Here is a 57,671-nt window from a genome sequence, read left to right on the forward strand (position 1 = left end):
AACGAGAACACGAACGGCTTATTACGATACTACTTTCCAAAGAACACCAACTTCAAGGAAATCACTCAAGCCCAGTTACAACGGGCAGTCAATCAACTCAATCATCGCCCTAGGAAATGCCTAGGCTATCGAACGCCGTTTGAGGTTTTTTATAATTTGGATATACTCCCACTAAAACTTACCTCCCGTTGCTCTTCGTAGCTGAATTCGCCCAAGTATTGTTTGGACAATGGGCAATAAAAAAACTTGTACTCTACCCCAGTATATAAATACATACCAAAAGAATTACGCTAACTTGCCTGCGTAATCACGGGCAAATTGCCAGGCGACACGGCCCGAGCGCGATCCCCGTTGCAAAGCCCAGCGCAAAGCATCACCGCGTGCTGCGGTAATTTGCTCGGCGTTACAACCCATGCTGCCAAGCCAATGCGCCACGATGTTGAGGTAATCATCTTGCTTAAACGGATAAAACGACACCCACAGGCCAAAGCGCTCGGACAAAGAGATTTTCTCCTCCACCGTCTCACCGGGATGCAGATCACCATCATCAGTATGAGTATAACTAGCGTTATCCGACATCTTCTCCGGCAACAAATGGCGCCGATTTGAGGTCGCATAGATCAGCACATTATCAGACTGTGTCGCGATGCTGCCATCGAGTGCAACCTTCAATGCCTTGTAACCTGCTTCACCATCTTCAAACGAAAGGTCATCGCAAAAAATGATAAAGCGCTCCGGGCGTTCCGCCACCAGATCGACAATATCCGGCAAATCAGCCAGATCCGATTTATCCACTTCAATCAAACGCAAACCCTGATCGGCAAATTGGTTCAGGCAAGCTTTGATTAAAGACGACTTACCCGTGCCACGCGCGCCGGTCAGCAATACATTATTGGCAGGTTTGCCATTCACAAATTGCAAAGTATTTTGCTCTATCTGCTGCTTCTGGTTAGCGATGTTATGCAGATCACTTAAGGCAATATGAGACGCATGACGCACCGCTTGCAAATAGGCTCCGCTACTGCCGCTGCCACGCTTACGCCAGCGAAATGCCGTCGCCAAGGAAAAATCCGGCACAGGCATTACAGGTGGCAATAGTGTTTCTAAACGGTTTAATACCTGCTCGGCACGGATTAAAAATTGATCTAATTGAGTCATACAGTCCGGCGAGTTTTAGGGAGAAATTTATAGGACTTACGCAACATTGTCCCAGCAAGGCGTAGCGACGAATACAGTACTAATAAGGCTAGTCGCTGCAACGCAGCTGGGGCATTTTTGCGTAAGTCCTAACTTATTGAGAACTTTGGTCCAGCTCAGCGCCAAGCTTCAGAACCAAGCCTAAGAAAAGATTAAGAGCACAGATTAAAAACTCGGTTTAAGAACGATAGTCAGCATTAATCGATACATAATCGTGCGACAAATCGCAAGTCCAGACGGTAGCCTCTGCCGCACCGCGCGCCAGTTTGACGCGAATCGTGATCTCGCTTTGCTGCATCACGCGCTTACCGTCTTCCTCACGATAATCAGGATTACGCCCGCCGTTTTTGGCGACCCAGACATCATCCAGATACAAGTTGAGTTTGCTGACATCTAAATCCAGTACGCCAGCATAACCAATCGCAGCCAGAATACGGCCAAGGTTGGGGTCCGATGAGAAGAATGCTGTTTTGACCAAAGGAGAATGCGCGATCGAATAGGCAATCTTGCGGCACTCTTCTACATCACGACCTTCCTCTACCGCGATCGTCATAAACTTAGTTGCACCCTCACCGTCCCGAATAATCATGTGCGCCAGTTTTTGCGACAAGGCGATCACCGCATCCGCCAACAATTTATATTCTGGAGAATCGATCTCTGTGACTTCTACGTCGGCAGCACCAGTAGCGATCAGCATAAAAGAATCATTGGTCGAGGTGTCGCCATCAATCGTGATGCAATTAAATGATTTGTCCGCAGCCTGTTTAACCATGTGATCCAGCACAGGTTGCGCGACCTTCGCATCCAGCGCCAGGTAACCCAGCATTGTCGCCATATTCGGCTTGATCATGCCAGCACCTTTACTGATGCCCGTCATGGTCACAGTTTGACCATTAATTACCACCGTAGCGGACGCAGCTTTTGGCTGAGTGTCGGTCGTCATGATCGCTTCTGCGGCCAGAAACCAGTTGTCTTCTTTCAGATTAGCAAGTGCTTGCGGCAAGCCGGCAATTAATTTATCTACCGGCAACGGCTCCAGAATCACCCCCGTTGAAAAAGGCAAAATCTGCGATGCCTCGCACTGCATCAACTCCGCCAGCGCGGCACAAGTGGCATTAGCCGCAGCCAGACCAGCATCACCCGTCCCGGCATTGGCATTACCCGTATTTACCACCAACGCACGGATGGGACCGGCCGTGATGTGCAGACCTTCCAGATGCGCCTTACATACCTGGACCGGAGCAGCACAAAAACGATTTGTCGTAAACACACCAGAGACGGTGGCAGAAGGTGCCAGTGCCATCACCACAATGTCTTTACGATTCGGTTTTTTAATACCTGCCTCGGCATAGCCAAGCTGGATACCCGCAACAGGTTTTAAATCAGCGGCGACAGGGATGGGAGAATTAACGGCCATGAGGTTTCCTAGCAATGAGATCGAGCCGTTATTGTAGGGTATTTTGTTGGGATAGAAGCGGTAAATAAAGAAGCGTTTAGAAGCAAATGTGCGGTTAAAAATCAACTGAATTACTTGTCTATATGAGGATTGAGCTTGTGTTGTTTCCGGCATTGAACATCCAATGTCTCCCCACTACCATCCTCCAGCCCAGCATAAACGCCGCACGGCCAGACTAAGCCACCGTATTGCTCTATGGTCCAATAAGGCGGTTCATCTGCGCAGATCTCAATATGCTTCACCTTCCATTGCTGGTGCGTTTTGTGCAGAACAACCCATAACATTTTGTCCAAACTGGGGTTGCATTCACCGCCCGTCAAATCCCAGTCGATGCCTTTGCCGTTGGCGGAAACGATATTGCCGACCAAAACTGCCCAAGCTTGATCAACATTCAATTTATTTACTTGGAGTCGTACTGACTGACCCGCCTTGGTAGAGGCAACTGGTCGAGCCGCATCCAGAATCGCTTGCCTCTCAATCACACTTACATTGAAAGCATAGGATGAAAGGCAGACGGTAAGAAAAATAATAGCCAGAAAAATTTGCTTCATAAAGTGCGGATTGAAGGTGAGATATTTGAGAAACACCTGATTTTTAGCATCAGTCTATCTACAGTTACTGAGGCAGACGCTGCACGTACCATGTGTTAAGTATGAGCTGAGCGCAGAATACATTGCGGAGGATGTCAATATCAAATCTCTTGTCAGTCCCACCTCTTGAGATTGTAGATTTTCCTGCCGCAGAATAGCAACTGTTCATCGCTGCCATTGCTTAGGTCGAACTCTCCGTCAAACTCCCAGCCACCATTTCCAAATGATGATCAGTACTCCCAAACTGCAACTCAATCGCCATCAGCCGCTTGAAGTAATGACTGACATTGAGTTCATCTGTCACTCCCATACCACCGTGTAGTTGCACCGCTTGCTGGCCGACAAAACGGCAGGCTTGTCCGATCACGACTTTGGCTGAGGACAGCGCTATGCTGCGGCTTTTTAAATCCGGGTCTTCGCAACTGACTGCGGCCAGATATGCCATCGAACGGGCTTGTTCTATGTGTAGCACCATGTCGGCCATTTTATGTTGCAGCGCTTGGAATTTACCGATGACGACGCCGAATTGCTTGCGATTTTTGGCATAGTCGATGGTGGCTGCGAGCAGCTTGTCCAGGACGCCGATGGCTTCTGCACAAACCGCCGCGAGGCCAATATCGAGCAGGTTGCCGATAGCGACTTCTGTATCGTTGGCCGCAGCTAATATCGCCGAGGCTTTAACGCTAACTTGATCAAATTCTAGCTCGGCGGCAGCGACGCCATCCACGGTGGCATACGACAACACGCGCAAACCGGTTGCGACCTTGGGGAGGATAAAGACGGCTAATTTGTCATCGGGCAAACGTGCTGTGACCAATAAAATATCAGCAGCCCCGCCGTGAGGCACAACGCTTTTATGACCGCTCAATAGATAGCCGCCATCAACTGGCGTGGCCTTGGTCTGGACGTTGAGGCGATCGAAACGTGTGCTGACCTCATCATGTGCCAGCACGGCTGTGATCGCGCCGCTGGCGAGTTGCGGCAGGTGGTCGTCACGCTGCTGGGCATTGCCCATAGTGGCGATGGCTTTGCTAGCCAAGACGGCGCTGGCGAGATAGGGCTCCAGCACTAATCCCTCGCCGATTGCGGACATGACGAGCAAAGTGTCTGTTGCCGTGCCATCCAGTCCACCCTCCGCTTCTGGCATATGCAAGGCTAACAAACCGAGTTCGGCAAAGCCTTGCCAGATCGCGGAATTGAAGCTATGACTCTGCTTTTCTAAAGTCTTGCGACGAATATCAAAGCTGGCTTCGTTTGCGATAAAACGACGCGTTGCGTCTTGCAACATGGTTTGTTCTTCGGTAAAAGTGAAATCCATTTTTTACTCCTGATGATTTTGCTTTTTGTTACAGCGCCGAGTTCAGCTGAAGCGTCCATCGCCGACAAAAAATTCTTTTTATCAATTGCGATTAACCAAACTTGCTAAAACCTGAGCGGTCAAATTCTTTTGGGCAGATCAATGTCTTACAAACCCAAGATCATCTGCGCAATAATATTTTTCTGAATCTCGTTAGAGCCACCGTAGATCGATAACTTGCGCATATTCAGATAATTAGCGGCGAGTGAGCTGGCATAAGCTGGTCCGGCGTGTTCGCCGTCATAACCTGCTGCCATTGCCTCGCGGCGTAATGGCAAGGCATAAGTACCTACCGCCTGGGTCATCAGCTCTATAATCGCTTGCTGGATTTCTGTCCCTTTAATTTTTAGAATAGAAGCTTCCGGTCCCGGTGTGCGGCGTTGTTCTTCTGCCGACAATACGCGCAGGTTGGTGATTTCCAGTGCGCCTAAATCGATTTGGATTTGCGCGATGCGGAGAGAAAAATACGGGTCCTGAATCAATGGTTTTCCGTTTTTTTTCTCTTGACTGGCGATACGTTTAAGCCGTGCCAACTCGCGCTTAGCGATGCCGATACCAGCGATGTTGGTACGCTCGTGCCCAAGCAAAAATTTGGCATAAGTCCAGCCAGCATTTTCTTCCCCGACTAGATTCTCTACCGGCACCTTCACATTGTCGAACCAGACTTCATTGACCTCATGCGCGCCATCCATCGTGATGATAGGACGTACCGTAATGCCGGGGGACTTCATATCGATCAGCAAAAATGAAATTCCGCGTTGTGGTTTTACTTCGTGATCAGTGCGCACCAAGCAAAATATCCAGTCGGCATATTGGGCTTGGGTAGTCCAGGTCTTTTGACCGTTGACCAGGTAGTGATCGCCCTCGCGTCGTGCGGAGGTTTTGACCGAGGCTAGATCAGAACCGGAGCCGGGCTCTGAGTAACCTTGGCACCACCATTCTTCTCCCGATAAAATGCCGGGCAAAAACCGCTGTTGTTGTGCGGACGAACCAAACGCCATGATCACCGGCGCGACCATTTTCACACCAAAGGGCACGATACGTGGCGCACAGGCGGCGGCACATTCTTCTTCAAAAATATACTTTTGCACCGCCGACCAGCCAGTACCACCAAACTCTTTTGCCCAGGATGATCCACCCCAGCCATGTGCATGCAAAGCCTGCTGCCAGCGCACATAATCGTCGCGCTCCAAGATGAGGCCGTTGTTGACTTTGTGTTGAATATCAGCCGGTAAGGAAGCAGCAATAAACTGTTTTACCTCATGCCGGAATGCCTGTTCTTCTGGGGTGAAATGGAGATTCATCGTTGTCTCGCTCTTAATGTTATTTATATACTCTAACTGGGTATATTTTAATCGTCCATATAAAGCCTAGACAATTGGCTATATTTATAAAATATTGATGGGAGTATATGTATTTAACGTTGATGTATCAGGCTCCGCACCTGTCATCCAGTCAATATTGCATTCGTAATTGATACCCACTTGGATTGCGCTAAACGCTAACAAACTCAAGCTTCCTCATGATGCAAAGATAGTCCCAATAGCGCCCGGCGTTTCAGCCAAGGGCTGGCGCGGTAACGCGGGTCGCCCGTCTGTTTGAGCAAATTGTCGAGTATCGTCAACACGGTCTTGACACCGACTACATCACCCCAAGCCAGCGGACCGTGTGGATAACCCAAACCTAATTTGACGGCACGATCAATATCTGCCGGGCTGGCGATGGCCTGTTGCGCAATATCGCTGGCGATGTTGATGATGTGTACTACCACGCGTTGCGCGACCAGGCCAGCGCTGTCGTGGATCACGCTGACAGCAGCGCCATCTGCGCTGAGTAAACCACATGCCATGGCGCGGTAAGCAGCTGTGGTCGCTGGCGTTGTCATGACGACGCGGCGCTTGCTTAAGTCGAACAAACTTTCTATTGCCACGGTGCGACTGGCGTCCAGCGCTTGACTAGCACAACAAGTACTAGCATCTTCGCCCAGCGGTGTGACGATGCATAAGGCAGTGGCGCTGGGGCTATCTTCATTTTCTATCGCTACGCCCACTTGTATCGCCAGTTGGGTGATCAGCGTGCGTACTTCTGCGCTGGTCGCTTTATCTGCCGGACTAATCCAGATCGATGATGGCAAAAGGCTTGATTGCTTTGCGCTATCAACACTGATTTTTTTACCGGCATTATCGTATTGATAGAAGCCCTGCCCGACTTTTTTACCGATCACACCAGCAGTCAACATCTGACGCGTCAAGCCTTGCGGCCGGAATCGTGGCTCTTCATAATATTGCTGATAAATTGATTCCATCACCGGATGTGATACGTCCAGCCCGGTCAAATCCATCAGTTCACACGGGCCTAATTTGAAGCCCGCACAGTCCCGCAAAATTTGATCCAGCGTCGGAATATCCGTCGTATTTTCCGCCAAAATCCGCAGACCTTCCGTGCCATAACCACGACCTGCATGATTGACGATAAAGCCAGGCGTATCTTTGGCGCGTACTGTGGCATGTCCCCAATGTGTGCCGAGAGCGATCAGATAGTCGACGATAGTTGGATCGGTCAAAAAGCCACCAATGGCTTCGACGATCTTCATCAGCGGTACCGGATTAAAGAAATGGAAACCAGCAACCCGTTGCGGAAACTGCAAACCCGCAGCGATGGCCGTTACCGATAAGGAGGATGTGTTGGTTGCCAGAATGGCAGTCGGGCTGATGATGGATTCAAGTTGGTGGAAGAGCGTTTTCTTCGCCGTCAAATCTTCCACAATCGCTTCAACTATCATGTGCGCATCAGCAAGATCGGGCAACTGATTGCAGTCGTGCAAACACTGCTCGGCTGCATCGGCAGCGGCTTGCGTCAGACGACCTTTTTCTACCAGCTTGCTAAAAGTGACGATCAACTCTTGACGTGCGGCCTGAGCTGCACCAGCGCGACTATCCACCAGTTTGACTTGTGTGCCAGCGAGCGCAGCGATTTGCGCAATGCCTCGCCCCATCACTCCACAGCCGATGACGCCGACAATCAGATCACCGGAATTAAACACGGGGCGCGTACTGGGTGCGCCAGCGGCTTGTTTGTTTTCATTCATAAGAATCCTGTTATTTGGTTTGATCGCGTAGCCTGATCGCTTGGCCTCATCAACTCTGTCTGATCAATTCGTTCTAATCACTTTGTCTTATTTGCATCTATCAACAACGACAATTCCGCTATGCAGAATTAAGTTCTGCAAATATAATTCACTGTATTTCCTCCCACATCACCTGTCAAGACGCATGCAAAATCTGATCAAGCCAGACCAAAAATCCCCCAGTGCGGCAAGCACCCAAGCCAAAGAAGATCGTCATTTTGTCACCGCTTTAGCACGTGGACTGGAGCTACTGGCCTGCTTTCGATCCGGGGATAAGGCGTTAGGGAATCAGGAGTTGGCAGAACGCTGCAAGCTACCTAAATCGACGGTGTCGCGCCTGACTTACACACTGACCAAAACCGGGCATCTGGATTATGTCGCAAGCATGGGCAAATACCGTTTGGGTTCGGCCACACTGGCGCTGGGCAGCGCGATGCTGGCGCGGCTAGACGTGCGGCAACTGGCGCGACCGCTGATGCAGGAGCTGGCAGATTTTTCGCAAGGCATGGTGTCGCTGGGCATGCGCGACCGACTCAGCATGATTTATGTAGAAAATTGCCGCAGCCAGACTGCACTGACCTTGAGTCTGGATATAGGCTCTCGGATTCCACTCGCAAGTACCGCAATGGGGCGGGCATATCTGGCCGCAGTCAAGGCCGACGAGCGACATGAGATTTTAGAATTGATACGCCAGGCCGACGAGGTGCAATGGTCTGCGGTGCAAGAAGGCATACAACAATCGCTGGACGAGTACGACCAACTCACTTGTTGCACCTCCTTTGGTAGCTGGCAAAAAGATGTGAACGCGATTGCGGTAGCGTTTTATCCCGGCAACGGCATGGCGCCTGTGTCCATCAATTGTGGCGGCCCGGCGTTTAGCTTATCGCCCGATTTTTTGCTGAACGAAGTCAGACCGCGCTTGCTGGAATTAGTACAACGTTTGCGAATCGCTTTGGGGAATACCAGCTAGCAAAGAGGTGTCAAGCTGGGTCAAAAACTTTAACCCGATCACGCCCTAATTCCTTGGCACGGTACATTGCATTGTCGGCATTCTTCGACAACTCAATTTCATCATTGCCATGTTGCGGATACAGTGCAATGCCGATGCTACAAGAGACTTGCAAGATGTGGCCGCCCGAGACTTCAAATGGCTCGCTGATAGCGGCACGGATTTTTTCTGCGACGAGTAAGGCGTCCTGCTCTAGCTCAATCACAGGTAACAGAATCATAAACTCGTCACCGCCCATTCTGGCAACGGTATCTGACTCGCGTACACATTGCTGCATTCTCTCTGCTACCGCACGCAATAACATATCCCCGACGTGATGGCCGAGATTGTCATTGATGGGTTTAAATTTATCCAGATCCAGATACATCAGTGCTAGTAAACTTTTGTCACGTTTTGCCTGCACAATCGCATGCCTCAGACGATCCTTGAACATCGCACGATTTGGCAAACCAGATAGCTCATCGTACTGCGCCAGATACCGGAAACGTGCTTCGCTTTCGCGCAGTTCTTTGGTCATTTCTCGTGCTAGTGTCAACGCCCGTTCACGTCCGGACAACAACACCCAGGCCAACACGGACAACAACGCACTAAGCAAAATGCCGCTGGCTGCGATCAAGGTCGATTTATCGTTACCAATCGCTTTATCAACACCCGATGAGCTGGTCATCACAATCGTCCAGGAGCGACCACCGTTGCTGACATACTCAGTCGCTTGCAGCAGTTGTGGCTTAATCACCTTGTTCAGATCTAGTCGTGCTGGCTTAGTTACGCTGGCATCACGACGCAGAGTGGCAGAGTCATACATCAAATTGGCGGCAGTCGGCTCAACCCCATCGTAAATACAAATATCAGTCGCGCGCGGATTTTCGCCATACAAACTGGCCATGACTTCGGCAACACGAAAAGGGGCAAACACCCAGCCCAACAAATTAGCGCGCCGTGTCTCTTGCGTGTCGTGCGGGCTGCCATCTTTGTAAATCGGCAGATAAATATAGAAGCCATTCTGTGCGGGCACATTGTCTGCTGCCGGCAACTTAAGCATCGCTGTGACGGCAATCGCACCAGAATCACGTGCGCGCTCCATCGCCACTTTTTGCACGGGGTCTGAATAGGTATCAAAGCCTAGCATCTTGCGGTTGCGACCTATTGCAGGTTCTAACTGAATGATGGGCGCAGCAAATGTGATTGCCGGATTGGGTAGTGGATAAATTTGATACTCGCCGGATGTTTGTTGCCGCATAACGGCAATGTGCTGCTCAAAGCTATCACTGGCAACCGACAAAATAATACCGACACCTTCCATCCCGGCATGATCAGCACCGAGCTGCAGCATATTGATGTAATTGGCAAAGTCTTTACGTTGCACTGATTCTGAAATCGTAAACACACCTTGCGCACCACGCAACACTTGCTCGGACGAGGCCATACGCTGCTCTATGCGGCTAGAAATGTCGCGGACATTAAAATCTAATGTGGCGCGAACCTCTAGCAAGGCATTATTTTTCTCGTGTTTCCAGAGTAAATAGCTGAGTCCTAAAGACATGCTCAGAATGAGCAAAACCACTAACTGGCGGCTAAAGTGACGACTCAGTTGATGATTTAGATAGTAACTGGTTTGATGGTTCATCCGGTTCATTATATTTAAAAATTGACCATCGCTTTAGCCAGTTCTGGCTGAAAATATTTCTCAAAAATGGTGAGGACTTTGCCGTCTTCGCGCATGCCTTTTATCAAGGCACGCCATTTTTCTTGTTCTTTGGCAGACAAAGATCGCTTGGACATAATCAACCCATGCGGCACTGAAGAATCGTCCATATCAATCACGATCGTGTGATCACGTATCGCTGTATTTGCGACCTGAGAATAATCAAAAGGCTCGATGATCATTGCCTGAATCCGGTTGGCTTCCAGTATCTGATACAAAGGGTCTAAATCCGACGCATACCGGACTCTTTGCTCTGCGTGTAACTTATCCAATAAACGATTCGCGTTAGGACTGTATCGAAAAGAACGGATCACCCCCAGTTGCAGATCAGGATTATTTTCAAAATCTTTCAGTTGCTGGATATTGAGTTCTTTGCGCACCAGTAAATAATATTTGTTCGAAAAATACCAGGCAAAACTGGCAAAGCGGTCGCGCTCAGCGTTACTAATGCCGGACAAACTAAAATCTAACGCACCGGACTCAATCAATTGCCAGATACGTGCACGTGGCAACACGCTGACAATGACTTTGCAACCGCTACGCCGGCTCATTTCGTCCGCAATCTCTTTATCAATTCCCTCGCCTGTTTTTGCCGAGTACAGCAAGCCGTGATCATGCAGCGCAAGAGTAAATGGGCGATTACAATCAGGCCGCGCAACTGCTTTTGAAACTTCCTCAGCCTGTGCTGAACTGCACATCAATAACTGCAACGAAATAAATATCAGCAGTAAGGCCAGCAATAAGGCCAACGGTAACGCCAACGATAATACCCAACCATAAAATCCATGGCTGCGAGCGTTGGAGTGAGCAAAAAAATGCGTCATTGATTAGGTGTATTGACTTGTAGTGTTGACTTGTGGCGCAGTCATTATTTACAACATTATTTGCTGAGTTTTGTATCCATTTACTTCATGGTTTGATTGCCTTGCTGTGTTTAAATAAGTCCAAGCCTTTAAATACCAAGGAGTTGAGCGCAATCGAAATAATCGCTCCAGCCAAGATCAGGTTTTGCCCTTCCATTGACAACAATCCTAGCGAGACTCCCAAGCCCGCAAGGATAAATGAAAACTCCCCGATCTGCGCCAGACTGGCAGAGACCGTCAGTGCCGTATTGAGCGGGTAGCGGAATGCCAGTACTAACAAGAAAGCGGCAACTGATTTTCCAAAAATAATAATCAGCACTACTGTTAATACTTGCCAAGGCTGGGCGAGCAAAATGCGTGGATCAAACAGCATCCCGACTGAGACAAAAAACAGCACGGCAAAGGCGTCACGCAAGGGTAAGGTTTCTTGGGCAGCTCTCAGACTCAGTTCGGATTCGCGCAGCACCATCCCGGCAAAAAAAGCGCCGAGTGCGAACGACACGCCAAACAACATCGCCGACCCATAAGCAATTCCGATTGCGGCAACTACCACGCACAGCGTGAACAGTTCTTGCGAACCAGTCCGTTCCACTTGAGCCAATATCCAAGGGAAGAGCCGTCGTCCCACAATCAGCATAAACGCAATAAAGGCCACCACCTGCGCCAGCGTGATTAAGATCGTCACTCCCAGACTGTGATGTGGCGCTGGTACGGCAGCATGATTAACGCCTTCTGCACCGAGCAAACCAGCCAGCGGCGGCAATAAGACCAGCACTAACACCATCACTAAATCTTCTACCACCAGCCTTCCGACTGCAATTCGGCCATTTTCTGAATCCAGCTCATTACGACTTTCCAGCGCACGTAATAACACCACCGTGCTGGCAACCGACAATGCCAGGCCAAATACGATCCCCGCCCCCAAGTCCCAGCCCCACCAATACGCGACGCCTGCCCCCATCGCAGTAGCAACAACAATTTGTACGATCGCGCCGGGCAAAGCGATGCGCTTTACCGACAATAAATCTTCTAACGAGAAATGCAAGCCAACGCCAAACATTAGCAACATCACACCAATTTCTGCTAGTTGCCCTGCCAGATTAACGTCGGCCACAAAGCCGGGCGTGGCAGGACCTATCAAAATACCGGCAATCAGATAACCCACTAATGCGGGCAGTTTGAGACGGACAGCAATAAAGCCGATTAGCAACGCCAATCCAAAGGCGGAGGCAATCGTTGTGATGACGGAAATATTATGTGGCATAGGCAAATGATTATTTTAAATACAGCAATTGAATGCAACAGGCTTGAGTGTATACAAATTCTGACAAACAACATTAAAACAAGCGTACGCAGGGGTCGTATTTTTAAAATTTACGTTGCAACACAGAAAAATATTTCTTTTTACAATATCTTCGACGATTGAATTTAAATATACTCCCCCAACATTTTCATAAAATTACCTTAACGACCAATAAATATATGGACAATTAATTATACTAACAGGGAGTATATAATTTACTGATTTTTGAATGTATAGAATCGTATCTACTAAGAACTCAGTTAAAAATTCTGAAAAAGTAGCAGGCAATAAAAAAGGCGGAAATCTCCGCCTTTTTTATTTTGTGCCACATGCTTCTATTGCATCAGTGCAAACAAGCTAAATCATCAACCTAAATAATCAAATTAAGCCAGCTTACCGTGACACTGCTTATATTTCTTGCCACTACCGCAAGGACAAGGATCATTACGACCAACCTTGAGAGCATATTCCATTTGGGCCTGATCATTGTTTTCAGCCAAAGCGGTCGGTGCCAACATTTCTTCTGGGGTCGCATTTGCATCAAAATCTGCGTGTTGAAAATGAACATTCTCAACTTGTGATTGTGTCATTTTTTCTTCAGCAGCTTCGATTTCTTCACGTGATTGGATACGCACTGTTGAAACCGTTTTGACGACTTCATTTTTGATCAAATCCAGCATCTGTCCAAATAATTCAAACGCTTCGCGCTTGTATTCTTGCTTAGGATTTTTCTGCGCATAACCGCGTAAATGAATACCTTGGCGCAGATGATCGAGCGCTGCCAGATGTTCGCGCCAATGACTGTCGATACTCTGCAACATCACACTACGCTCAAATCCTGCGAAAGAATCTTTACCGACCAAGGCTACTTTTGCCTCGTAAGCTTCATCCGCTGCTTTTTGTACGCGCTCTAAAATGTCTTCATCATTCAGACTTTGCTCATTTTCCAGCATTTTGTCTAAAGGCAAATCCAGCGCCCATTCGCTTGCCAGCGTTGCTTGCAATGCCGGAATATCCCATTGCTCTTCCACCGATTCTGCTGGCACATAAGTGCGCACCACGTCGGCGAACATACCCGCACGCAAAGAAGAAATCAGTTCGGACATGTCTTGTGCTTCCAGCAAATCATTACGCTGCTGGTAAATCACTTTACGCTGATCATTGGCGACGTCATCGTACTCAAGCAATTGCTTACGCACGTCAAAGTTACGCGCTTCTACTTTGCGCTGAGCAGATTCAATCGAACGGGAGACGATACCAGCTTCAATCGGTTCGCCTTCCGGCATTTTGAGTCTGTCCATGATGGCGCGTACGCGATCACCTGCAAAAATGCGCAAGAGCGGATCATCCAGAGACAAATAGAAACGGGAAGATCCAGGATCGCCCTGACGACCAGAACGGCCGCGCAATTGATTATCTACGCGACGTGATTCGTGACGTTCGGTACCGACGATATGCAAACCACCAGCATTGACAACATGCTCGTGTAAAGACTGCCACTCATCACGCAGTTGCTGAGATTTTTGCTGCTTTTGCGCGTCAGACAGTTTGTCGTCTGCTTCGATCAGCTGTACTTGCTTGGCGACGTTACCGCCGAGGACGATATCCGTACCACGGCCGGCCATGTTGGTGGCGATAGTGATACCTTTTGGACGACCTGCCTGGGCAATAATTTCTGCCTCACGCGCATGCTGCTTGGCGTTCAACACATTATGTGGCAACTTGGCTTTTTCCAAAATTCCAGACAAGAGTTCAGAGTTTTCAATCGATGTCGTACCAACCAAGACCGGCTGACCGCGCTCGTAACAATCTTGAATATCCACCAGCATCGCGCCGTATTTTTCTTGGGCTGACTTGTAAACCTGATCCTGACGATCTTTACGTTGGGATGGACGGTTTGGCGGAATCACGACTGTTTCCAGTCCGTAGATTTCCTGGAATTCATACGCTTCTGTATCGGCTGTACCAGTCATACCGGACAGACGGTTATACATACGGAAGTAGTTTTGGAAGGTGATTGATGCCAGCGTTTGATTCTCATTCTGAATCTTCACACCTTCTTTGGCCTCAACAGCTTGATGCAAGCCATCAGACCAGCGACGTCCTGTCATCATACGACCAGTAAATTCATCGACGATAACGATTTCATTATCTTGTACGACATAGTGCTGATCGCGGAAATACAACGCATGCGCACGCAAAGCAGCGTACAGATGATGAATTAAAGTGATGTTGGCAGCGTCGTACAGGGATGCGCCTTCTGGCAACAAACCCATCTGGGTCAGAATACGTTCAGCGTGATCGTAACCAGCTTCGGTCAGCAATACCTGATGTGTTTTTTCATCTTTGGTGTAGTCGCCAGGAACTTCAACATTGCCGGTGCCATCATGTTTTTCTTCACCGATTTGCAAAGTCAGCAGCTTAGGGACTTCGTTTATTTTGTAGTACAGCTCTGTATGATTTTCAGCCTGACCAGAGATAATCAGCGGAGTGCGCGCTTCATCGATCAGAATAGAATCGACTTCATCAACGACGGCAAAGTTCAGACCACGTTGTACACGGTCTTTGGCTTCATACACCATATTGTCGCGCAGGTAGTCAAAGCCGAACTCGTTGTTGGTACCGTAAGTGATATCGGATGTGTAAGCAACCTGCTTATCATCATGATCGAGCTGCGATAAGTTAACACCGGTAGTCAAACCCAACCAGCCGTACAATTTACCCATCCACTCGGCATCACGCTGCGCCAGATAATCATTGACGGTTACCACGTGCACACCCTTGCCAGACAAGGCATTCAGGTAAGTTGGCAAGGTCGCCATCAAAGTTTTACCTTCGCCGGTGCCCATCTCTGCAATTTTGCCGTAATGCAGCACCATACCGCCTATCATCTGCACATCAAAATGGCGCATTTTTAAAACACGCTTACTTGCCTCACGACAAACGGCAAACGCCTCTGGCAGGATTGCATCTAGTGTCTCGCCATTAGCAACGCGGGTTTTAAACTCCTCCGTCTTAGCTTTTAATGCCTCATCCGACAAGGCTTCCAGCGTAGGTTCCAGTGCGTTGATATCAAGCACGGTTTTTTGGTATTGCTTCAGAAGGCGCTGATTGCGGCTACCGAATATTTTGGTCAGGAATGACATGCTATGAATGGATGAGTGAATTCTGAAAAAATTGCTGACGGCGCCCGTACATCGTTAACACTAGCGCTACAAATTTACAACAGCAACAACAATAGACTAACTTTCGATTTTACCATGCGCGCATCATTTACTAACAATTGCACAATGACAAAATCAAGCATGATGGAAGAATTGGAGACAAAGACAACAATATCAAGTGGAGATGGCACGAAATTGTCTTGTTAGCTTGCAAAGTAGTTGCAAGCCAATGATTACTTCTTAAACAACAATATGATTAAACCCGCTGGATTACGGCTAGAGGCGAAAAAATCAGCATTGCCACTTGGGATATATTTATTCGAGACTTATTTTTGACCCAGCTCGGCCATGCTAGCTTGATTAGCGCCGGCACTTAGGAATTTATGAGGATTTTGCGGTATGCCTTTCACATGTACCTCAAAATGCAAATGCGCACCAGTGGAACGTCCAGTCGAACCGATATCGGCAATATGTTGACCGCGTTTTACGATATCCCCTACTTTTACGTAGACTTTGGACGTATGGGCATAACGGGTAATGATTTCTCCACCGTGGTCGATGTCAATCATATTGCCAAATTCTGGATGAAATTCTGCCGCAATTACCACGCCGCCTGCCGCTGCAACGATAGGCGTGCCGGTTGGCGCGGGAAAATCAATACCTTCATGAAAAGCGCTGCGCCCAGAGAACGGATCAAGCCGCCAGCCAAAGCCAGACGCGTTATAGCTGACGTTGACTGGTGTAATGGTCGGCAATAACTTGGACTGCACTTTAAAACCCATGAGCTTGGTTTCCACCACATTCATGTAATCAGAGCGATTCTCAAGATCTTTACCCATCGCATCTAATGCGGCTTGGAATTCGCTCATATTCAGTTCTTTTGCGGGAGCTGAGGAGTTTTCTGGTCCGCCGCGGCCTGGTACTTCACGGAAATTAAATTCTTCGGGTTTAACACCTGCCAAGCCTTGCACTCGCTCGCCCAAGGCATCTAAACGTATTAACTGCGCCTGCATTTCCCCTAGCTTGACTGCCATCGCGGCAATGTTTTCTTTCACATAACGGTCTTTAGCATTGGGGTCATTGGCTAGCGCGACTGGGACGTAGTTGCTTAAAAACGGTATTTCTCCGCTGGCAAGGCGTAGCGTCAATGCCGCCATCAAAGCGGAGCACAAAATGGTCAGCAATAAAAAGCCAACAACGGCTACGATAATATGTCGGGAACTAAGCGTGATGGATTTGGCTTGGGTAAAGCGTGAATGCATGACGATGATTTGCATCAATTCACTCCATGACTAATAGAATAAATAAGAGAAGAAATAAAACTACTATTTAGCAGAGAATCCGGCAGCAATGTGAGTGTCGGCCAAGTACTCATGCGATCGTGAGCAGGCAACTCGATCAAATCTGGTTGTTTGTGGTAAGGTTCCATCCATGCAAGCATCTTCACCACCTCCCTATAGACTCAACATCAAGCGCGGCCGTAAACTGCCAGTAACCACGGGTGCCGCTGACTTTTTACGTAGCAACGATCAAATTTCGCCTTTATTACCTACGATCAGGCGCAATGCCAAATTACAAAAAGACTGTGGAAACTTGTTGCCCGCGATGTTCAATGCCTGTGATGTGCTGCAACTGGAGGAAGGGCAATTAACTCTATCCGCGCCTAACGCTGCGCTAGCCACCAAGCTAAAACAACAATGTCCAAAACTACAAGACGCTTTAGTACAGCGGGGATGGCAGATTAACGCAATCCGTATCAAAGTACAAGTCAAGAGAAAAGTCGAGCCCAAACCTTACGTCAAGCAATGTAGCCTGTCGAACCAGGCAGTGAATGCGTTTAATGTGCTTGAGAATACCTTAGAAAATACGCCGCAAAATGCGGGTCTGATTGCCGCTTTACACAATCTGGTTAAGCGACATCAGAGTGAAACATAATCAATAAAAATGGGGAGTATTTTTAATCGTCCAGAGAATTACTGGACGATACGGCATATTTTTACTATACAAGGCAGGAGTATAGTCAAGATATCAGGTTAAAGCCCATTCCCGCTGTTCTTGCAAACCATAAGAATCTGGCGCGGATTCTATTTCATCAAACGTCACAACTTCATACGCATCTGGCTGAGCTAATAAAGCCCGCAACAGCTGATTATTCAAACCATGTCCTGACTTATGCGCTGTGTAACTCGCTAAAAAAGGATGGCCGATAAGATAGAGATCGCCAATGGCGTCCAATATTTTGTGGCGCACAAACTCGTCATCAAAGCGCAAACCATCCGCATTAAGGATACGATATTCATCCATCACAATGGCATTCTCCATAGAACCACCACGCGCCAGACCAATCCCACGCAACATTTCCACATCTTGCATAAAACCAAAAGTACGCGCCCTCGCAACATCTTTCACATACGAGACTTTGGCGAAATCGACTTCGGCCGTTTGGGTCGTGCCATCGACTGCAGGATGATTAAATTCGATAAAAAAATGCAGTTTGAAGCCGTTAAATGGTTCGAGGCGTGCCCATTTTTCACTTTTTCCGCTACCTTCACGTATTTCAACGGGCTTTAAAACACGAATAAATTTCTTCGCAGCATTCTGCTCCTGCATACCTGCTTGCTGTAATAAATAGACGAAAGAAGAGGCAGAGCCATCCATGATAGGAATTTCTTCAGCGCTCACATCAATGTATAAGTTGTCTATACCAAGACCAGCACAAGCCGACAATAAGTGTTCAACGGTAGAAACTGTAGCGCCATTATTCGACAAGGTCGATGCCATACGGGTGTCGCCGACATTGAGTGCCGTAGCGTGGAAAACAACCGGTGGGTCAAGGTCAATGCGGGTAAAAATGATACCCGTATCAGTGGGTGCCGGACGCAAAATCAAATCGACTTTGGTGCCAGAATGCACGCCTACGCCGATTGTTTTGACTGATGTTTTGATAGTTCTTTGTTTTAGCATGAAATCATTATAACGATTTACTACGATTGCTATGTATCACCATATTTTTGCAGAGCAAGACTTTGACTCAACATAGCAGAGAGCGACGCTCTTTTTATATTTTACTGAATACTAAATCCCAGACACCATGGCCCAATTTTAAGCCACGATTTTCAAATTTAGTCACGGGACGGTAATCCGGACGCGGAGCATAGCCTTCAGCCGTATTCTGTAAAGTTGGCTCTGCGCCTAATACTTCTAACATTTGCACTGCATACTCTTCCCAATCCGTCGCGCAATGCAAATAACCACCGGGAGCAATCCGCGAGGCTAGTAAAGCGACCAAAGGACTTTGGATCAAACGACGTTTATTGTGACGCGCTTTATGCCATGGATCCGGGAAAAAGACATGGACGCCTGCTAAAGAGTTTGGCGCAATCATATTAGTCAAAACTTCGAATGCATCATGTTGGATGACGCGCTGATTCAACAAACCCAGTTCATCCGTCAGCTTGAGCAAGCTACCAACACCTGGCGTATGCACTTCAACGCCGATAAAATTTTTCTCGGGCATGCCGGCAGAAATCTTGGCGCTCGTTTCGCCCATACCAAAACCAATTTCAAAAATGGTAGGTGCCGCGCGACCAAAAAGACTATTTACATCCAATATGGTTTTTTGATAAGGGACTAAAAATTGTGGCCCCAGCGTCGCAATAGCACGCGCCTGCGCATCAGATAAGCGCCCGGCACGTGTCACAAAACTACGAATACGGCGCTCAGTCGGATCATAAAAAAGTGGTTTGGATGTAACGTCAGCAGGTTTGGTGTCAGACATACTTGGGAAATTAAAAATGGAGTTAACGCGAGAATACAACAAAGACAATGGGGTAGTCATTTCTGACTACCCCATCAATTACTTTTAAATCAATTCAGGCCTAAGCCTAAATTTGATTAGAACAGGTGACGAATACCAAATGTCAGTTCTTTTACGTCAGCACCAGCAACTGCTGCGCCAGCTTTTTGAGAATTAACGTCTTGTGTTGTACCTGCGTAAGCAGCATACAAATCAGTACGCTTAGACAAAGCATATTGGTAACCGATAGAGAACTGCTTAGCATCGCCTACAGTCTGCGCTACAGCCAGATTTGTAGAAGTCAAAGAAGAATCCTTGATCTTAGTGTAAGTAGCGATAACTTTGCTTGAAGCATCGATAGGTGCTGTTGCGCCAATAGTAAAGATTTTTTGGTCAACTGCAGGAATAGTACCTACTGAATTACCTTTAACTTTTTGGAAAATCACAACTGGCTTAACCACGCCAAAGTCGTAAGAAGCGGCAATCGTGTTACCGTTTTTACCAACTACTGGACCTGTCAAAGCGGTAGCTTGTGACGTATCTTTAGCGTATGAGTAACCAACATCCAAACCAGCTGCTTTGTAGCCAGCATTCAGACCCATAGAGCGGCCGATGCTGTTGTTACCAGCAACTTCGCCGAAACCATAAGCGCCAACGCCATAGAAACCGTTCAGGTTACCTGGTGTGTAGTAAATGATTGCATTGTTGATACGACCAGAAGAATTACTTGTAGATGCCGTCGGAGTACCACCGATGAAATACAAGGAAGACAAACCGTTGCCGCTATTGATGAAACCTGAAACATACGGATCAAAGTTGTCAAAAAATTTGAAAGTTGGTGTTTTATCGCGACCTAAATCAACGGCCCCGAAGTCACCAGCCAGACCAACTGTTGAACGACGACCGAAAGTGCGGTTACCTTGACCGGATGAACCATCATCCAGATTCAAGCCTTGCTCTAATACGAAGTTGGCTTTCAGACCGCCGCCCAAATCTTCAGTACCTTTGAAGCCAATACGTGAACCGCTTTCTTGACCGCTTTGGATCTTAGAAGTTTTACCTGCTGCTGCGCCGTTATCCAAACTTTGGAAACCAGCATCTGCGATACCGTAGATAACAACGGAGGATTGAGCAAATGCTGCACCGGAGAAAGCACCCATTAGAGCGAGTGCGAGTAATGATTTTTTCATAGGGTAATATCCAGAAAATAGTAAGTTTAGTCTTTGCTGCAACACAACAAATCGAGTGCACAAAAACAAATTTGCAGGTCTTTAACAGCCTTGAGTCCTAAAAATGACTCAATGACAGAGGCCACTATACCTGCGGAAAATGACAACTTGATGAAATCAAAAACACGTAACAAACCAGATTCAACGAGCTGTCTCAAAAAAACACACGAAGTATTTTTATTACAACGTGCTAAATCGTTGGACTGCTGAACTTCGATTTGGTTCGCATTATAGTTAAAATTTCAAAATGCTGCAGAGCACCAAGTAAATAAGGTGGCATGGTCATATTTCAAGTCTCATCAACAAAATATTTTTAACCCACGGTCTCCCATGCATTTTGCTTCTGATTTGTCATACTGCGCCAGTACAAACGCCCCGAGTACCAAGAGATCATTCCCAGAGATGCAAATACCAATTGCCCGATAGCCAAGGTCAGGCTGGAATGATCCAGTGCAGGCGCTACCATACCAGCCACTACTGCTCCGAGCATCGTGACAGCAGCAGACTGGCAAGAGGCCACTATCCCTCTGATTGTAGGAAACAAATCGAGGACAAGCAAGGTAGCGCCAGGAGCAACCAGAGACATACCAAAACAGTAGAAAAACAAGGGCATCACTGACCAAGGCAGCATAGCTGGCCAAATCGCGTGGTAAATCACGTTAAATAAAGAGGCTCCGATCAGGAAGCAAAAGCCGATATTGACTTGCTTCCAAACAGAAATTCTCCCTGCAAGGCGATTCGCCGCCAGTGCACCTAAAAATATGCCCGCGACTGAGGGAATAAATTGCCAGCCAAATTGATCTGGCCCTAGCTTTAAATGCTGAGTAATAAACGCTGGCGCGGCGGAAACATACAAAAAAAGGCCTGCAAAATTAAACGCAATCGTGCCGGCTTTAAGATGAAATAGCGGGGACTTAAACACCATCTTGTAACTTTTCCACAAAAACTCTGCACTAAAAGGCTGACGCTTTTCGATCGGCAAAGATTCTGGCAGCCGCTTGTAGCACGCCCAAAATAAAATCAGGGTATAGACAAAAAGTAAGAGGAAAATACTACGCCAGCTGAAATAGCTGACTATCCAACCGCCTAAAATAGGTGCAATTGCCGGAGCAATAGAAAAAATCATTGTTACCAGAGAAAGCAAGCGCTCAGCGGGAGCGCCTGAGTACATATCACGGATGATCGCGCGTCCAACCACCACACCAGCGCCCGCAGAAACACCCTGCAAAATCCTGAAGCCCCACAAATAATGAATCGTATGGACAGATGCGCAGCCAAAAGAAGCGACGGCAAAAACGGCTAGCGACACCAAAATCACATTCCGGCGCCCGAACGCGTCCGACAAAGCGCCGTGCCAAAGCGTCATGACGGAAAAAGACAGCATGTAGGCAGTTAATGTCTGCTGAACTTCGATCGGACTCGCCTGCAAACTCGACTGAATTGCCGGAAATGCAGGCAGATAAGTATCAATTGAAAATGGCCCCAACATTGCCAACGCTGCAAGCAACGTTGCGAGAGCGCCAGCGCTCACCACTTGCAAGTGAGAAGGCAGTGGTGGTGATGGCGGAGTCGCTTCTGGTGTAGGACTATTAGACATATTCAATCGCAATTAGCAGAATTTTATTCATCAGGATCATCAAGGGAAATTTAAATGCCGCCCATACACAAATATTTCATTTCAAGATATTCGTCCATTCCATAGCTAGAACCCTCGCGTCCCAGTCCAGATTGTTTAACGCCACCGAACGGCGCGACCTCATTCGAAATCAAACCAGTATTAATACCGACCATGCCATATTCAAGCTTTTCAGCAACGCGCCATACGCGACCGATATCACGGGAATAGAAATACGATGCCAGTCCAAAATCAGTATTGTTAGCCGCCGCAATCACCTCATCTTCCGTTGTAAACTTGATGACGGCAGCTACTGGGCCAAAGGTCTCCTCGACCATAATTTTCATCATATTGGTAATGTTAGACAGTACCGTCGGCTCATAGAATAAAGTGCCGGCTGCATGTTTTTTACCACCAGCTAAAATCGTAGCGCCTTTCGCCAGCGCATCAGCAACGTGCTCTTCTACTTTGGCTACTGCCTGCTCATCAATCATCGGACCTTGGCTGATGCCTGACTCCATACCGTTACCGACCTGGATTTTCTTAGCGCCCGCAGCCAGTTTTTCAACGAAGGCGTCGTAAATCGACTCATGAGCATAGAAGCGATTGGTACACACACAAGTTTGTCCGGCATTACGGAATTTTGATTGCAACGCACCTTCCACCGCGGCGTCCAGATCAGCATCATCAAATACGATAAATGGCGCATGCCCGCCCAATTCCAGAGCCAGTTTTTTTACTGTCGGTGCACATTGCTGCATTAAAATACGGCCTACTGGAGTTGATCCAGTAAAAGATAAATGCCGCACAACCGGGCTGTCGCACAACACTTTGCCAACGGCAATCGAACGCTCTGAATCGGCGGTAACAATATTAATAATGCCTGCTGGCAGACCCGCTCTATGTGCCAGCTCTGCCATTGCCAAGGCGGATAACGGGGTTTGTTCCGCTGGCTTAATCACGATACTGCAACCAGCCGCAATCGCGGGGGCAACTTTGCGCGTAATCATAGCAATCGGGAAGTTCCAAGGCGTGATTGATGCGCAAACGCCGATAGGCTGTTTTAATACCACCATTCGTTTGTCAGTCCAGGTCGATGCCATGACATCGCCGGTTACCCGCTTTGCTTCCTCGGCAAACCATTCGATAAAACTGGCGCCGTAAATTACTTCGCCTTTGGCTTCGGCTAAAGGTTTGCCTTGCTCGGCAGTCATTAACATCGCCAGATCATCGGCATTGGCAATCATCAGATCAAACCATTTACGCATTACCGCGGCGCGCTCTTTGCCGGTCTTGGCAGCCCATGCCGGAAAAGCCGCTTGTGCAGCGTCAATTGCCGTTTGTGCGGCACTAGCACCCAAGTTAGGTACGGTACCGATAATCGATTGATCCGCTGGATTATTGACTTCAAAATTATCACTAAAACTAAACCAGGCGCCATTAATGTAAGCATGATTACGCAATAAACTACTGTCTTTTAAATTGAGGGAAAAAGCGTTAGACATAGATTAATCTCCTGATGTGTTTTGTTTTGGATGAGGCCAATCTAAATCTCGGCCAGATTACATAAAACAGCGTAAATTATGATTGATGACGCAGCGTAGATGGCAAAGCATAAAGTAAAACGGGCGAACCTGCTGTGCAGCGTTCGCCCGTTTTTATGTAGAGTTAGGACAAGTTTTTAGGCTTGGCCTCTTCACGGCGGTTAAAGCCCGCCACCATATCGAACCGGAACAAGCGACATTCCAGGGCACCGTTGAAAAAAGGTGTCTTGCGCGACTCTTTCAAACGCAGCATCTTTGGCAAACCCAGATCAGCGGTGAACAAGAAAACACTCCAGCCAGCAAACCTTTGTTTTAACGTGCTACTGAATGCACTGAAAAAATCGGTCGCCATCGCATCAGGCTCTACCGAACTATCACCGCGTACGCCAATACGTTCGCCATAGGGCGGATTGGTCAGCAAAATACCTGGTACTTCAGTTGGCGCTTTGATCTCTTGCGCTTCAATTTGCTTCAACGGCACGTCAAAACGAATACCTGCCTTATTCAAATTATTACGCGTCATGCTGATCATGTCGCCGGAGATATCACTGCCGAAAATAGTCGGCTCTTCCGGCACGTGATTTGGCTTAACACTGCCCTTGATAGCTTGCCATTCGTCTTGCTTATAACCGGCAAACTTTTCAAACGCAAATTCACGACGCAAACCTGGCGGAATACCAGCAAGCATTTGTGCCGCCTCAATCAAAATAGTACCCGAGCCACACATAGGATCAAACAGAGGCACGCCGGGTTTCCAGCCGGCAGTCCGCAACAAGCCCGCTGCCAGGTTTTCACGCAAAGGGGCATCGCCTGTCTCTAAGCGCCAGCCGCGTTTAAACAAAGGCTCGCCTGAGGTATCGAGATACAAAGTAAAGTTGCGTGCATCCACAAAACCGACTATCCGCATATCCGGATTTTTGGTATCAACCGAAGGACGTTGTGTGAATTGATCGCGGAAACGATCACAGATCGCGTCTTTAATTTTGAGGGTGGTAAATTCCAAACTTTTCAATGGCGATTTGACTGCGGTTACATCGACACGAATCGTGTGGTGGTAGCCAAACCAATCTTCCCATGGCTGCTCCAGGGTCAGGTCATAAATATCGTTTTCGTTGAGATAGCCAGAATGCGCCATCCGCAATAACACACGCGAAGCAATGCGTGAATGTAGATTGATGCTATAGGCGTCGCGCAATTCACCAGAGCAATGCACACCGCCGGGCACTTGCGTATGTACATGCAAAGTTTTATCCGTCTGGGCAATTTCATTCAACTCTTCAGCAAGAGCGACTTCCAGGCCACGGGGGCAAGGGCAAAAATACGAGTAACGTGTCATGGGGAACCTTTTATCCAAGTTAATTTTTAAAGGCTAAAGCTCTTGCCTAGCCGGTATTTACATCTATTTCTCAGCACTAAAACTAAGTTGAGTTCGTGCTGCATTCGCTCACCTCATTACTTCATTCTATTGATCGTAATGCCAACTGTTAGTCACTATTCTTGGAAAACGCGCTCCAAAAAATCTAAGCGATCTTGCCCCCAATAGCTCTCGCCATTGAATACAAACCAAGGCACACCGAATACATTGTTGGCGATTGCTTCATTGGTAAAGCGCTCGTACTCAGCTAATACACTGGCGGTTTCTGACGATTTGATTAAAGCTTTACCGTCGAGCTCGCAATCAAGTGCTAACGCGACCAGGGTATCCGTATCAGCAATATTTTTTTGTTCTGCCCAGACCGCTCGCATAATCGAGCCAGTCAGTTTGAGTGCGGTCTCAGTCCCGTGTGCCAATTGCGCTGCAATAATCAAGTGTGCAGAAGGATCGCCTGCGACCGGAAAAAAGGTCGGCTGCAAATTCATAGGCAAATCCAGATGCGTACTCCAGCGCTGCATTTCTGTCAGACGATAGGCTTGTCTTTGTGCTGCACGTTTAGCTAAAGGCAAACCACCCGAAGTAGCAAATACTTTGCTTAAATCAATCGGCTTAAGATCAATCCGGATTGCATGTTTTTTTGCCAGATCGACAAAGCGCTGATGCCCCAAATACGCCCAAGGAGACTGCGGTGCAAAATAGTATTCACAAACTCTGTTCATCAATATTTCCTTGAGAATTTAACGAGCGGACTAAAACGGCTTCACTACCACCAACACCACAACAGCTAATAACAAAACGACTGGCACTTCATTAAACCAGCGAAACCAGGTATGCGCGCGTTTATTGTTGCCCTGTTCAAACCTTTTCAGAATACTGCCACAGGCATGGTGATAGCCAATCAGCAGCACTACAATAAAAAGCTTGGCATGCATCCAACCGCTGCCGGGACCACGCCCGATACCTGTGGCAATCCAGTACCACAACCCAAAACCTATCGCTGGAATGGCCAGTATGGTCATAAACCGGTACAGCTTGCGGGCCATCAGCAGCAGTCGCTCGGTCGTAACCGCCTGGTTCTCCATCGCCAGATTGACAAAAATCCTCGGCAAATAAAATAAGCCTGCAAACCAGGACGTCACGAAAACGATATGTAGTGCTTTAATCCAGAGCATGCATTTCTCCTGTTACTTATTATTGACGAACTTCGCCATTACCAAATACCACATACTTCAGTGAAGTCAGACCTTCTAATCCCACTGGACCACGTGCATGTAGTTTATCGTTAGAGATGCCGATTTCTGCACCTAAGCCATATTCAAAGCCATCTGCAAAACGGGTCGATGCATTGACCATGACCGAGGCTGAATCAACCTCACGCAGAAAGCGCATGGCGCGCGTGTAATCTTCCGTCACGATGGACTCAGTGTGTTGCGATGAATAGTGATTGATGTGTTCAATCGCCTCATCCATATCTTGAACTACTTTAACAGCAAGAATCGCGGCCAGATATTCTGTGCTCCAGTCCTCTTCAATCGCAGTAGCCAAATGAGGATAGTCGCTGAGTATTGCTGCGGCAGCAGGGTCGCAACGTAATTCGACTTGTTTGCTGTCGTAGAGTTTGGCTAAGGCGGGCAATACCTGCGCTGCAATAGCTTGCGCGACCAATAAGGTTTCCATCGTATTACAAGTGCCATAGCGATGGCATTTAGCGTTGAATGCAATGTCCAGCGCCTTTTGTATATCTGCTTTATCGTCGATATACACATGGCAAATGCCGTCCAGATGTTTGATCATCGGCACTTTGGATTCACGCATTAAGCGCTCGATCAAACCTTTGCCACCGCGTGGAACAATGACATCAACATACTCTGGCATGGTGATCAGCTCGCCCACCGCAGCACGGTCGGTAGTCTCAACTACCTGAACGGCGTCGGATGGCAAACCGGCACCGGCTAAACCTTCTTTGACCAATTGTGCCAGTGCCTGATTGCAGTGAATTGCCTCAGAACCGCCGCGCAAAATTGTGGCATTACCACTTTTAATGCATAAGCCTGCCGCGTCGACTGTAACGTTTGGTCTGGCTTCATAAATAATACCAATCACGCCCAACGGCACGCGCATCTGACCAACCTGAATCCCAGTCGGGCGGAATTTCATATTCGAGATTTCGCCTATCGGGTCTGACAGACTGACGATTTGCTCCAGTCCCTCCGCCATGGTGGCGATGGCTTTGTCGGATAAGGTTAGACGATCCAGCATCGCTGCTTCCATCCCATTTGTGCGGGCGGCAGCAAGATCGAGCTCATTGGCTGCCCGCAAAATCGCTGCGTCGCGCCGGATCGCCGCGGCAATCAATAACAACGCCTGATTCTTTGCAGCCGTATTTGCTTTTGCCATGGCACGCGACGCTTTACGGGCGCGTATGCCAAGGTCTTTCATGTAGGTTTTGATATCCATATCAATTCTTTAAATTCAGTATGTCTATGTCTGCTTGCGCTCTACAAGTGGCTTAAGAGGGAATATATACTACCTACTGTATATTTTAACGTCCAAATATAATATGGACGTTAATGCCATTTATTCGACATACTCCCTATTTTTACGTATTTATCCTATGCGCGGGCAACACGTAGACCTAATTGCAGCAAGGCATCCCAGGCGTCACCGGCAAATGCCTTGGCGCGTAAACCTTTGACCATCTTATCGACTTGCGCTGCCTCTTGCAGCGCCGCCTCTAAGGTCGCTAAACTCACCCGGCGTAGCGCAGGCTCCATCAGCTTTTCACGCGGGCCCCAGATACGAAATTCCTTCAGCAGCATGCCTAGCGACTTGCCTTGTGCCATACCAGACTTGAGTTTGAGCAAAGTCCGGATCTCTTCGGCAACTGCCCATAGTACCAGCGGCAAGGCCTCGCCCTCGCCTTTCAGACCTTCTAGCATGCGCACCAGTCTGGCGACGTTGCCAGCCAACATGGCTTCATTGACTTTAAACACATCGTAGCGTGCGACGTTTAAAACAGCGTCGTGGATTTGCTCAAAACTAAGTTTGCCTTGGGGGTGCAACAAAGCGAGCTTTTGAATCTCTTGATGTGCGGCGAGCAAGTTACCTTCTACTCTGTCCGCAATAAAGTCCAGACTAGGCCGATCAGCGCTTTGCCCTTGTGCAGATAACCGCAAGGATATCCAATTAGGCAGTTGCGCCCGTTCCACCAGCGGGATGTCAATATACACCGCCGCCTGCTGCAAGCTCGTCACCCAGGCTGCCTTTTGCGTCGCCCAGTCGAGTTTTGGCAAGGTAATCAGGGTCAGATTATCGGGGGATAAATGCTTGACATATTCTTGTAGTGCAGCGCCGCCGTCTTTGCCTGGCTTGCCGGTGGGTATGCGCAAATCAATCAGCTTTTTATCGCCGAACAAGGATTGCGATTGATTCGCTGCCAGCAGAGCGCCCCATTTAAAACTACGCTCTACGGTTAAAATTTCTCTTTCCAGAAATCCCTGTGTTTTAGCGACACGACGGATTTTGTCCGCAGTTTCTAATGCCAACAAATGCTCGTCACTGGTGATGACGTATAAAGACGCCAGTGATTTAGTCAGGTGAGCATCGATCGCATCAAAGCGCAATTGCATACGCTATTCCATCTTCAGTACGGCCAGGCGACGCATGATTTGCTGCACCAGATCGCTTTGCATATCACGATATAACAGAGCTTCTTCAGACTCTTTCGCCAACACTGCAGATTCGTTGAACGTGATATTGCGCTTGAGTTGGATGCTGGTTGGCTCTAACAATTCTTTACCAGCCTTGTCGCGCACACGGAATTTAAATGTGTACAACAAATTGTATTCACGTGCACGGCCTTGGCTATTCAGAGACAAGATCACTTTCTCGCGTGTTTCTGCCAAAACTTCTAATGCCACATCGGCGCTTCTGGCATCGTTAAAAATCACGGTATTACCATTGGCACGGATATTTCGCCGCAACTCGCCACCAAGCGGTGACGTATCTGGCAAGCTAATATAAATACTAGAGAACGGAAAAGTCACCGGACCACGCAACGCAAAGCCGCAGGCGGACAAAATTACAGCAACTGACGCGATGCTGAAAAAGGCTAGCAATTTCCGCATCCAATCAGACCTTGTTTTAGAGTCTTTCTCATTACGCATATCGCCCGCTTTCGAATTAACGATCATAAAATTACCCGTCTATATTAAGGAACGATATTGACTAATTTACCCGGTACGATAATGATCTTTTTCGGCGTACCCTCAACAAAACGTTGCACACTCTCATTCGCCAAGGCTAAAGCTTCTATCGTCGCTTTATTCGCATCTTTGGCTACCGTGATACTACCGCGCAGCTTGCCGTTGACCTGGATCATCATTTCGATTTCTGTTTGTACCAGAGCCGCTTCGTCGACTTGGGGCCAAGGCGTATTGAGAATATCGGTGAAAGCGGCGGCATAACCCAACTCTTCCCACAAGACATGGGTCAAGTGCGGGCATGCCGGATATAAAACACGCAACAAGACACCAAAGGCTTCACTCAAAACCGCTGCATGACCAGCACCTTCTTGCTTAAAGGCTTCGATCGTATTCAATAATTTCATCGCGCCGGACACGACCGTGTTGTATTGCATACGTTCGTAGTCATAGCTTACCTGGCGCAAGATCATATGTACTTCGCGGCGTAGCGTTTTGCTGTCAGCACTTAAGTCCGAACTCAAGTCAGTACCGACTGAACTTGCAGGGTGCAATAATTCAGCATTTTTAAAACCGAAAGTCCAGACCCGGCGCAAGAAGCGATGCGCACCCTCAACACCAGAGTCATTCCACTCCAAGGTCTGCTCAGGTGGCGAGGCAAACATCACAAACAAACGTGCTGTATCTGCACCGTATTGATTAATGAGTTCTTGCGGATCGACACCATTACTCTTGGATTTAGACATGGTGGTCATCTCGTATTCGAGCGCCGAACCATCTGATTTCAAAGTCCCACCGGTGATCTGACCTTGCTCATTGGTGATGACGTTGACTTCTTCTTCCCAGAAATAATTCTTGCCTGCGCCTTCCGGTTTTTGGAAAAACGCGCCCTTCAAGACCATGCCTTGCGTCAACAATTTGGCGAACGGTTCGTGCGCATCGATCAGCTTCAGGTCACGCATGACCTTGGTCCAGAAGCGCGCATACAGCAAATGCAAAATCGCGTGTTCGATACCACCGATGTATTGATCCATCGGCATCCAGTATTTACTACCTTCCGCAACCATGGCCTGGTCGTTGCTGGCGTCGCAATAACGCATGAAATACCAAGAACTATCAACGAAGGTATCCATGGTGTCCGTTTCTCGTTTAGCTGGCTTGCCGCAACTTGGGCAATCAACATGCAAGAAATCTAAGCGTTTATTTAGCGGATTGCCTGAGCCATCAGGAATGCAATCTTCTGGTAACACAAGGGGTAAATCTTTTTCCGGTACTGGCACCACACCACAAGCATCGCAATGGATAATAGGGATAGGCGTACCCCAATAACGTTGACGGCTGATGCCCCAGTCACGTAAACGCCAGGTAGTTTTCTTTTCGCCTAATTCTTTGGCTGACATTAATTCGGCGACTTTGCTGACCGCCTGTCTACAGGTCAATCCATTTAGGTCAACGTTAGAGTCTCCGCTATTAATGGTCAAGCCACGTTGCTTGTCGCCATACCATTCTGCCCATGCATCGGTGGAGTAGGTTTCACCTTCTACAGCGACTACTTGTTTAATCGGCAGATTATATTTTTTCGCAAAAATAAAGTCCCGCTCGTCATGCGCAGGCACGCCCATGACCGCGCCATCGCCGTAACTCATCAACACATAGTTACCGACCCAAACTTCAACTTGCGCGCCTGTCAACGGATGCGTGACGAACAGTCCCGTTGGCTGCCCTTCTTTTTCACGCACTGCAACTTCTGCTTCGGTCGTACCGCCTTTTTTGCATTCTTCGATGAAGGCAGCGAGTCCGGGATTACTGGCAGCAGCATGAATTGCCAACGGATGTTCCGGTGCCACCGCACAAAAGGTCACGCCCATGATGGTATCGGCACGGGTCGTAAACACGTACATCTTGCCGTCCTGAATCAACGCGCCGGTGGCGTCCTTGATGTCATGTGTGAAGGCAAAACGTACACCTTCGGATTTACCTATCCAGTTTTCCTGCATCAGGCGCACGCGCTCTGGCCAGCCGGACAGGTAATTCGGATCTTCCGGATTGGCGACTGCAGACAGCAATTCTTCCGCGTAGTCGGTGATGTTCAGGTAGTAGCCAGGGATTTCACGCTTCTCGACCAGGGCGCCGGAGCGCCAGCCGCGCCCGTCGATCACCTGCTCATTGGCAAGCACGGTCTGGTCAATCGGATCCCAGTTCACTACTTGCGTACGGCGTTCGCAAATGCCAGCTTCCAGCATTTTCAGGAACAACCATTGATTCCATTTGTAATATTCAGGCGAGCAAGTTGCGACTTCGCGTGACCAGTCAATCGCCAGACCCATGGCTTGCATCTGGGTCTTCATGTAGGCGATATTGTCGTAGGTCCATTTGGCAGGCGGCACCTTGTTTTTGATCGCGGCGTTCTCTGCCGGCAAACCAAAAGCATCCCAGCCCATCGGCATCAGAACGTTGTAACCATTCATGCGCAATTGACGCGCCAGCATGTCGTTGATAGTGTAATTGCGCACGTGCCCCATGTGCAATTTACCTGATGGATAAGGCAGCATAGAACAAGCGTAGTACTTCCCTTTTGGAAAACGTGGATCGTTCTCCACCGCTTTGTAAGCGTCTATTTTTTTCCAATGGGATTGCGCAGATTGCTCAATGTCGGCTGGTTTATAAACTGAGCTGTATTTTTCTTGCATGGCGGGCTATATTTTCTAAATGCGAGGGTATCTTTTGAACCTTTGATTATAACTGGTTCAGGTGGCATCCTGATTAAGGATAGTGCTGTAGATTACTTTTGATCGAGTGGTTGGCCTGGCTGCTTAGTCACAAAACCAATTTTGCCCAAACCTTGTTCTTGAGCTGCAGCCATCACTTGGGCAATGATCTCGTAGCGAGTTGCTTTATCTGCACGCAATTGCAATTCTGGCTGCGGTAATTTTTGTGCTGCTTTTGCTAATTTTACGTTTAAATCTGTAAAAGTAATGACCTGTTTATCCCAATATAAAACGCCTTGAGAGTCAAATGAGATAGTGATGTTGTTTGACAATTGGGGGGCCGTATTTGATTTTGCAGTAGGTAATTCAAGCTTGATAGCTTGTGTCATCAAAGGGGCGGTAATGATAAAAATCACCAGCAATACCAACATGACATCCACCATCGGTGTGACATTGATATCCGCCATAGCAGCCGGTGTTTTTGCTGCCGAGTCACTTGCCTGATTGAATTTACCGAAGGCCATAATGCGTTGAGATTTTTATTTACTACGTTGGTAAGCTTGTGGTTGGTTTGTTGCTGACGTTAGCCGAGTTGCGCTCTTATCCGCGCGGACTAAGGTGTGCATGCAGATCATGCGCAAAAGCATCTAGCTCTGCCATGGTAATACGGTTCATACGGTTAAAAGCGTTATAGGCCAATACTGCGGGAATTGCCACCATCAAACCCAATGCCGTCATGATTAATGCCTCGCCGACCGGACCAGCTACTTGCGCGATCTGCACAGCACCATTATTTGCAATCGTCGTCAGCACATGAAAAATGCCCCACACCGTGCCGAGCAAACCGACAAAAGGTGCGGTCGCCCCGATGGAGGCCAAAATGCTTAAACCAGATTCCAGTTTGACCGTAACACGGTTTAATTCTTGTCGCAAAACCCGGGTAAGAATGTCGCTTAAAGCAGAATTAGTGTTAAGTCCTGCGCTAGCGCGTGCTGGTTCTGTAGAGAGTTTCAGGTCCGCAGCCGCCATACTTTTTCTCGCCAGAGAAGCATAGATGTCTTCGCTATCAGCATGACTGATCAGGCTAAGCGCGTCATTGATGTTTGGCGCTTTCCAAAAAGACTCAACAACTGGCGCGGTTTTGCGTACGCGCCAAAACGACCAGGTTTTATAAAAAATAATGAACCAGCTAACGAGAGACATTGCCATCAAAAAATAAGCTACTGCGTGGCTTATTTCATCAACTTGTGACCAGTAATCAAAAATCATAGGGCTCGTTAGAGAAATCGTTGGTGAATGAATTAGCGAATGAGTTGGTAAATGAATTAGTAAATAAGTATGAGCTTTGTGATTTCTGTATTTTCTAAACTACTGAATTCAAACCCAGAACATCAAACATATCGTATAAACCAGTTTTCTTATCAGCCAAAAACCGTGCTGCGCGCAAACTGCCATGGGCGTAATTAATCCTGCTAGAAGATTTATGGCTAATTTCTACCCGCTCACCAATCCCTGCGAACATCACTGTATGGTCGCCGACAATATCGCCGCCACGAATGGTGGCAAAGCCGATCGAAGAAGGGTCACGTTCGCCTGTAACGCCTTCACGCGCGAACACGCCGACTTCGTTCAAATCACGACCTAATGTACTTGCGATGACTTCGCCCATTTTTAATGCGGTACCGGAGGGCGCATCAACTTTATGACGGTGGTGCGCTTCGATAATTTCTATATCGTAGCCTTGCGCAAAATTCTTGGCTGCCATTTCTAACAACTTCAACATCACATTCACGCCGACACTCATGTTCGGCGCAAATACAATCGCCGTTTTTTGCGCTGCAGCAGCAATCGCTGCTTTACCTTCGTCATCAAAACCAGTCGTACCAATAACCATTTTAATGCCATGTTCCGCACAGTAAGCCAGATGCGTTAAGGTGCCTTCAGTACGGGTAAAGTCGATCAGACAATCAGCATCTGCCAAAGCCGTCGACAAATCAGACTCAATTAAAACGCCAACTGGCTTGCCTAAACTGGCACCGGCATCAGCACCCAAAGCAGGCGATCCAGGCAAATCCAGTGCGCCGACCAGTGCAACATCATCTGCCGCAGTGATGGTCTCGATCAACATTTTACCCATGCGACCAGATGCACCAGTCACGGCGATTTTTAATACTGTCATCGGAATACCTTGATTATTTTTTCTTATCTTTATCCGTCGTCAGGATAGAAGATTCAGCTCTTACACCAATTGCAGAAGTCGTAATATTGGCTAAGTAGTCTTTTTCATTGGGCAAATTACCCCCCTCAAAACGTTGCACAGTATTGTTCTTAAAAAATACCGCCACACGGCTGGTGAGTAATTCGCCGTTAGGCTTTAATAAACGGAACGGGTAGTCCCAGCGGTCTTCGTGGAACATATCGGTCAATAATGCCGTGCCCAGCAAAAACCGGACTTGCTCACGGGTCATGCCTTCTTTGAGTTGCGATACCATCTCTTGCGAGACAAAGTTACCTTGCTGAATCGTAATCCGGTAAGGCGAGATATAACCTAAAAATTTGGATACGCCAGTTGGCGTCGTTTTTTGTGCGCCATCAGCAGAATTGAGTTTGGCGCCGTCTTTATTACCAGCATCCGTCACAGCGGAGTCAGTGGAACTAGGGAGCTTGGTCACTGGCGGTGTATCCACCATAGGATTGAGCATAGCGCAGCCAGAGACACCAACTACACCAAACGCCAAAGCGAGAGCAGTCAAGCCTTGCGCGGTACCTCGGGATACTTCAGAAAACAACAATCGCATAAATAACCTCAATGTGATGTGCAACGGTGTACAGTTTGCAAAAAATAATTAATTCAAACAGCTTATATCAATCTTACTTACCAATTTATTACGTTTAACTTTGGCGTTACTTGGGTAGTAACTTAGGTAGTAACTTAAGTGAGAGCCTACACAAGAACACAAATACAGCGCGAGATAATCTTAGGACAACGCAGCATAATGAAATTACTCAATGATGCAAGCTTAATATACGTCGATTAAAACCCCAAAAAACCACCCTGAAATTACGCCGGGATTATGCTGAGATTCACTTTGAGTTAAGCTCTAAACCCGATATCATAAAGCAGATACACTCTTTTTGACCGAAAACATGACGAATACCACTCCCAACCTCAAATCCAGCGGCCTGAAAGCGACTTTGCCAAGGCTGAAAATTTTAGAAATTTTCCAAAGTAGCCCAGTTCGCCATCTGACAGCGGAAGATGTTTATAAAATTCTGCTGAATGAAAATATGGATGTCGGTTTAGCGACGGTATATCGGGTTTTAACGCAGTTCGAACAAGCCGGATTGTTAAATCGCAATCATTTTGAAACCGGCAAAGCCATCTTTGAACTAAACGAAGGTTCGCATCATGACCATTTGGTCTGTTTGGACTGCGGTTTGGTAGAAGAGTTCTATGACGAGCAAATTGAGAAGCAACAACATGCCGTTGCACTGGAGCGTGGCTTTACTATTGCCGAACATTCGCTAGCGATGTATGGTCATTGCACCAAACAAAATTGCGAACACAGAAATCGCAAATCATAAAAAATGAGAACACAAGTATCAGCTTCTACTGATATTTACTGATCAAATTCGTACTCAAACGTCGCCACTGGTATTTTCGCTGCTAGCACTTTGCTTACGAATTTTTTCTACTACCCCTGCCACTGCATCAATCACTCGCTGTGAATTAAAAGGTTTTACGATATAGCCGTGAATACCGGCTTTAACAGCCTCCGTCACCGTGGCTTGATCTTTATTCGCAGTCACCATCAAAATCATCGCATTTGGCAATGCTTCCTTCATTTTTGGCAATATTTCTAAGCCGCCGATTTTAGGCATAACTACATCCAATAGAATAATTTGCGGATTGAGTTTGATCGCCATTTCCAAACCCGACCCACCATCAGAAGCATCGCCAACGACGTTATAACCCTCGCTGCGCAGTACTACCCGTAAAACCTCACGGGTCATATCATTGTCGTCAACAATTAAAACAGAGATATTTTTGTTGTTCATAACAACCTCATTATTTGGAATTTGGATACTGGATATCGGCTACTGACTTAGCGCATTTGAGAGTAGCTTTGCAGTAATATCAACAATAGGAATAACACGTTCATAAGCCATACGAGTTGGCCCTATCACCCCAAGCGTGCCGACAATTTTACCGTTCACGCCATAAGGCGCAGTGACAATACTCATTTCATCCATCGGTACGAGTTGCGATTCGCCTCCGATAAAAATTTGTACCCCGGTCGCTTTACTAGACACATCCAGCAATTGCATCAGCCCGGTTTTTTGCTCGAACATATCAAACAACTTACGCAAAGAAGTCATATTATTCGACAAGTCCTGCACATTGAGCAAATTGCGCTCGCCTGAAATCACAACCTCGTCCGACTGATCTGACATCGCATCACTGCCTGCTTCGACCGCCGCTTGCATCAGGCGCGTCATATCGTTTTGCAATTGGCGTAATTCAGTATTGATACGTAAGCGAGCATCTTCAAAACTCAATCCACCAAAATTTTGATTCAGATAATTCGCGGCATGCACCAATTGCGAGGAGTTGTAATCAACATCGGTCAGCAGCAAGCGGTTATGCACTTCGCCATTGGGCGCGACCACGACTAGCAAAATCCGCTTTTCAGATAAGCGTAAAAACTCGACTTGCTGAAATGTTGATTCATGCCGCGGGGTCATGACTACACCTGCAAATTGCGATAGCGACGACAACACCTGAGCCGCGTTAGAAATAATTTTTTGTGGGGAATTAGAAAACACACTCGCTTGCATACGCGACTCCAGCGCAGTGCCATCAAATTCCTGCACGGTCAGTAGTTTGTCCACAAATACGCGGTACCCGCGCGGGGTCGGAATCCGTCCAGCAGACGTATGCGGGCTGGCGACAAAGCCCATTTCTTCCAGATCTGCCATCACATTACGAATGGTGGCAGGAGACAACTCCAATCCAGAAATTTTTGAAAGCGCCCGCGAACCCACCGGCTGACCATCAGCGATGTAGCGTTCTACCAGAGCTTTAAGTAATGTTTGTGCGCGAATATCGAGTTGCATGTTTGTATTCTATGCGAGCGTTGTAATCAATGACATACAAATATAAACCCATATTCGCTTGCAATGAAGCAAGGTTTTTATTATTTGGTGCTTTTAATGCAATTCTCAAACCTTTCTTCGATACATCTTCAGAAAATCTGCTTACTTTAATATTTCAATTAATATAGAATTATCGAAATAAGATAGAAAATTAAACCCAGATTTCCCATTGGAACAGCGGCAAGTGCGCCTTTGGCGGACTGACTGGCTAGACGCGACGACGACGCAAGCTGCATCTTGCTAGGAGGAGCAACAACGCCAGGCAGTTCGCCAAAGGGGCAATTGTCGCTGTAGCGCTCGCACTCAAATCGCGGTGGTGTTATCCCTCTGAAGACCGCACGCCGTCTGCGTTTTTTGCGAAGTGGTAGCGGTCTGATGGAAAATCTAGGTTAAAACAAGGGGAATTAAATATGGAAACTAAACAAGCTGTTAGCGCCCTCGCCGCGATTGCCCAAGATTCCCGCCTGGCGATCTTCCGCTTGCTAGTCCAAAGTGGTCCCAGCGGCGTCATCGCCAGCAAAATCAGCGAACTCCTTGGCATTGCGCCATCGTCTTTATCCTTTCATCTAAAAGAGCTGATGCATGCCGGTTTGATTACGGTGCAACAAGATGGGAGATTTATGATTTACGCCGCCAATTTTACGGTGATGAATGATCTGATCGGCTTTTTGACGGAAAACTGTTGTGGCGGAAATCCTTGCTCTCCAAACGCGACCTGCGCACCGGTGGATCAGCAAGTCACCGAGCGAGAGAATAATCACGGCAGTACTGCAAACCTATGACCCAAATCTCCGCTAATAATCGGATCAAAGCGAACTTATCCCGACGTCTGGTCGCCGAAGGTCTGGGTACGGCGTTTTTGCTCGCGATTGTGATCGGCTCTGGCATCATGGCCGAACGCTTGTCCGCTGGCAATATTGCAATCGCTCTGCTGGCGAATGCGATAGCGACCGGGACTGGTTTAGTTGCCTTGATTTTGATGTTTGGCGCGGTCTCCGGTGCGCATTTTAATCCGGTAGTCAGCCTATCCGAAGCATGGCAAAAAAATTTGCCCTCATCAGAATTGTTAGCTTATATCGCCGTTCAAATTGTTGGGGCATTTGCGGGTGTGGCAGCTGCACATTACATGTTTGATGATCCATTATTTTTTGCATCAACACATGTACGAACCGGTGCTGGCCAGTGGTGGAGTGAGTTTGTTGCGACTTTTGGCTTAATTGCCACCATCATCGGCTGCTCGCGCAGCAAGCCAAGTTTGACGCCATTTGCCGTCGCCACTTACATCACAGCAGCATATTGGTTCACCTCCTCGACATCGTTTGCCAATCCAGCAGTAACTCTAGCGCGCGCCTCCAGCAATACCTTTGCAGGAATCAGACCGGCAGATACGCCGGGCTTTATCGCTGCCCAGTTGCTAGGTGCGGCCGCTGCGACTTTACTATTTTGCTGGCTTTATCCAGCACCGCTGTCAGAAGTAAAAAGCATAGCAAGCAAGCTTGCGCCCAACGATTTTGCTTAAATCATTCCGGCTACTCTCAATATTTTTTAAGCTAACTATTACTTAATTACTTAATTACTTAATTACCTAGGCGGACCTCCATGACGATCACGATTTATCACAATCCCAAATGCGGCACCTCGCGCAATACGCTGGCATTAATCCGCAATACTGGTGTCGAGCCGGCGGTCATTGAATACCTGATCACGCCGCCAAGTCGCGATAAATTGCTGGAGTTAATTACGGCCATGGGCATCCCGGTTCGTGGCTTGCTACGACAAAAAGGGACGCCGTACGAAGAGCTCAAATTGGACGACAGCAAATGGACTGACGATGAGCTAATCAACTTTATGCTGACGCATCCCATCCTGATCGACCGCCCGATTGTCGTAAGCCCGATGGGGACGAAACTATGCAGACCGTCGGAACTGGTGCTAGATATTTTACCGTTACCGCAACTGGGTGAATTCGTCAAAGAAGATGGCGAAAAAGTGATCGAATTGATTGATAACGAGGTTCGCCGTGTCCAAGCTAAATGATCTGCCTAATCTAGATCAGGACTTATTTGCAGTACCTGACAATACACAGTTAAGACCCGCAGCGCCTACCACACATGCGCCGCGTTTTTTGCTGCTGTATGGTTCGCTACGCGAGCGCTCGTATAGCAAATTACTGACGCTGGAGGCGGCTCGTTTGTTAGAAGCGATGGGCGGTGAGGTACGCGTGTTCGATCCACAAGGTTTGCCTTTGCCGGACGGCGCGCCGGAGGATCATCCCAAAGTCAAAGAGTTACGTGATTTATCTTTGTGGGCGGAAGGCATGGTCTGGTGCTCGCCAGAACGCCATGGCGCGATGACCGGGATTATGAAAGCGCAGATAGACTGGATTCCTCTGTCAATCGGCGCTGTGCGTCCGACACAGGGTAAAACGCTGGCAGTCATGGAAGTTTCCGGCGGATCGCAATCGTTCAATGCTGTCAATCAGTTGCGCATTTTGGGTCGCTGGATGCGAATGCTGACGATACCCAATCAATCATCAGTCGCCAAAGCATTTTTAGAATTCGATGATGCGGGACGGATGAAGCCATCAGCGTATTACGACCGTGTGGTGGATGTGATGGAAGAGTTGATGAAGTTCACAATGCTGACACGCGATGTCGCACCGTATCTGGTGGATCGATACAGCGAACGTAAAGAGAGTGCCGAGGCTTTGTCCAAACGTGTGAACCAAGGATCGATATAAATACCGATTAGAAAACGTGACGTCCATCTGAATTAACCGACATACGGCGAGATCACCCAGCACTACATTCTTACGTAAAAAAATATACTCCCCCTATTTTTTATAAAATATCTCTTATTGTCCAGACTTTATATGGACACTTCATATATACATATGACAGTATATTAATAACCCATAGGCAATTGTGTAGCGGACTGAGATCAAAACGTAGATCAAAACAGAAACCAAATGGAATCGCATCAACACTGGTGCGATGTCTGCTAGCGTGTTTTCCCGCTATAATCGTCGACATATGAAAAAGCCCGTCAGACTATTCTTATTATGGATATTGATAATTGCGATCCCGCTGCAAGGGTTCGCGGCGGCCTCTATGCTGATGTGCGGCAGTCAGCATCATATGAACCCATCACACCCAATGCAACAGCACGCAAGTCCATCAAATCAGCGAGTCATGCATGATGAAATGCATCACGATATGCTGAGCGATCAGGTGAACAATACAGTGAGTAATGCAGCTAGCAATAATAGCCATAGCCACCACAGTAGCGACACCAATCTATCGGTCAAGCATAAATGCAGTGCCTGCGCCGCTTGCTGTGTCGGTGCTGTGATTCTGAGTGATGCGATCAAACCGCAAGTCAATGCAGCAGCATCTGAATGTATCGCTTTTCAAACCATCTCCCACGTTGGATTTATTACCAACGGTCCAGAACGCCCTCCTCGATTTTTCGCTTAAGCAGTGTCTTGTCGCGTCCGCAATTTGTCATTGCGGTCATACAGTGTCAGCACTCGCATGCTGCAAGCCCAAAACTATAAGCCATAGTTAATCTACTTTTTTCTGTCTCCATCAATGGGAATTTCTACCATTCGCTGGATGACTAACCAAGAGGTATCGCATGAATTACCTAAAATCGTCCTATGCATATTGGGACATTATTTATCTATTACCAAAGCGATCGCGCCGCTACATAAAACTCTGCTCGGCATTTACGGCGTGCATCATGCTCTCTGCCTGCGCCTCATTTAGCCAGGACGGTGGCTTCGCTGTTGTACAACAAACAGCTACCGACAAACTGCATAAAAACGTGCAGTGGATTAAAAGTGATGTAGACCGGCAGCAAGTCAACGACCGCAATAAAGAATTACTCGCTCAAGCATTAACGGTTGACGCAGCAGTGCAACTCGCGCTGCTGAATAACAAAGGCTTGCAGGCCTCATTTGATACGTTGGGCATTGCTGAATCTGATCTGGTACAGGCAGGTCGCATGAGCAATCCTGGTTTCAGCTTTAGCCGCTTGCGACGCGGTGATGAAGTGGAATTTGATCGGGGCATCAGCTTCAATATTGCCCGCTTGATTGCGATGCCACTCACGAACAAAATGGAGCGTCATCGCTTTGAACAAACCCAGCGTTAGGTCATGATGGATATGCTGAACCTGGTGGCAGAAACCCGTAAAGCCTACTTCATTGCGGTGGCAGCAGAAGAGTCCGTACGCTATCTTCAACAAGTCAAAAGATCTGCCGAAGCCGGCGCAGAACTGGCCAAGCGCATGAAAGCAGCGGGCAACTTTAATGCCCTGCAAGAGGCGCGTGAACTCAGCTTTTATTCCGACACAGCGTTGAATCTGGCGCGTGCTGATCAAGCCCGCATCCGCAGTCGCGAGCGTTTGATTCGCCTGCTTGGAATAGATCAATTCAGTGAGGAAAATACTGGCGTAACGAGTTTCAAACTACCTGAGCGCTTACCTGATCTTCCCGAGTTTTTGGCTCTGACTGATATCAAGACTGAACCGGATGAAGAAGCAACGGTGATCAACAAGCTCGTTGTCCAACGACTGGATGTGCAGGTAGCTAAGCTGAATACGCAGCAGTTAGCAGAGAGTTTGAGCTTGAATAAAGTTACCCGCTTTATCAACGTACTGGAGCTCGGCGGCGTACGAAATACCTCCAACCAACAAGCAACGCAACATGGTTATGAAGTACACCTAGAGTTGCCACTATTTGACTGGGGCACTGCACGCACTGCCAAAGCCGAGGCGCTCTACATGCAGGCAGTCAATCAAGCCAGCCAGACTGCTTTGGAAGCCCGCTCTGAAATTAGGGAAGCCTATGCTAACTATCGCGCCAGTTATGACATCGCCAGGCATTATCGGGATGAGGTCGTTCCCTTAAAAAAACGTATTTCACAAGAGAATCAACTCCGCTATAACGGCATGTTTATCAGCGTATTTGATCTGCTGGCCGATGCGCGCTCACAAATTACCAGCGTCAATAGCGCGATCGATGCGCTCAAAGATTTTTGGCTTGCACAAGCAGACCTGGAGATGAGCATGACTGGCAAGCCCAGCATGACTTCATCACAATCCACAATGATCTCTGTCTCCGGTTCTGCCGCAGAACACTAAGGAATTATTATGACCAATCGTCGACATTTTTTAAGTGGTATGGGTACGATGGCTGGCGCTGTGGCAGGCACCATCGCCGCCGCAGTTACCGGCGCTTCTGTGAGCAAAGTGGCCATGGCCGCATTGCCCGAACCAGCCACACAAATCACACCAGATACCATGCCGCCACTACACCCGACTACGGGCAGGCCCTACAACCCGGTGGTGACACTCAATGGATGGACACTGCCTTGGCGGATGAATCAGGGTGTCAAAGAATTCCATCTAGTCGCAGAGCCAGTCGTACGTGAAATGGCACCCGGCTTTAAAGCACATCTATGGGGTTATAACGGTCAATCGCCGGGCCCAACGATCGAAGTCGTTGAAGGCGACCGGGTAAGGATTTTTGTGACGAATCGTTTGCCAGAACATACCAGCGTGCATTGGCATGGGCAACGCCTGCCCAATGGGATGGATGGTGTATCTGGTCTGACCCAGCCGTCAATTCAGCCCGGAAAAACCTTTGTCTATGAGTTTGTGGCACGTCGTCCCGGCACCTTTATGTATCACCCGCATGCCGACGAAATGGTGCAAATGGCGATGGGTATGATGGGATTTTGGATTACCCATCCCAAAACGAAACATCCGTTAATCGATGAGGTTGATCGTGATTTTGTATTTTTGTTGAATGCCTACGACATTGATCCCGGGGCTTATACGCCTAAGATTATGACGATGCTGGATTTTAATTTATGGAGCTGGAATAGCCGGATTTTCCCCGGCATTGATCCCTTGGTCGTACGCAAAAATGACAAGGTGCGGATACGCATCGGCAATCTGACGATGACAAATCATCCGATTCATATCCACGGACATGAGTTCCAGGTCACCGGTACCGATGGCGGAGCGATCCCAAAAACAGCACGCTGGCCTGAAGTCACTACCGATATCGCGGTAGGGCAAATGCGTCAGATCGAATTTATCGCTAATGAAGAAGGTGATTGGGCATTTCATTGCCACAAATCGCATCACACCATGAATGCTATGGGGCATACCGTACCGACCATGATCGGCGTTGATCACGCCAAAGTCGCTAAGGAAATTACCGATTTAATTCCCGCATACATGGCAATGGGCGACAGTGGTATGGCGGATATGGCCCAGATGCAAATGCCACTACCGGATAACACCGCACCGATGATGACGGGCGACGGCCCATTCGGTTCTGTCGATATGGGTGGTATGTTTAGCGTCGTCAAAGTACGTAAAAATCAAGCTGTGGGCGACTATAAAGATCCGGGCTGGTATCAGCATCCCAAAGGTACGGTCGCATTTGAATGGGCGGGCGCGCTACCTGAGGCAAAACGTCTTTCACCAGAAGGGACTCAAGCGGCGCCAGAAAACATCAAGCCTGAAAAAGAGATTGAAGTACAAATCCGTAAGCCTGAGGGACATATGCATCATCCTTAAGGTATCTTGGTTGTCCTCACTTAGTTATCCCTATTTAGTTATCCTTAATCATCCGTCATCAGGACTCAATATGAACTCAAGAAACATCAAAAAATTAGTAGCCACAAGCTTTTTGTTGTTGGCAGGACTTACCTCGCTGCACGCGCATGCGCATGGCAAACTGGAATCGTCATCACCGAAAGCGGCCGAGGTGCTAGATCAGTCACCAAAAGAAATCCGTATCCAGTTTAATGAAAATCTGGAAGAGACATTCAGCAAAATACAATTGCTAGATGCAAAAAAAATCGCGCTGGCTTTAGACAAAAGTATCGTTGATAAAACCAATCCTAAAATCATCTCGGTTGCTGTACCCAACTTGTCCGCAGGAGACTATCAGGTGCAATGGACAGCCATGACGCAAGACGGTCATAAAACCAAAGGCACATTTAGCTTTAAGGTGAAGTAAGTGGCAGAAATAGGAGCAATACAGCATCTGGCTACCTGGGCGTTAAATCTGGCATTTGCGATTATGCTTGGCGCGCTGGCGTCACAAGTCTGGCTTAGCTCTGGGCTTAGCTGGGGAGGCAACCGGAAGAGCCTTGCGGGATTAACAAGGCAACCATCATCCTGGGCACTTACTGCTGCGTCACGCTTGCAGCGCATCCTGACAATCTCAACAATCATCACACTAATCGCCAGTACCGGCGTACTGTGGATAGAAGCTGCAGTTATGGCTGAACTGCCGCTACTAGCATCGTGGGATGCCGGCATCGCACTGGCAACCAGTACCCATTTTGGACACGCTTATTTGGTCGGCGCTTCCGCCTTGGTCATGGTCGTTTTTATCAATATATTCCTATCGAAACTAACGACATCTCATCAACATTTACGGACTCAACAAATCATCCTCGCAATCTGCATCGGAGTATTTGCTTACAGCCGCAGTGTCGTTAGTCATGCGGTGATATCCGGTGATTTCACCTGGTCAGTGATGATCGATTGGGTGCATCTGCTATTGGTCAGCTTATGGGTTGGAGAAGTACTGATCGCGGGATTGAGCGTGCTCGCCAAACCGGTAGGCTCGCTGCAAGATCACCGACGCGATTGCATTAGTTATGTCACTGTACTGTCGCACTCTGCTAGCTGGGGGTTAGTCGGCATTTTTATAACCGGTGGCCTAAACGTATGGCGAGGGCTAGGTGACGTCAACAGTGTCAGCGCAATCACAGACAGTGCGTACGGCATTACTCTGCTACTTAAAATTGCACTGGTAATTGGTGCCGCAGCGCTAGGCGGATATAACCGTTTTTATGTGATGCCTGATTTGCTGCTGGCACTTGCAGCGCCGGATCACGCTCACGCTGGCGCTACACGGCGATTTATTTTGGTATTACGGATAGAGGCATTCGCTTTATTACTGGTCATGTTTGTCGCTGCCGTACTGAGTGCAAGCTCGCCATTATCGGCAGCTTGATTCGCATGCCAAATGAAGCTCCGACGACTAGACGTCGAGCTCCTTGCAAAGGATGACAATAAAATATACTCCTACCCAGCATAAATAAACTGTCCATGCATTATCTGAACAATTTGGTATTTTTTAAAAAAAATTTAGGGAGTATATTGAAATTCATTAAAACATCGCTAGCACATCATGCACACTCGCTACCACGGCATCTGGCTTAATATGTGCATGATGTGGCTTGTCTTGTGCGACTTGGTGGCGGTTCATCCAGACGCCTTGCATACCGGCGCGTTGCGCCCCTTCCACGTCCAATAGCAAATCATCGCCGACATACATCACCTGTTCTGGCGGCAAATCTAAGGCATTGCATGCAGCACTAAAGATTCTTGGATCGGGCTTGGGGCAGCCAAACTTGTGGGCGGCGAGCGAAACTTTGAAATGTGGGGCCAGTCCAATGACATGCAAATCGGCAAAGCCATTAGAAATGGACCCCAGTTCAACCCGTTTGCTCAATGCCTGCAAACCTGGCACCACATCATCATATAAGCTGACTTTATTACGAGCATCGGCAAAGACTGCCATGGCCTCATCTGCCTTTGTCACATCAACTTTAAATTCCAGGAATAACTTCGACAATAAAGCGTGGCGCAGCGACCACAAATCATATTGGAAGCGCGGATTGGTTTTGACCAGTTTTTCACGATAACTGCGCATGCGGTCAATCGAATAATGTTGCGCTACTTCTGGCGTATTAAACATCATCCACTGGTATAAGCTCGCCTCGGCATATTGAATCACTGGTGCGACGGGCCACAAGGTATCGTCTAAATCGAACAGCACCGCTTTAATCTTAGGACTACTCATCTTCGCTTCTCATCTATTTTTGTGATTTTTGCCCGATTCCAACGGATTACAGCGGATCGCAACAGCTTGTCGCTATTTGGAATATCCAAATCGAACGCAATTATGGTCTAATCTGAGTCATTCCGTCATCCGTGCTCACATTACCAACCTTTATGACCTCCTCGTCTAAAACAATCGCACTGATAGGCAAATATAACGCCGCAGGCATTATCGAATCCTTGACTGAGCTAGCCGATTTTTTAGGCCAGGCCGGTCACACTGTCGTATTCGACGAAGAGACTGCACAAAACATCTCGGTGGAAGGCTTTAGCGTGCTGTCGGTACCTGATATCGGAAAAAATGCTGACGCCGCGATTGTCCTCGGTGGCGATGGCACGATGCTAGGGATCGCCCGCCAGCTTGCCCCCTACAATGTGCCGCTAATCGGTATCAATCAGGGACGGCTTGGTTTTATTACCGATATTCCGCTGGATCGCATGCTGCCCGTCATTACAGAAATGCTGGAAGGTAATTACGAATCCGAAAAACGCAGTTTGCTACAAGGTATTGTGATCCGTGACGGCGAGCAGATTTTTAGCGGAATGGCATTTAATGATGTTGTGGTGTCGCGTGGCACCGGCTCTGGCATGGTGGAACTGCGGGTCGATGTCGATCAGCATTTTATGTACAACCAGCGCTCCGACGGTCTGATCGTTTCTACCCCTACAGGCTCAACGGCCTATGCGCTCTCGGCCGGTGGACCATTGTTGCATCCTAGCCTGAGCGGCATTGTGATGGTGCCGATTGCGCCGCATGCCCTGTCCAATCGCCCGATAGTGTTGCCGGACTCCAGCGAGATCGTAATTGAAATCGTCGCCGGACGAGATATCAGCGTCAATTTTGATATGCAATCCTTCGCTAGCCTGATCTACAAAGACAGAATCGTGATCCAGCGATCCGCTCATACAGTCACCTTTTTACATCCAAAAGGCTGGAACTATTACGACACCTTGCGGCAAAAATTGCATTGGAATGAGTACCCGTCAGTAGAGGGCGCTTTACGTTAAAATAGTCAGCGTAAAACGACACCAGCTATCGGTTGATAGCAGCGCATTTTTTGCATTCATTCCACCTCTTGTTATCTCTTTTTTACACCGAATCCCCTTATGCTGCGCACGCTTGCTATCCGTGATTTTGTTATCGTCGATGCGATAGAACTCGATTTTTCTGCTGGTTTCACCGTGTTTACTGGCGAAACCGGCGCTGGTAAATCCATATTGATTGATGCCCTCAGCCTCTCTTTAGGAGGACGTGGCGATGCCAGTATGGTGCGTGAAGGTGCCGCTCGTGCCGATATCTGTGCAGAATTTTCTTTAGACGCCAATTCATCCCTATGGCTGACGGAGCATGACTTTGCTAATGACGACAATCAACTCATTTTGCGTCGGGTGATCGACAACGCCGGTCGCTCCAAAGCCTATATCAACGGCATCACCGCCACCGCAGGACAGTTACGTGAACTGGGCGATTTGTTAGTCGACATTCATGGTCAGCATGCACACCAGTCTTTACTTAAAAGTGATGCGCAACGGGCGCTGCTGGATATGCAAGGTGGCTTGCAAGCATCCGCGCAAGAGGTCGCACAATTATTTAAAACCTGGCGCAATCTGGTCAAACAAAGAGCGGAGTTTGAACGCGACTCCAAAAACGTTTTGCTAGAAAAAGAACGTCTTGAATGGCAAGTTAAAGAACTCGATAAGCTGCAAATCCAGCCTGGCGAGTGGGAAACCATCAGCCATGAACATAGCCGTCTGGCACATGCCGCCAGTCTGCTGGAAGGTGCGCAAGAAGCCGCCGATCTAATCACAGAATCCGATCATCCTATGTTGTCGCAGCTGTCTTCACTACAACAAAAATTATCGAAGTTATTAGATTACGATGCGGCTCTACAACCTGTGATTGATGTACTGGATTCCGCCCGTATCAATTTGCAAGAAACCAGCTATGCATTAAATGATTATCTGAGCCGGATCGAACTTGATCCGGCACGCTTGCGCACGGTAGAAGCGCGGATGGAAATTATTCACTCCACTGCGCGCCGCTTTCATGTGACGCCTGAGACCTTACATTTAGAGTTTGCGACCTTGTCCGAACAGTTGCTTCAATTGGCAGATGCATCAGATATTCAGGCACTCAAAGCGCAGGAAGAAAAAGCGTTTGCCACCTATAAAAAAAATGCACAGCAGTTATCCAAAGCACGTCGTAAGACAGCCCAAGAATTGTCCGCTGCAGTGACAACAGCGATGCAAGATTTGAGTATGAGTGGCGGATCATTTGCGATCGCTTTAATTGAATGCGAACCAGCCAGTTACGGCTTAGAACAAATCGAATTTCAGGTAGCGGGCCATGCCGGCGTACAACCAAGATCGCTGGCGAAGGTAGCATCTGGTGGCGAGCTAGCGCGTATTTCGTTGGCAATCTCGGTCATCACCTCTTGCGCGACTGCCACACCGACACTGATTTTTGATGAGGTGGATAGCGGTATCGGTGGCGGTGTTGCAGAAGTCGTCGGGCGTCTGCTAAAACGTTTAGGGCAAGACCGGCAAGTGCTTTGCGTGACCCATTTACCGCAAGTCGCCAGTCAGGCCAATCAACATTTTGAAGTCAGCAAAAACAGTAATGATGGCAAAACCCATTCGCAGATCGCCAGGCTCGATTCCAAACAACGGGTAGAAGAAATTGCCCGTATGCTAGGCGGACTAGAAATCACCGCTACGACGCGCAAACATGCCAGAGAATTACTGGCATCTTAATTTAAAACACTTTAATAAAAACTATGCGCTTCCTCAAAGAACCAGATCACACCCACGGCAAAATAGGCAAAATCGCTGTTGTCTTAATCAACCTCGGCACACCAGATGCGCCGACGACCTCCGCAGTGCGTCGCTATCTGAAAGAATTTTTATCTGATCCGCGGGTGGTAGAAGTACCTCGCATGATTTGGTGGCTGATTTTAAATTTAATTATTTTGCCATTTCGCTCCAAACAGTCCGCAGCTAAATACGCGTCGATCTGGACCAAGGATGGATCGCCGTTAAAGGTACATACCGAAAAACAGGCCGTACTGTTAAAAGGCTATTTAGGAGAACGTGGACATGAGGTCCATGTGACTCATGCAATGCGCTATGGCTCTCCTAACATCCCGACCGTTTTACAAAAATTAAAAACCGATGGCTATGACCGGATTTTGATTTTACCTGCCTACCCGCAATATTCAGCGACGACAACGGGAGCAAACGCAGATGCAGTTTTTCAGCATTATCAAAAAATTAGAAACATGCCCGAGTTGCGTATGGTCAGAAGTTATCACGACCATGATTCCTACATCCGTGCACTCCGATTCTCGATCATGAACCACTGGCAAAGCTATGGCCGCCCGGACAAACTGGTGATGAGTTTTCATGGATTGCCAAAAGCCTTTTTAATGCGCGGCGATCCCTATCATTGCGAATGCTATAAAACCGCCCGTTTGTTAGCGGAACAGTTAGGTCTGACCAAAGAACAATATGTCGTCACTTTCCAATCACGGCTGGGGCGCGCAGAATGGTTGCAACCTTATACCGCCCCGACAGTAAAAGCGCTGGGGCAACAAGGTACCAAACGTATTGATGTAGTTTGTCCGGGCTTTATCGCGGATTGCCTCGAGACCTTGGAAGAAATCGCGATGGAAGTCCGTGATGAATTTTTACATGCTGGTGGCAAAGAATTTAATTACATTCCCTGCCTGAATGAATCGCCAGAGTGGATGCGCGGGCTAGCAGAAATTACCGAGCAACATCTGATCGGCTGGCCGACGATGATGACGGTCAGTATGCGCGACAAACAAAAACAAGATGCGCAGATTAGCCGCTCAGAATCTAAACGTTTAGGTGCAGAGCATTGACTACCTCAGCCCAATCTAACAAGGTATTTGTCATTGGCGACATCCAGGGTTGCCATGATCAGTTGTTAGAACTGATTGCGCTGATAGACAAAGATGTACCGCAACAAGGCCCGCAGCACGCCCCTGCTCCCCGCTTGTTATTTGCGGGCGATCTGGTCAACCGTGGCCCCAAGTCCCTAGCCACGTTGCGCCTGATTCGTAGTCTTGGTGAACGTGCTGATAGCGTATTGGGCAATCACGATCTGCATTTACTCGCCGTCGCCAACGGAATCCGGAAAGCGCATCGCGACGACACCATTGACGACATCTTAGCCGCACCCGACCGGGAAGAATTATTAAACTGGTTGCGTCATCGACCGCTGGCATTGTTCGAGCAAGATCATCTGCTGATACATGCTGGCGTTTTTCCCGCATGGACAATAGCAGAAACCTTGAACTTAGCACACGAGGTAGAAGCAGTTTTACGTAGCGATGCCTATGTCGATTTTTTGAATCAGATGTATGGCAACACACCCGATCAATGGAGCGATACTCTGCAAGGTGCAGACCGCTACCGCGGCATCGTCAACGCACTGACGCGGATGCGCTTTTGCAGCAGCGATGGACGAATGGATTTTGCCAGCAAAGAGGGTATGGACGACACGCCTGATGGTTATTTCCCTTGGTTTGACGTTCCAGGTCGTCAGACCGCAGGCAAACCAATTGCCTTTGGCCATTGGTCAACACTGGGCTTGATCATTCGTGACGACTTGTTGAGTTTAGACACTGGCTGCGTCTGGGGTGGCAAGCTGACGGCGGTATGCCTGAATGATCACAGCGTAGTGCAAGTCGATTGCCCGCAGCAGCAAAAACCGGGCTAAGGCTAGATGATCTATACGACTTTAATTTAAAAAATATCAAACGGAGTGTCCAATCATTCTGCGGCTTCTGGCACGAAAATGGCCTGCAAGCCGCATTATCATTGGACGATGATTTTAACCGTAGGGTGCGCCATGCGCACCACACTCATCTTTGCTGGTGCGCATGGCGCACCCTACAGTTTTAATTCCATAACGAGGCGATCAAGCTTACGCTGCTTGCTGACTCAATTGACTCGCTTCAGCAATCGCGTTCAACTGATCCACGACCGCCTGATCCAATTGCATCGCCTGTGCTGGTGGAATCACCAGCGTCGTAATTGTTTTGAGCATCGCAGTCGGTAGGTCGCCTAAACGTACTTTATCAATACGCGTCTTTTCCATCGGGTTGGTGGCAGCCTCATACAAAATGACTTCATACTCCAGAGGATAGTAACGAGCCAGTTTATTCACTAGTATTTGTAAATGCGCAGCATTAGTCTCAAACTTCTTCATGCTCAAATCACCCGCTAAGCCAGGCTGCCATAAGATTTGCAGGCAGGTTGTATCAAGCACATGCTGGTAGATCATAAATTGGGTTGTCTCGATGGACTGCATGCCCGTTTTGGCCGGATCAATCCCGATATCTGCCACCAGACAATCCTCTGCAGAAATACCTGGCTCCATCACGGCGCTATAACCCTCGGCTCTGGCATCCGCGATTGCCATGTGAGCGATACAGGCAAAAATACCGGGGTGTCCATAAAACGCCGCACAGACAGTTTTACCGGCACGCACCTGATCCAGAATTGTGTCCGCCATACGGCGATAGGTATCACGACGATCTTTCCCTTCGATCTTCACATCGCTGTAATAGCCGAGCAGGCAGATATATTCTTTAGCGATACCTTGTAGCCATTTGCGGGCAAATAAATTAGGCACGGCGGCAATGACGATATCGCTATGTTCAATATAACTTTGGGCAATCGGCGTGAGTTGTCCGGCCATACGCATGCCCGTGCCGACACAAATTAACTTTCCTTGCTTTTGATTAGACATAAATGATCTTGGTAGAATAAGCGATTGAGGAAGAATCAATAATGAGCAGACACGCAATTGCGCCCCTGCGATTTCGCATGATATAAAGCGCGATCCGCGGCTTCCAGCGTCACTTTAAAAGAGCGCTCAGGTCCTGCAAAAAAACTAGATACACCAAAACTGGCGGATAAATCAAATTGGTGTCCGCTGGTAACAGTATCGATCACGGCAATTGCTGCGCGACAGCGCTCTGCTAACGCCATCGCGGTATCGACTGTGGAATCTGGCATGCAAATCGCAAACTCTTCACCACCGAGCCGGCCTAGCAAATCGACGTCGCGTAGCTGTGCTTGTACTACCTCAGTCACGTTTTTTAAAACCCAATCGCCGGTAGCATGACCATAGGTGTCATTCACCTTTTTAAACAAGTCCATATCAAATAAAATGATACTCATGCCATTGGGATTTTTATCAAATGCTTCAGTAGCGCAATGGATAAAGTGCGTACGGTTAGCTACCTGTGTCAAACCGTCGATCTGAGAAAACTGCCGGAACAGATTTTTTTGCTTCAAGGTCTTCATCAACCAAAACAAGATTGACATCATCAGGCAAGTAATGGCTACCATCAGAAATACCAATACCAAATTATTACGTCTCTCTAATTGCTGTTCAAGCATTAAAGCTTTATTTTTCTCTTCCAATAATACCAACTGATTCGCTTTATCTTTGGAGTCAAACTGAACACGCTGATAAGCGATATTTTTCCGTAATTGCTCATCCAAAATTTTGTCTTTGAGTGCCAGCGACATGTCGTAGTAGTCGAGCGCACTAGCGTATTGACCTTGTGCTCGTTTGATGGCGGACATCGTAGTATTAAGCTTCGCCATCAATTGAATAGACTGGTTAATTTTTGCAAGTTGCAAAGCTCTTAAACTGTAGCTCTCAGCGATATCTAGTTGCCCTGTCTTTAAATAAGCTCTTGATAAAGCTTCTAATAACTTAGAAAAATCGTCTGTACCTTGTTCACTTTTAGAAAAAGCCGCGGCCAGGATTACGCCTTGTCTGATCCCTTGTTGATACGAGCCGGTATCAATCAAATCTACGACCTCATAAACTTGCAAAATCAGAACAATACCTTTTCGTCCGTTGGCATTACAATTATCCAACGCATCTTTCATCGCGGAACGTGCTGCTAATCGGTTGCCACGCTCAAAGTTAATCTGTACTTGATTTGTATAGCCAATACATTTGGCTTGAAAATCCCCCTCTGGACTTGGAATATCCAGCATTCTATTAGCATAGGATAATGCATCGTCATATGCGCGAAGAGACAGCAACAGGCTTGTTGCAGACTGGAGTATGCCTAACTTGGCAGTAAAACGATCTATATGAGGAAGCAATAAAATGCTTTGATTCATCGTATTTAGGGCATTGTCATACTCACCTAAATTCGTGTACTAGTCAGAAAGCTGATATAAAAATTTAGCTTTCAGGTTTTTATCACTGACCTGGTCGATTACAGATTTAACTAAATCGATCCGTTCTCTGTTGCGACCAACAAATCCTAAGTAGGAGGCTTTGTAAAGCGTAAATTGATTGATTTGCTCAGTATTAAACTGCTTCTTTTCTGCTGCCAGATGTTCCAACAAAAGACTGGCTTTTTCTATATCACGATCTAAATACTGTACAAATTGTTTAAGCTCTTCGTCGATTTCTGCATAGCTGTGAGCAAACGCAGAGGGCGTGAAGCTAAGTAGAATCAAAAACCAAATTGATACTATCTGCCTCAAAATATTCCCTCCTTTGGTTTATTTCAAACAAAAAACGACAAGGATTTTTTGCTATGGCGATTGAGTTACTTGAGGATTAGGCAACTCTTCCATTGGGATGCCAAGCAACTCTGCAACTTCGCTCATATCTCCAGACATAAACGCATCCTGCTCTTCCTCGGTCAAACCAAAAGTGGTCATTGCTCCAGCAGGATCTGAGTTGTGTGCATCACGGGCAGTAGCATCTTTATCGAGCACGTTCAAATAATCCAATAGCTTTGACATAATCGTTTTCCTGTCGACGGGTTAAAGAGAAGTGAGAACCTTAAGGAGTCTATAATGTTTCTTTAAAACACTGGGAAAAATCGACTACTTATTAAATTAATATGCACAGGCAGAAGTAGAAAGTTTTATCGATTATCGTGCTTACGAATCCAATCCATCGCCAACCGCCACCCAAGCCGCTTGTGCTACCTCTCTCCGGTGTGCGTTTTCAGTTGAAATGACTGGTAGACGAATGAGGTCCGCTGTCATGCCACCGCCTTGCAAAATCAGTCGCATGCTTTCGACGAAGGTCATCTCGCCGATAAAATCCGCTGCGGTGTGCAATGCTCCTTGAGCATCAACATAGCGGATGGCAAAAGGTTGGACCGGGACGCGGGCTTCGATGGCGGCTTCAAACAGATTGGCATGGAACGGCAAAATTGCACCCTGTGCTGCAGTGGTACCTTCGGGGAAAAAGGCGATGCGTTTGCCTGCTTCGATCTGGTGTACCAGGCCTTCATAGATGCGACGTACTTCGCGTTGCTTGCCGCGGGCTAAAAAAATCGTGCCCGCCTTTTCGCACAGCCAGCCGACCAGTGGCCATTTTCGGATGTCGGATTTGGCGACGAAGTGGCAGGGTTGCAGCGTATTTAATACGAAAATATCTAGCCAGGAAACATGATTGGATACAACCAGCACGTTGGAAGACGCGTGCGTTGACGGTGAGTCGGCTGCGCGATCAATCAAGCGCACTCTGACTTTGCAAATGGTAAGTAAGTTTTTAGACCAGCGGCGGATTAGCGCCTCGTGGGTTGCAGTGCTAGTCAACGGAAAAATCACCGCACAGGTGAGCATGCCCGCAAACAAGTGAACGATGATACGTATAAAACGCCAAGCTATCATACCTACCCTGTATCTTTTTTACAGGATTTACGCAAAACCGCCCCAACCGCGTTGCAGCACCTAACCGTAGCGAAGCACTGTCGTCATCTATACGCCTTATTGGGACAATTTTGCGTAAGTCCTATTTTAGTTAAATATATACTGGGAGTGGGTATTTTTAATTGTCCATATATTATTTGGACATTAAGTATGATTATTACCCATACTCCCCTATTTTTTCCAAACAACAGGCACTTAAGTCAGCCAACTGTGTACGAACTAGCGACTTTGGTTAGACCACTTCATAGGCTACATGACCAGATACGATGGTGGCTTTGACGATGCCGGGTAGTTCATAACCGATAAATGGCGTGTGCTTGCCTTGACTAGTCAGGGCTTTGGGTTCAACCAACCAACGGGCTGCTGGATCGAACAGACACAGGTCGGCGACGCTGCCGACACTCAACGCACCGCAAGGCAAGCTGGCGACCTTGGCGGCACTGTTGGTGATTGTCGACAAAGCTTGCGTCATGGAGACTGTGCCGTGGCTGTCCTCTACCCATTTCAGAGTCAGCGACAAGAGCAATTCCAAACCAGTGGCACCGGGTGATGCCTCGGCAAATGGCAGCAGTTTTTCATCATCATCGACCGGCGTGTGGTCTGAGCAGATGGCGTCTATCGTGCCATCTAACAATGCGCTACGGATCGCATCGCGGTCACGCTGGCTTCGCAGTGGCGGCGTGAGGTGGGCATTGGCGTCGAAGTAGCCGATGTCGGCATCGGTCAGGTGAACGTGATGCGCGCCGACATCGCAAGTGAGGAGCAAACCTTCTTTTTTTGCCTGCCGCACTAGATCTAACCCGGCAGCAGATGAAATACGACACAGATGGACTTTGGCACCTGTCGCACGCATCAATTCAAATAAGGTGTGCAGTGCAATCGTTTCTGCCATAACGGGCACACCGGATAAGCCAAGGCGCGATGCCAAGGGCCCACTGTGGGCTACGCCACCTTTACCAATAAAAGCATCTTGCGGACGCAGCCAGACGGTGTAAGCAAAAGTGCTGGCGTATTGCAGTGCGCGTTGCAATATATTGGTGTCGGCAATGGTGACATCCGCTTGCGAAAAGCCGATGCAACCAGCGTCGGTCAGCGCAGACATTTCTGTCAGGGCTTCGCCTTTCAATCCAACGGTGAGTGCGCCCAAGGGGTAAACATGTGCCTTGTTTTGGATTTTGGCACGTTGTTTGAGCATCTCAACCAGACCGGATTCGTCCAGTACTGGATCAGTATCTGGCGGACAAACCAGACTAGTCACGCCACCGCGCATGGCGGCTTGCAACTCGGACTCTAAAGTAGCTTTATATTCAAAACCCGGCTCACGCAAGCGGGCGCTGAGATCGACCAAGCCTGGCGCGACAATCAATCCGGTCGCATCTATGATTTTATTCGCGACAAAATCAGCAGGCGCCTGACCAATGGCGACGATCTTGCCAGCGGCAATATAAATATCCTGCACGCCGTCGATCTGGTTGGCAGGATCAATCACACGGCCATTTTTGATGTGTAGTTTCATTCTGGTTTTTCTTCTTTATTTTCTACGTAATAATATTAAAAGGACTTACAAAAAATTGTGCCAGCAAGGCGTAGCGACGAAGTTAGTACTTTAGTACAGCTAGGAGCTACAACGCAGTTGGGGCGGTTTTGCGTAAGTTCTAATTAATTCCCAGCGACGATGCTCATCACCGCCATCCGCACCGCGATCCCAAATGTCACCTGCGGCAAGATCACTGCCTGCGGGCCATCGGCGACCGCAGAATCAATCTCTACACCACGATTCATCGGACCTGGATGCATCACGATAGCATCTGGTTTTGCTAATGCCAGTCGCTCCGGTGTTAAGCCGTAGCTTTTAAAATATTCTTGCGCGGAAGGGAGTAAGGCGCCACTCATGCGCTCATTCTGCAGGCGCAGCATGATGATCACATCGACGCCTTTGAGACCTTCATCCATATTATTAAACACGCGCACGCCCATCTGCTCTAAGCCACCCGGCAACAAAGTACGCGGGCCAATCACACGCACCTCTGGCACGCCTAAGGTCGTCAGTGCGTGGATGTCGGAGCGCGCAACACGGCTATGCAATACGTCCCCGACAATAGCGACCGTCAGATTAGTAAAATCTTTTTTGTAGTGACGGATGGTGTACATGTCCAGCAAACCTTGGGTTGGATGCGCATGACGCCCGTCACCGGCATTGATCACATGCACATGATTTTGCTTGGTGTCGTTGAGGTGTTTGGCAATCAGAAACGGTGCGCCTGAGGTGGCATGGCGCACAACAAACATATCGGCATGCATCGCAGCCAGATTGTCTATCGTATCTAATAACGATTCGCCCTTGCTGGTACTGGAGGCAGAAATATTAAGATTGATTACATCAGCAGACAAACGTTTTGAGGCAATCTCGAACGTGGTGCGGGTACGGGTAGAGTTTTCAAAGAACAGGTTGAAGACACTTTTACCGCGCATCAAAGGTACTTTTTTGACTTCTCTGTCGCTGATACTGACGAAAGAGGAGGCGGTATCCAAAATATGATTGACGATGGATTTTGGCAAGCCGTCAATCGTCAGCAGATGCTGGAGTTCGCCATTTTTATTGAG

At 48.0% G+C, this 57,671-nt stretch carries 54 protein-coding genes and 1 pseudogene (1 of these 55 running past the window's edge); 18 read left to right on the forward strand and 37 right to left on the reverse strand.

Going from position 1 to position 57,671, the window contains the following annotated elements; translation table 11 throughout:
- A partial coding sequence (locus AAKU61_RS07480; protein ID WP_503012592.1) for a transposase occupies positions 1-201 on the forward strand: 201 nt, incomplete at its 5' end.
- Positions 202-285: 84 nt separating this feature from the next.
- Here the strand turns inward: AAKU61_RS07480 and AAKU61_RS07485 are convergent.
- The 6 genes from AAKU61_RS07485 to AAKU61_RS07510 all read right to left on the reverse strand — a co-directional run bounded on the left by AAKU61_RS07485 (position 286) and on the right by AAKU61_RS07510 (position 7,688).
- Positions 286-1,158: an ATP-binding protein gene (locus AAKU61_RS07485; protein ID WP_354330987.1), complete on the reverse strand. Its 873-nt coding sequence runs from the start codon at positions 1,156-1,158 to the stop codon at positions 286-288.
- A 217-nt stretch (positions 1,159-1,375) separates the two neighbouring features.
- Positions 1,376-2,614 carry a bifunctional glutamate N-acetyltransferase/amino-acid acetyltransferase ArgJ gene (gene argJ / locus AAKU61_RS07490; protein ID WP_354330989.1) on the reverse strand — a complete coding sequence of 413 codons (1,239 nt, stop codon included), beginning with the start codon at positions 2,612-2,614 and terminating at the stop codon, positions 1,376-1,378.
- A gap of 110 nt (positions 2,615-2,724) precedes the next feature.
- A complete protein-coding gene (locus AAKU61_RS07495) occupies positions 2,725-3,204 on the reverse strand; it encodes a hypothetical protein (RefSeq protein WP_354330991.1) in 480 nt (159 codons plus the stop codon).
- A 220-nt stretch (positions 3,205-3,424) separates the two neighbouring features.
- Positions 3,425-4,561, reverse strand: coding sequence for an acyl-CoA dehydrogenase family protein (locus AAKU61_RS07500; RefSeq protein WP_354330992.1), 1,137 nt, complete (start codon positions 4,559-4,561; stop codon positions 3,425-3,427).
- Between the two features lie 146 nt (positions 4,562-4,707).
- The gene (locus tag AAKU61_RS07505) at positions 4,708-5,904 is read right to left on the reverse strand and encodes an acyl-CoA dehydrogenase family protein (RefSeq protein ID WP_354330993.1); all 1,197 of its coding nucleotides are present in this window, start codon (positions 5,902-5,904) and stop codon (positions 4,708-4,710) included.
- 206 nt (positions 5,905-6,110) lie between these two features.
- Positions 6,111-7,688, reverse strand: a complete 1,578-nt coding sequence (locus AAKU61_RS07510; RefSeq protein WP_354330995.1) for a 3-hydroxyacyl-CoA dehydrogenase — start codon at positions 7,686-7,688, stop codon at positions 6,111-6,113.
- 184 nt (positions 7,689-7,872) lie between these two features.
- On the opposite strand from AAKU61_RS07510, the gene AAKU61_RS07515 reads away from it, so the two are divergent.
- Positions 7,873-8,697 (forward strand): IclR family transcriptional regulator, encoded by an 825-nt coding sequence (locus AAKU61_RS07515; RefSeq protein WP_354330997.1) that lies wholly within the window; start codon positions 7,873-7,875, stop codon positions 8,695-8,697.
- Positions 8,698-8,707: 10 nt separating this feature from the next.
- On the opposite strand, the gene AAKU61_RS07520 is transcribed toward AAKU61_RS07515, so the two are convergent.
- From AAKU61_RS07520 to AAKU61_RS07540, 5 genes and pseudogenes are all read right to left on the reverse strand, one after another.
- On the reverse strand, positions 8,708-10,363 hold the full coding sequence (locus tag AAKU61_RS07520) for a CHASE domain-containing protein (RefSeq protein ID WP_354330999.1): 1,656 nt from the start codon (positions 10,361-10,363) through the stop codon (positions 8,708-8,710).
- A 14-nt stretch (positions 10,364-10,377) separates the two neighbouring features.
- On the reverse strand, positions 10,378-11,139 hold the full coding sequence (locus AAKU61_RS07525) for a substrate-binding periplasmic protein (protein WP_354331154.1): 762 nt from the start codon (positions 11,137-11,139) through the stop codon (positions 10,378-10,380).
- A gap of 247 nt (positions 11,140-11,386) precedes the next feature.
- A pseudogene (locus AAKU61_RS07530) lies at positions 11,387-12,568 on the reverse strand (cation:proton antiporter domain-containing protein); the annotation flags it as partial.
- Between the two features lie 422 nt (positions 12,569-12,990).
- Entirely contained in the window at positions 12,991-15,753 is a 2,763-nt protein-coding gene (gene secA / locus AAKU61_RS07535) for a preprotein translocase subunit SecA (protein WP_354331001.1), read from the reverse strand.
- A gap of 344 nt (positions 15,754-16,097) precedes the next feature.
- A complete protein-coding gene (locus tag AAKU61_RS07540) occupies positions 16,098-17,048 on the reverse strand; it encodes a peptidoglycan DD-metalloendopeptidase family protein (RefSeq protein ID WP_354331003.1) in 951 nt (316 codons plus the stop codon).
- 154 nt (positions 17,049-17,202) lie between these two features.
- Here AAKU61_RS07540 and AAKU61_RS07545 point away from each other — a divergent pair, with 154 nt between their 5' ends.
- A complete protein-coding gene (locus AAKU61_RS07545; RefSeq protein ID WP_322121412.1) occupies positions 17,203-17,706 on the forward strand; it encodes a DciA family protein in 504 nt (167 codons plus the stop codon).
- A 93-nt stretch (positions 17,707-17,799) separates the two neighbouring features.
- Here AAKU61_RS07545 and lpxC read toward each other — a convergent pair whose 3' ends face one another.
- From lpxC to AAKU61_RS07625, 16 genes are all read right to left on the reverse strand, one after another.
- Positions 17,800-18,735: a UDP-3-O-acyl-N-acetylglucosamine deacetylase gene (gene lpxC, locus AAKU61_RS07550; RefSeq protein WP_354331005.1), complete on the reverse strand. Its 936-nt coding sequence runs from the start codon at positions 18,733-18,735 to the stop codon at positions 17,800-17,802.
- 94 nt (positions 18,736-18,829) lie between these two features.
- The gene (gene trmB, locus AAKU61_RS07555; RefSeq protein ID WP_354331007.1) at positions 18,830-19,549 is read right to left on the reverse strand and encodes a tRNA (guanosine(46)-N7)-methyltransferase TrmB; all 720 of its coding nucleotides are present in this window, start codon (positions 19,547-19,549) and stop codon (positions 18,830-18,832) included.
- Between the two features lie 116 nt (positions 19,550-19,665).
- A complete protein-coding gene (locus AAKU61_RS07560; RefSeq protein WP_354331009.1) occupies positions 19,666-20,757 on the reverse strand; it encodes a porin in 1,092 nt (363 codons plus the stop codon).
- A gap of 352 nt (positions 20,758-21,109) precedes the next feature.
- The gene (locus tag AAKU61_RS07565; protein WP_354331011.1) at positions 21,110-22,393 is read right to left on the reverse strand and encodes a multidrug effflux MFS transporter; all 1,284 of its coding nucleotides are present in this window, start codon (positions 22,391-22,393) and stop codon (positions 21,110-21,112) included.
- A 50-nt stretch (positions 22,394-22,443) separates the two neighbouring features.
- Complete coding sequence (locus AAKU61_RS07570; RefSeq protein WP_354331013.1) at positions 22,444-23,916, reverse strand: NAD-dependent succinate-semialdehyde dehydrogenase; 1,473 nt, start codon at positions 23,914-23,916, stop codon at positions 22,444-22,446.
- Between the two features lie 163 nt (positions 23,917-24,079).
- Positions 24,080-25,291, reverse strand: coding sequence for a THUMP domain-containing class I SAM-dependent RNA methyltransferase (locus AAKU61_RS07575; protein WP_354331015.1), 1,212 nt, complete (start codon positions 25,289-25,291; stop codon positions 24,080-24,082).
- Positions 25,292-25,446: 155 nt separating this feature from the next.
- A complete protein-coding gene (locus AAKU61_RS07580) occupies positions 25,447-26,049 on the reverse strand; it encodes a 2-hydroxychromene-2-carboxylate isomerase (protein ID WP_354331017.1) in 603 nt (200 codons plus the stop codon).
- Between the two features lie 30 nt (positions 26,050-26,079).
- Entirely contained in the window at positions 26,080-26,502 is a 423-nt protein-coding gene (locus AAKU61_RS07585) for a CopD family protein (RefSeq protein ID WP_354331019.1), read from the reverse strand.
- A 19-nt stretch (positions 26,503-26,521) separates the two neighbouring features.
- Entirely contained in the window at positions 26,522-27,787 is a 1,266-nt protein-coding gene (locus AAKU61_RS07590) for a glutamate-5-semialdehyde dehydrogenase (protein WP_354331021.1), read from the reverse strand.
- Between the two features lie 155 nt (positions 27,788-27,942).
- On the reverse strand, positions 27,943-28,959 hold the full coding sequence (gene holA, locus AAKU61_RS07595) for a DNA polymerase III subunit delta (protein ID WP_354331023.1): 1,017 nt from the start codon (positions 28,957-28,959) through the stop codon (positions 27,943-27,945).
- 3 nt (positions 28,960-28,962) lie between these two features.
- On the reverse strand, positions 28,963-29,523 hold the full coding sequence (locus AAKU61_RS07600) for an LPS-assembly lipoprotein LptE (RefSeq protein ID WP_354331025.1): 561 nt from the start codon (positions 29,521-29,523) through the stop codon (positions 28,963-28,965).
- A gap of 17 nt (positions 29,524-29,540) precedes the next feature.
- Positions 29,541-32,222 carry a leucine--tRNA ligase gene (gene leuS / locus AAKU61_RS07605; protein WP_354331027.1) on the reverse strand — a complete coding sequence of 894 codons (2,682 nt, stop codon included), beginning with the start codon at positions 32,220-32,222 and terminating at the stop codon, positions 29,541-29,543.
- A gap of 92 nt (positions 32,223-32,314) precedes the next feature.
- Positions 32,315-32,764 (reverse strand): ExbD/TolR family protein, encoded by a 450-nt coding sequence (locus AAKU61_RS07610; protein ID WP_354331029.1) that lies wholly within the window; start codon positions 32,762-32,764, stop codon positions 32,315-32,317.
- Positions 32,765-32,840: 76 nt separating this feature from the next.
- Positions 32,841-33,509, reverse strand: a complete 669-nt coding sequence (locus tag AAKU61_RS07615; RefSeq protein WP_354331031.1) for a MotA/TolQ/ExbB proton channel family protein — start codon at positions 33,507-33,509, stop codon at positions 32,841-32,843.
- Between the two features lie 94 nt (positions 33,510-33,603).
- Positions 33,604-34,419: a 4-hydroxy-tetrahydrodipicolinate reductase gene (dapB, locus tag AAKU61_RS07620; RefSeq protein WP_354331033.1), complete on the reverse strand. Its 816-nt coding sequence runs from the start codon at positions 34,417-34,419 to the stop codon at positions 33,604-33,606.
- A gap of 13 nt (positions 34,420-34,432) precedes the next feature.
- Positions 34,433-35,038 carry an outer membrane protein assembly factor BamE gene (locus AAKU61_RS07625; protein ID WP_322121396.1) on the reverse strand — a complete coding sequence of 202 codons (606 nt, stop codon included), beginning with the start codon at positions 35,036-35,038 and terminating at the stop codon, positions 34,433-34,435.
- Positions 35,039-35,387: 349 nt separating this feature from the next.
- Between AAKU61_RS07625 and fur the strand changes: the two genes are divergently transcribed.
- A complete protein-coding gene (fur, locus tag AAKU61_RS07630) occupies positions 35,388-35,825 on the forward strand; it encodes a ferric iron uptake transcriptional regulator (RefSeq protein ID WP_322121395.1) in 438 nt (145 codons plus the stop codon).
- 54 nt (positions 35,826-35,879) lie between these two features.
- Here the strand turns inward: fur and AAKU61_RS07635 are convergent, their stop codons facing one another.
- Entirely contained in the window at positions 35,880-36,299 is a 420-nt protein-coding gene (locus AAKU61_RS07635) for a response regulator (RefSeq protein ID WP_354331035.1), read from the reverse strand.
- Positions 36,300-36,338: 39 nt separating this feature from the next.
- Positions 36,339-37,358: a heat-inducible transcriptional repressor HrcA gene (gene hrcA / locus AAKU61_RS07640; RefSeq protein WP_354331037.1), complete on the reverse strand. Its 1,020-nt coding sequence runs from the start codon at positions 37,356-37,358 to the stop codon at positions 36,339-36,341.
- A gap of 449 nt (positions 37,359-37,807) precedes the next feature.
- Between hrcA and AAKU61_RS07645 the strand changes: the two genes are divergently transcribed.
- The 10 genes from AAKU61_RS07645 to AAKU61_RS07690 all read left to right on the forward strand — a co-directional run bounded on the left by AAKU61_RS07645 (position 37,808) and on the right by AAKU61_RS07690 (position 45,444).
- A complete protein-coding gene (locus tag AAKU61_RS07645) occupies positions 37,808-38,179 on the forward strand; it encodes an ArsR/SmtB family transcription factor (protein ID WP_354331039.1) in 372 nt (123 codons plus the stop codon).
- On the forward strand, positions 38,176-38,916 hold the full coding sequence (locus AAKU61_RS07650; RefSeq protein WP_354331041.1) for an aquaporin: 741 nt from the start codon (positions 38,176-38,178) through the stop codon (positions 38,914-38,916). The genes AAKU61_RS07645 and AAKU61_RS07650 overlap by 4 nt, the downstream gene beginning before the upstream one ends.
- 80 nt (positions 38,917-38,996) lie before the next feature.
- Positions 38,997-39,434, forward strand: a complete 438-nt coding sequence (gene arsC / locus AAKU61_RS07655) for an arsenate reductase (glutaredoxin) (RefSeq protein WP_354331043.1) — start codon at positions 38,997-38,999, stop codon at positions 39,432-39,434.
- Positions 39,403-40,137: an arsenical resistance protein ArsH gene (gene arsH / locus AAKU61_RS07660; protein ID WP_354331156.1), complete on the forward strand. Its 735-nt coding sequence runs from the start codon at positions 39,403-39,405 to the stop codon at positions 40,135-40,137. The genes arsC and arsH overlap by 32 nt, the downstream gene beginning before the upstream one ends.
- Positions 40,138-40,429: 292 nt before the next feature.
- Positions 40,430-40,873: a hypothetical protein gene (locus AAKU61_RS07665; RefSeq protein WP_354331045.1), complete on the forward strand. Its 444-nt coding sequence runs from the start codon at positions 40,430-40,432 to the stop codon at positions 40,871-40,873.
- 160 nt (positions 40,874-41,033) lie between these two features.
- Entirely contained in the window at positions 41,034-41,552 is a 519-nt protein-coding gene (locus AAKU61_RS07670; protein ID WP_354331047.1) for a hypothetical protein, read from the forward strand.
- Between the two features lie 6 nt (positions 41,553-41,558).
- Positions 41,559-42,542 carry a TolC family protein gene (locus AAKU61_RS07675; RefSeq protein ID WP_354331049.1) on the forward strand — a complete coding sequence of 328 codons (984 nt, stop codon included), beginning with the start codon at positions 41,559-41,561 and terminating at the stop codon, positions 42,540-42,542.
- 9 nt (positions 42,543-42,551) lie between these two features.
- Entirely contained in the window at positions 42,552-43,991 is a 1,440-nt protein-coding gene (locus AAKU61_RS07680; protein WP_354331051.1) for a multicopper oxidase family protein, read from the forward strand.
- A gap of 70 nt (positions 43,992-44,061) precedes the next feature.
- Positions 44,062-44,436: a copper resistance CopC family protein gene (locus AAKU61_RS07685; RefSeq protein WP_354331052.1), complete on the forward strand. Its 375-nt coding sequence runs from the start codon at positions 44,062-44,064 to the stop codon at positions 44,434-44,436.
- A complete protein-coding gene (locus tag AAKU61_RS07690) occupies positions 44,437-45,444 on the forward strand; it encodes a CopD family protein (RefSeq protein ID WP_354331054.1) in 1,008 nt (335 codons plus the stop codon).
- Between the two features lie 156 nt (positions 45,445-45,600).
- Here AAKU61_RS07690 and AAKU61_RS07695 read toward each other — a convergent pair whose 3' ends face one another.
- On the reverse strand, positions 45,601-46,296 hold the full coding sequence (locus tag AAKU61_RS07695) for an HAD family hydrolase (RefSeq protein ID WP_354331056.1): 696 nt from the start codon (positions 46,294-46,296) through the stop codon (positions 45,601-45,603).
- Positions 46,297-46,448: 152 nt separating this feature from the next.
- Between AAKU61_RS07695 and AAKU61_RS07700 the strand changes: the two genes are divergently transcribed.
- From AAKU61_RS07700 to AAKU61_RS07715, 4 genes are all read left to right on the forward strand, one after another.
- A complete protein-coding gene (locus tag AAKU61_RS07700) occupies positions 46,449-47,342 on the forward strand; it encodes an NAD kinase (RefSeq protein WP_322121382.1) in 894 nt (297 codons plus the stop codon).
- A gap of 99 nt (positions 47,343-47,441) precedes the next feature.
- Positions 47,442-49,088, forward strand: coding sequence for a DNA repair protein RecN (gene recN / locus AAKU61_RS07705; RefSeq protein WP_354331058.1), 1,647 nt, complete (start codon positions 47,442-47,444; stop codon positions 49,086-49,088).
- Positions 49,089-49,111: 23 nt separating this feature from the next.
- A complete protein-coding gene (hemH, locus tag AAKU61_RS07710) occupies positions 49,112-50,218 on the forward strand; it encodes a ferrochelatase (RefSeq protein ID WP_322121380.1) in 1,107 nt (368 codons plus the stop codon).
- Positions 50,215-51,078, forward strand: a complete 864-nt coding sequence (locus tag AAKU61_RS07715; protein WP_354331060.1) for a symmetrical bis(5'-nucleosyl)-tetraphosphatase — start codon at positions 50,215-50,217, stop codon at positions 51,076-51,078. The genes hemH and AAKU61_RS07715 overlap by 4 nt, the downstream gene beginning before the upstream one ends.
- Positions 51,079-51,285: 207 nt before the next feature.
- Here AAKU61_RS07715 and AAKU61_RS07720 read toward each other — a convergent pair whose 3' ends face one another.
- The 7 genes from AAKU61_RS07720 to AAKU61_RS07750 all read right to left on the reverse strand — a co-directional run.
- Positions 51,286-52,113 carry an SAM-dependent methyltransferase gene (locus AAKU61_RS07720; RefSeq protein ID WP_354331062.1) on the reverse strand — a complete coding sequence of 276 codons (828 nt, stop codon included), beginning with the start codon at positions 52,111-52,113 and terminating at the stop codon, positions 51,286-51,288.
- A 35-nt stretch (positions 52,114-52,148) separates the two neighbouring features.
- Positions 52,149-53,510: a tetratricopeptide repeat-containing diguanylate cyclase gene (locus AAKU61_RS07725; protein ID WP_354331064.1), complete on the reverse strand. Its 1,362-nt coding sequence runs from the start codon at positions 53,508-53,510 to the stop codon at positions 52,149-52,151.
- Between the two features lie 39 nt (positions 53,511-53,549).
- On the reverse strand, positions 53,550-53,882 hold the full coding sequence (locus tag AAKU61_RS07730) for a hypothetical protein (protein WP_354331066.1): 333 nt from the start codon (positions 53,880-53,882) through the stop codon (positions 53,550-53,552).
- Between the two features lie 51 nt (positions 53,883-53,933).
- Positions 53,934-54,146 (reverse strand): hypothetical protein, encoded by a 213-nt coding sequence (locus tag AAKU61_RS07735; RefSeq protein WP_354331068.1) that lies wholly within the window; start codon positions 54,144-54,146, stop codon positions 53,934-53,936.
- Positions 54,147-54,287: 141 nt separating this feature from the next.
- On the reverse strand, positions 54,288-55,028 hold the full coding sequence (locus AAKU61_RS07740; RefSeq protein ID WP_354331070.1) for a lysophospholipid acyltransferase family protein: 741 nt from the start codon (positions 55,026-55,028) through the stop codon (positions 54,288-54,290).
- A gap of 271 nt (positions 55,029-55,299) precedes the next feature.
- Positions 55,300-56,583, reverse strand: a complete 1,284-nt coding sequence (locus AAKU61_RS07745; protein ID WP_354331072.1) for a dihydroorotase — start codon at positions 56,581-56,583, stop codon at positions 55,300-55,302.
- Positions 56,584-56,726: 143 nt separating this feature from the next.
- Positions 56,727-57,671, reverse strand: the 3' portion of a protein-coding gene (locus AAKU61_RS07750; protein WP_322121374.1) for an aspartate carbamoyltransferase catalytic subunit. Its footprint extends 15 nt past the window's final position; only the last 945 of its 960 coding nucleotides appear in the window; the start codon falls outside the window, past its right edge; its stop codon occupies positions 56,727-56,729.

The organism is Undibacterium sp. GrIS 1.2 (assembly GCF_040544435.1).
In the GTDB taxonomy this organism is placed as follows: domain Bacteria; phylum Pseudomonadota; class Gammaproteobacteria; order Burkholderiales; family Burkholderiaceae_D; genus Undibacterium.

Coding starts and splice junctions, on each gene's coding strand:
- leuS (WP_354331027.1), bottom strand. CDS start 32,222: ATGCAAGAAAAATACAGCTCAGTTTATAAACCAGCCGACATTGAGCAA.
- AAKU61_RS07685 (WP_354331052.1), top strand. CDS start 44,062: ATGAACTCAAGAAACATCAAAAAATTAGTAGCCACAAGCTTTTTGTTG.
- AAKU61_RS07720 (WP_354331062.1), bottom strand. CDS start 52,113: ATGTCTAATCAAAAGCAAGGAAAGTTAATTTGTGTCGGCACGGGCATG.
- AAKU61_RS07505 (WP_354330993.1), bottom strand. CDS start 5,904: ATGAATCTCCATTTCACCCCAGAAGAACAGGCATTCCGGCATGAGGTA.
- AAKU61_RS07675 (WP_354331049.1), top strand. CDS start 41,559: ATGGATATGCTGAACCTGGTGGCAGAAACCCGTAAAGCCTACTTCATT.
- AAKU61_RS07575 (WP_354331015.1), bottom strand. CDS start 25,291: ATGACACGTTACTCGTATTTTTGCCCTTGCCCCCGTGGCCTGGAAGTC.
- trmB (WP_354331007.1), bottom strand. CDS start 19,549: ATGTCTGACACCAAACCTGCTGACGTTACATCCAAACCACTTTTTTAT.
- AAKU61_RS07570 (WP_354331013.1), bottom strand. CDS start 23,916: ATGTCTAACGCTTTTTCCCTCAATTTAAAAGACAGTAGTTTATTGCGT.
- hrcA (WP_354331037.1), bottom strand. CDS start 37,358: ATGCAACTCGATATTCGCGCACAAACATTACTTAAAGCTCTGGTAGAA.
- AAKU61_RS07545 (WP_322121412.1), top strand. CDS start 17,203: ATGCAAGCATCTTCACCACCTCCCTATAGACTCAACATCAAGCGCGGC.
- AAKU61_RS07585 (WP_354331019.1), bottom strand. CDS start 26,502: ATGCTCTGGATTAAAGCACTACATATCGTTTTCGTGACGTCCTGGTTT.
- AAKU61_RS07615 (WP_354331031.1), bottom strand. CDS start 33,509: ATGATTTTTGATTACTGGTCACAAGTTGATGAAATAAGCCACGCAGTA.
- AAKU61_RS07560 (WP_354331009.1), bottom strand. CDS start 20,757: ATGAAAAAATCATTACTCGCACTCGCTCTAATGGGTGCTTTCTCCGGT.
- fur (WP_322121395.1), top strand. CDS start 35,388: ATGACGAATACCACTCCCAACCTCAAATCCAGCGGCCTGAAAGCGACT.
- AAKU61_RS07665 (WP_354331045.1), top strand. CDS start 40,430: ATGAAAAAGCCCGTCAGACTATTCTTATTATGGATATTGATAATTGCG.
- AAKU61_RS07590 (WP_354331021.1), bottom strand. CDS start 27,787: ATGGATATCAAAACCTACATGAAAGACCTTGGCATACGCGCCCGTAAA.
- AAKU61_RS07645 (WP_354331039.1), top strand. CDS start 37,808: ATGGAAACTAAACAAGCTGTTAGCGCCCTCGCCGCGATTGCCCAAGAT.
- AAKU61_RS07680 (WP_354331051.1), top strand. CDS start 42,552: ATGACCAATCGTCGACATTTTTTAAGTGGTATGGGTACGATGGCTGGC.
- argJ (WP_354330989.1), bottom strand. CDS start 2,614: ATGGCCGTTAATTCTCCCATCCCTGTCGCCGCTGATTTAAAACCTGTT.
- AAKU61_RS07610 (WP_354331029.1), bottom strand. CDS start 32,764: ATGGCCTTCGGTAAATTCAATCAGGCAAGTGACTCGGCAGCAAAAACA.
- AAKU61_RS07635 (WP_354331035.1), bottom strand. CDS start 36,299: ATGAACAACAAAAATATCTCTGTTTTAATTGTTGACGACAATGATATG.
- AAKU61_RS07740 (WP_354331070.1), bottom strand. CDS start 55,028: ATGATAGCTTGGCGTTTTATACGTATCATCGTTCACTTGTTTGCGGGC.
- AAKU61_RS07565 (WP_354331011.1), bottom strand. CDS start 22,393: ATGTCTAATAGTCCTACACCAGAAGCGACTCCGCCATCACCACCACTG.
- holA (WP_354331023.1), bottom strand. CDS start 28,959: ATGCAATTGCGCTTTGATGCGATCGATGCTCACCTGACTAAATCACTG.
- hemH (WP_322121380.1), top strand. CDS start 49,112: ATGCGCTTCCTCAAAGAACCAGATCACACCCACGGCAAAATAGGCAAA.
- AAKU61_RS07650 (WP_354331041.1), top strand. CDS start 38,176: ATGACCCAAATCTCCGCTAATAATCGGATCAAAGCGAACTTATCCCGA.
- AAKU61_RS07525 (WP_354331154.1), bottom strand. CDS start 11,139: ATGTGCAGTTCAGCACAGGCTGAGGAAGTTTCAAAAGCAGTTGCGCGG.
- AAKU61_RS07520 (WP_354330999.1), bottom strand. CDS start 10,363: ATGAACCATCAAACCAGTTACTATCTAAATCATCAACTGAGTCGTCAC.
- AAKU61_RS07495 (WP_354330991.1), bottom strand. CDS start 3,204: ATGAAGCAAATTTTTCTGGCTATTATTTTTCTTACCGTCTGCCTTTCA.
- AAKU61_RS07510 (WP_354330995.1), bottom strand. CDS start 7,688: ATGAATGAAAACAAACAAGCCGCTGGCGCACCCAGTACGCGCCCCGTG.
- secA (WP_354331001.1), bottom strand. CDS start 15,753: ATGTCATTCCTGACCAAAATATTCGGTAGCCGCAATCAGCGCCTTCTG.
- AAKU61_RS07735 (WP_354331068.1), bottom strand. CDS start 54,146: ATGTCAAAGCTATTGGATTATTTGAACGTGCTCGATAAAGATGCTACT.
- recN (WP_354331058.1), top strand. CDS start 47,442: ATGCTGCGCACGCTTGCTATCCGTGATTTTGTTATCGTCGATGCGATA.
- AAKU61_RS07625 (WP_322121396.1), bottom strand. CDS start 35,038: ATGCGATTGTTGTTTTCTGAAGTATCCCGAGGTACCGCGCAAGGCTTG.
- AAKU61_RS07745 (WP_354331072.1), bottom strand. CDS start 56,583: ATGAAACTACACATCAAAAATGGCCGTGTGATTGATCCTGCCAACCAG.
- AAKU61_RS07540 (WP_354331003.1), bottom strand. CDS start 17,048: ATGCAAATCATCGTCATGCATTCACGCTTTACCCAAGCCAAATCCATC.
- lpxC (WP_354331005.1), bottom strand. CDS start 18,735: ATGCTAAAACAAAGAACTATCAAAACATCAGTCAAAACAATCGGCGTA.
- AAKU61_RS07725 (WP_354331064.1), bottom strand. CDS start 53,510: ATGAATCAAAGCATTTTATTGCTTCCTCATATAGATCGTTTTACTGCC.
- AAKU61_RS07695 (WP_354331056.1), bottom strand. CDS start 46,296: ATGAGTAGTCCTAAGATTAAAGCGGTGCTGTTCGATTTAGACGATACC.
- AAKU61_RS07500 (WP_354330992.1), bottom strand. CDS start 4,561: ATGGATTTCACTTTTACCGAAGAACAAACCATGTTGCAAGACGCAACG.
- arsC (WP_354331043.1), top strand. CDS start 38,997: ATGACGATCACGATTTATCACAATCCCAAATGCGGCACCTCGCGCAAT.
- AAKU61_RS07700 (WP_322121382.1), top strand. CDS start 46,449: ATGACCTCCTCGTCTAAAACAATCGCACTGATAGGCAAATATAACGCC.
- dapB (WP_354331033.1), bottom strand. CDS start 34,419: ATGACAGTATTAAAAATCGCCGTGACTGGTGCATCTGGTCGCATGGGT.
- AAKU61_RS07670 (WP_354331047.1), top strand. CDS start 41,034: ATGAATTACCTAAAATCGTCCTATGCATATTGGGACATTATTTATCTA.
- AAKU61_RS07515 (WP_354330997.1), top strand. CDS start 7,873: ATGCAAAATCTGATCAAGCCAGACCAAAAATCCCCCAGTGCGGCAAGC.
- AAKU61_RS07600 (WP_354331025.1), bottom strand. CDS start 29,523: ATGATCGTTAATTCGAAAGCGGGCGATATGCGTAATGAGAAAGACTCT.
- AAKU61_RS07580 (WP_354331017.1), bottom strand. CDS start 26,049: ATGAACAGAGTTTGTGAATACTATTTTGCACCGCAGTCTCCTTGGGCG.
- AAKU61_RS07485 (WP_354330987.1), bottom strand. CDS start 1,158: ATGACTCAATTAGATCAATTTTTAATCCGTGCCGAGCAGGTATTAAAC.